Origin of the sequence: Rhizobium sp. FY34 (genome assembly GCF_005222845.1) — a bacterium.
Taxonomy (GTDB): Bacteria; Pseudomonadota; Alphaproteobacteria; order Rhizobiales; family Rhizobiaceae; genus Neorhizobium.
In genome coordinates, this window is sequence record NZ_STFZ01000011.1 from 372966 (window position 1) to 430636 (window position 57671).

Sequence of the window (57671 nt, forward strand, 5' to 3'; positions counted from 1 at the left end):
CGCCGCCTCGCCCTGCTTCTCGTCCTGCAGAATGGCGGGATAACGGCCCTTCAGCTCCCAGGTCTGGAAGAAAGGTGTCCAGTCGATATAGGGAACGAGGTCCTCCAGCGAATAATCCTCAAACACTTTCGTGCCGAGGAAGGACGGTGCCTTGGGTTCAAAGACGGCCCAATCCACCTTTTGCGCATTGGCGCGGGCACGCGCGATCGGCAGGCGGATCTTGTCGGCTTCCGAGCGGGCATGGGCCGCCGCGACCTTGGCATATTCGGCGCGGATATTGCCGACATAGTCCTCGCGGCCACCTTCGGCCAGAAGATTGGAAACCACGCCGACGGCGCGGCTGGCATCGGTGACATAGATCGCCTGGCCGGCATTGTATTTCGGATGGATCTTCACGGCCGTATGCACGCGGCTGGTGGTGGCCCCGCCGATCAACAGCGGAATGTCAAAACCCTGCCTCTCCATTTCGGCGGCAACATGCACCATTTCATCCAGAGACGGCGTGATGAGACCCGACAGTCCGATGATATCGACCTTTTCGGCAATCGCCGTTTCGAGGATCTTCGTGGCCGGCACCATGACGCCAAGATCGATGATCTCGTAATTGTTGCAGGCCAGCACGACGCCGACGATGTTCTTGCCGATATCGTGCACGTCGCCCTTCACGGTCGCCATCAACACCTTGCCGGCAGATTTGCGCTGATCACCGCCGTTCAGGCGCTTTTCCTCTTCCATGTATGGCAGAAGAACAGCAACGGCCTGTTTCATCACGCGGGCGGATTTTACCACCTGCGGCAGGAACATCTTTCCGGACCCGAAGAGATCGCCGACGACATTCATGCCGGCCATCAACGGACCTTCGATGACATGCAGCGGACGATCGGCTTCAAGCCGCGCCTCTTCCGTATCGGCATCGATATATTCGGTAATTCCGTTCACCAGCGCATGCGACAGGCGCTTGGCGACCGGCCATTCGCGCCAGGTCAGGTCCTGCGCCTTGGCTTCCTTGCCAGCCGTGCCGCGATAGCGCTCGGCAACCGACAGCAGGCGCTCCGTGCCGTCGTCGCGGCGGTTCAGCACCACGTCTTCGCAGGCATCGCGCAGTTCCGGATCGATGTTCTCGTAGATCGCCAGCTGGCCGGCATTGACGATGCCCATGTCCATGCCGGCCTGGATGCAGTGATAGAGGAAGACCGCATGCATGGCCTCGCGCACCGGCTCATTGCCGCGGAACGAGAAGGACAGGTTCGAGACGCCGCCGGAAATATGCACGAGCGGCATTTCCTGGCGAATGGTGCGCGTCGCCTCGATAAAGTCCACGCCGTAATTATTGTGCTCATCGATGCCGGTTGCCACGGCAAAGATATTCGGATCGAAGATGATGTCTTCCGGCGGAAAGCCGGCCTGTTCGGTGAGGATCTTGTAGGCGCGGCGGCAGATTTCCACCTTACGCTGATAGGTATCGGCCTGCCCCTGCTCATCAAAGGCCATGACGACGACGGCTGCGCCATAACGGCGGATCAGCTGACCCTGACGGATAAAATTCGCCTCGCCTTCCTTCAGCGAGATGGAATTGACCACCGCCTTGCCCTGCACACACTTGAGACCGGCCTCGATGATCTCGAACTTGGACGAATCGATCATCACCGGAACGCGGGCGATATCCGGCTCGGCTGCAATCAGGTTGAGGAATTCGACCATGGCCCGGCCCGAATCGATCAGGCCCTCGTCCATATTGATGTCGATGATCTGCGCGCCGTTTTCCACCTGGTCGCGAGCAACGACCAGCGCTGCCGTATAGTCAGCGGCGGTAATCAGCTTGCGGAACTTGGCAGAGCCGGTGACATTGGTGCGTTCGCCAACATTGACGAAGGGAATGTCCTTGGTCAGCGTGAAGGGCTCCAGGCCCGACAGCGACATGAAGGAACGATGCTCCGGCACTTCGCGCGGCTTGAACGGCGCAACCGCCTCGGCAATCGCCGCAATATGCTCCGGCGTCGAGCCGCAGCAGCCGCCGATGACATTTATCAGGCCCTCACGGGCAAATTCGGTGACCTGACGCGCCATATCATCCGGCGACTGGTCATACTGGCCAAATTCGTTCGGCAAGCCGGCATTCGGATAGGCGCAGATGAAGGTATCGGCAATCGCCGAGACTTCCTGCAAATGCGGCAGCATGGCATCGGCGCCCAGCGCGCAGTTGAAGCCGATGGTGAAGGGATTGGCGTGGCTTACGGAATTCCAGAAGGCCGTCGGTGTCTGGCCCGACAGGGTACGGCCGGATAGATCGGTGATCGTGCCGGAAATCATCACCGGCAGACGGATGCCCTTGTGCGCAAACCGCTCCTCGCAGGCAAAGATCGCTGCCTTGGCATTCAGCGTATCGAAAATCGTCTCGATCAGGATGATGTCGGCACCGCCATCAATCAACCCGTCGATCTGCTCGGCATAGGCAAGCCGCAGATCATCAAAGGAAACAGCGCGGTAGCCGGGATTGTTGACATCCGGCGAAATGGAGGCTGTCCGGTTGGTCGGGCCGATGGCGCCGGCCACGAAACGGCGCTTTCCGTCTTCACGCATGGCACGCTCGATCGCCCGGCGCACCACCTGCGCGCCCTCGCGGTTCAGGTCATAGACCGCACCTTCCATCTCGTAATCGGCCTGGGCAATGCGGGTCGAGGAGAAGGTATTCGTTTCGATGATATCGGCGCCGGCCATGGCATAGCGATAATGGATATCCTCGATCGCCTGTGGCTGGGTGAGGATCAGAAGGTCATTATTGCCCTGCTGGTGACAGGCGCAGCCGATGAAACGGTCGCCGCGAAAATGATCCTCATCGAAGCCAAGCCCCTGGATCTGCGTGCCCATGGCGCCATCAAGAATAAGGATGCGCTCGCGTGCCGCCTTGGCCAGCGCTTCGAAAATCTCGTGTCCGCTACGCGCAGCACCTTCAGGACCAAACAGTTGATCGAACACAGGCGCACTCCTCGGGCTTATGGCAGGTTGGGTTTAATCACATAAAGATATCTTTATGTCAACATCAAGCAAGAATAACACGATAGCAGATCGAGGACCGATGACAGCTACCGACGTGGGCGGTATAGGCATGTTCGGTTCCCATTCCTAGTTTCGAGGTCATCATGAACGCGGCCGGACAGCTTGCCCCACTTTGGGCGGATCGCCCTTATCATCGCCAATGGCTGCTTTCCCAGGCAGAAGGCCTGATGGACTTCTTCCAGTACCGCGCCATCAACCCGAAGGGCGGGTTTTACGATCTCGACGTCAAGGGTGCACCGCTTTCGACGGATAATCCCGTGCGCGGCATTCATGCCAGCGCCCGCATGGTACACTGCTTTGCTTTAGCCGACCTTATGGGCCGTCCGGGTGCAGCTGACGTGGTCGATCACGGCATGCGCTATCTCTGGGAAAAGCATCGCGACCAACAGAATGGCGGTTATTTCTGGCAGGCCAATGATGACGGTGCCGCCGACGCCTCCAAGCAGGGCTATGGCCATGCCTTCGTGCTGCTGGCGGCCTCGTCTGCCAAGGTCATCGGCCATCCTTTGGCCGACAGGATGCTGGCCGATATTACCGAGGTGATCGACACGAAATTCTGGGAGACACGCCACGGCGCGATTGCGGAAGAGTTTTCCGAAGATTGGCAGCCGGTGCCCGGCTATCGCGGCCAGAACTCCAACATGCATTTGACCGAAAGCCTGATGGCCGCCTTTGAGGCAACCGGCGAGAGCCATTACCTGACAAAGGCTGAAAGCATCGCCGACCTGCTCATCAATCGTCGTGCCCGCGAAGAAGGCTTTCGCGTCGCTGAGCATTTTTCCGAGGAATGGGTCGTCGATCGCACCTATTACCACGCCAATGAAATGTTCCGCCCGGCCGGCACGACGCCCGGCCACTGGCTGGAATGGGCGCGCCTGCTGCTGCAACTCTATACGCTTGGCGGCAAGACGCATGCCTGGATGCCGCACGCCGCGACCGCCCTTTTCGAACGCTCCATGACACTTGGCTGGGATAGCCAGAAGGGCGGTTTCTTCTATACGCTCGACTGGCAGGACGTGCCGGAAAAGACCTCCAAGCTCTGGTGGCCAATGTGCGAGGCAGCCGGCGCCGCCCACTTCCTCAATACCCATGCGCCAAGCGCCTTCCACGAGGAAAGCTACCGGAAGATCTGGTCGGTCATCGGCAAGAGCTTCCTTGATCGCGACCATGGCGGCTGGTTTGAGGAACTGACTGAGGACATGGCGCCCGCCAACACGCTGTTTCCCGGCAAGGGCGATATCTATCATGCCCTGCAGGCCTGCCTCATACCGCTGTTTCCGGCGGACGGCAGCCTGACCAAGGTGATTCAGGAAAATGGCGGGGCGTTATAAACTGAGTTGAACAAACCAATAGCCAGGGGCAGCGCTATCGCCGCCCCTGGCCCACCATGTCGCGAATGCGTTTCGCCAACTGGTCATAGTCATAGGGCTTGGTCACCAGGCTCGCACGTTCCAGCCCTTCCGAGCCCGGCACATGCAGATCGCCGGTGGCAAAGATGACCGGCAGGTCCGGCTGCGTCTGACGCATCCGCATCAGCAGGTCGAGGCCGTTCATATCCGGCAGGTTGACATCGGTGACGAGGATATCGATCGCCGCCCCACTCAACGCCTCCAACGCCTCGCGGCCATTGCCGACCTCCACCACCGCAAAACCGAAATCCTGCAGATAATCGGTGGTCGAAATGCGGATCAGCGCCTCGTCCTCGCAAAACAGGATGCGGATTGCGGCAGGCGGGCTATCGACACGAACGCTCGCCATTCCGGCAGAATCCAGGCTTTCCACGCGTTCGCGGGCACGATCAAGCAGCGAACGGATCTTGCGGGCCAGCGTCTCGCGGGCATAGGGCTTGCTGAGAAGATTGACGCCCGGATCCAGCCTCCCGCCATGCACGATGGAATTTTCGGTATAGCCGGAGGTAAACAACACCTCGATATCCGGCCGGCGCTCCTTGGCCTTGCGGGCCAGTTCGCTACTCTTCAATCGGCCGGGCATGACCACGTCGGTAAACAGCAGATCGATCGATGCGCCGCTTTCGATAATCGCAAGCCCACCATCCGCATCGCGGGCTTTCAGGACATTGTAGCCCAGATCGGCCAGCATGCTGACGGTGATATCGCGCACCGCCTCGTCATCCTCGACAACCAGAATGGTTTCGGTGCCGCCGACAACAATGCCGCCGCTTTCCTCGGCCATCACATCTTCCGCCTCCATCGAGCGTGGCAGATAGATGCGCAGCGTCGTGCCGCTGCCCGGTTCGCTGTAGATATTGATATGCCCGCCCGACTGCTTGACGAAGCCATAGACCATCGAAAGCCCGAGTCCGGTGCCCTTGCCTTCCGGCTTGGTGGTGAAGAAGGGATCGAAGGCCCGCGCCAACACCTCCTGCGGCATGCCGCAGCCCGTATCGCTGACGGCCAGCATGACATATTGGCCGGCCTCGACGTCAAAGGCATTCTGCGCGTAATGATCGTCGAGATAGGCATTGCCAAGCTCAATCGTCAGCCGACCGCGACCATCCATCGCGTCGCGCGCATTGATGGCAAGGTTGAGCAGCGCATTTTCCACATTCGACGGATCGACGATCGTGTTCCACAAGCCACTGCCGACAATGGTGTCGACCTCGATGGCCTCGCCCAGACTGCGGCGAATGAGATTGTCCATCTCATGCACCAGGCGGGCAAGGTTGATCACCTTAGGTGCCAGCGGCTGTCGGCGGCCGAAGGACAGAAGCTGCGAGGCAAGCCGGGCGCCCCGCGTGGCGCCGGCTAGCGCACTACTGAGGCGCCGCTCGGCGGTCTCGTTACCGCTGACATCCCGGCTAAGCAATTGCAGATTGCCGGTAATCACTTGCAAGAGATTGTTGAAATCATGGGCGATACCGCCGGCCAGATTGCCGATCGCCTCCATTTTCTGGCTCTGGCGCAGCACTTCCTGCGTTTTCAGAAGTTCAGCCGTGCGCTCCTCCACGCGGGTTTCCAGCGTCGTTGCCAGCGTCTCCAACCGGTTTTCGGTCATTTTCTGGTCTTCGATATCGGCATTGGTGCCGACCCAATGCACGATAGCGCCCGCTGGATTGCGGATTGCAACAGCCCGGCTGAGGAACCACCGATATTCGCCATCGGCGCGGCGCAGGCGAAGCTCAGCCTGAAATGTGCCACCATCGCGCACCGCCTGCTGCCATTCGGCCCGGATCCGCTCGGATTCCTCCGGATGGATCATGCTGGCGACCACCTCCGCCCCATTGAAGAGACTATCAATGCCCAGGTAATCGAGCATAGGACGGTTGCACCAGTCGAGCACGCCGGCTGCGCTGGAGGTCCAGACATGGTTGGGTAGGGATTGCGCCAGCGTATGGAAACGGTCTTCGCTCTCGCGCGCAGCCTCCTTGGCGCGCCGCAACTCGGTCACATCATGCCCCTGAACGAAAATGCCTGTGACATTACCCTGCGCATCCCGCAGTGGCTGGAAGATGAAATCGACAAACAACTCTTCGGGCTCGCCGGTCGAGGATCTTTGCAAACTGACCTTGGCGCTATGCGCACTATAGGCTGAGCCTTTGGCATAAACCTCATCCAGCAATTCATAAAAGCCCTGCCCGGCAATATCCGGCAGCGCTTCGCGCACTGGCTTGCCAATGATGGCGCTGCGGCCAACCAGCGCCTTGTAGGCGGCATTGGCAATCTGGAACACATGATCCGGCCCCTGCAGAATGGCCATGAAACCCGGCGCCTGTTCAAACAGGCTGCGCAGATATTCGCGTTCCTGACCAAGTGCATGGTTCTCGCCCTGCACCGCATCCGCACGCTTCATCAGATCGGTCTGAATCTTCCAGCCGGACGATGGCGTGGCCTGGCGCAGCAGATGCAGTTCGGTCACATCCACCGTATGCTGAAGAATGAGCGTCACCTTGCCGTTGCTATCCAGGATCGGCGTATGCGTTGCGCTCCAGAAGCGCTCGGTGAGCACGCCATCCGGCCCGCTGATCGGATAGGGGATCAGTGGCAGATGATCGACCTGCTTGGTTTCCAGCACTTTGGCAAAGGAATTGCGCAACAGGCGCCCATGCATGGAATGCGGATCGCTCGGAAACATGTCGAACATCTGGCGCCCGATCAAGGCGTCGCGCGTCTGCATCGTAACAGCCAGATAAGCATCATTCATGCCGACCATGATCAGGTCGGGATCAAGGATCACATACGGGTTGGGCGACAGATTGAAGAGTTGATCAAGATCGAGGCCGGAGAGCCCAGTCCGTCGAAACATGCTATTTCCCCACGCCAATACCGTCCACGACAGTGGTTATAGGGCGCAATCGCATGAAAACAAGAACAGGAACTCACGTTGTGTGAGCAGCAGTTGGCCATGGTCGCCGGCACCTGAAACAGAAGGCTCAGGCAAAGACCGGGGCGCTATCGGCCATTCTGTTGGCTGCGCGGTAATCGCGTTCATAGGAAATGCGCAGCCGCTCCGGGCGGGTTTGCATTTCGGCCTGTTCGCGCGTTAGGTGGAACACACCATCAGCATAGGTGCCCGTTGCATCCTGCCCCTCGCCTGGCACGAGCCACTGATCAATCAGCTTCAACATCCCTTGCCTCCTCTCCATCGCCGGTCAAAAACGGACGAACGGCTTACCCGTTCCATTGTAATCATCGGCGGTTAAGAAAGTGCAGCTTAACGGATGGTCGCAACACGATTATGACGCCACGTATCCGGACCATCTGCAAGGGCGTGCAAAGCTTCGGAACGAGGCAGAACAAAAGACAAACGCAAGGAAAGGCGAGGCTGACGCTTTCCACAGCTTATCCACAGCCCGATCAAGGTGAGGTACGTGCTGCAAGCCCTTGTCCATCCGTCAACTTTGCCCTGTGATGCGGCATGTCCTGTGGACAAGGGTCAAACTGGAACAAAGCAGAACAAAGGACAGCGCAACGCAGCATTTCAGCCACATCGCACCACGCTAAAGACGAGATAATTTTGTCGCAATCGGCCCGCATACTCTCCCCCAGAGGAGGACGGGTGATGGACACGGAACTGACGATGCGGGACCTGACCGGTGACCCGCTGATTGCCATGATGATGCGCGCCGATGGCGTTGCGCAACAGGAGCTGACAGGATTGCTGCACCGGGTGGCCCGCCAGGAGGTGGAGCGTCTGCAGACCCGCCTGCGCCAGGCCCGCGCCGACGAGTTCTATTCGAGGCTCGACACCGCACGGGAGGCGCGAGTGCGCGCAGCAAGGCGGCACAGCTGATCGGTCAAACCTGAAGACACAATCCCTATCACCGGCCATCCCGTCAACGGGTTGTCTCGTGATCGCCGATATCCTCGACGTCTGACAGCCGGACGAATTCCACGCCGCGCTGCTTCAGCGCCAGAAGTGCGCGCGCCACGCCCTCGCCCGCCGCATGGGTTGGCTGGTTGATGTGCGACAGAACCACATCACCATCCTTGGCCGCTGAAATCTGTCGCTCTGTGGCCACCGCGCCGAGCAGTGAGCCGCCATCGCCATTCACCGAATAGCCGGCAACCCGGTAGCCCATGGCGCGGATCTGGCGAATGGCGGAGAGATCATATTTGGCGGTCGAGCCGCGAAACCACTGCGGCGCCTGAAGGCCCGCCGCCCGCATTGCTTCGGCTCCGCCTGCCACTTCGCTCGCCACCGCCTGCGGCGAGCCGGCTGCGGCAATGCCATAGACAAGCACCGGCGCATCAATGGCCGGCACATGGTTTTCCCCGTGGTTTTCCACCTCGAACAGGTCCGGATGGGCCATGAAAACGGCAAGCGTTTCCTGATTGCGACGCAGCCAGCGGGCCGTGACGAAAATCGTGGCCGGAATGCGCTCTGCCACCAGAACCGACAGGATTCGCTGGTCCGCCTGCCCCATGCAGGCATCAAAGGTCAGCGCGATGCGTGGCCGATGCGGATCGCCCGAACCGCGGATCTTCAACTGCGGCTCCACCAGCGCCGGCCGCGGCGGGGACGCGACGGAGGACGGCAGAACCGGCACGGTCACCGATACCGGCAAAGGAGCAGCTGTGCCCCTTGTCACGCCTTCGGCCTGGGCCACCGTAGCAAGAGACAGAAGGATCAGGGTGAGACGGAAAACGGACATGGGCACACGGGAGTAAGGCAGGAATGGCAGGGGAGACGCGAGTATGGAAGCCGCGTTCCTCTAGCGCACATCCAGCCGCTGCGCCATGGCGGAACTAAGGCGCAAGAGGTTGGCGGGCGTTGTTATCGAGAACCTGGACTGGCGCGCCTTCATCGAGCGATACGATCGGCCGGGGACGCTGTTCTATCTCGATCCGCCCTCCTCGGGCTGCGAGGACGATTACGGCAAGGCCGTCTTCAGCCGGGACGATTTCGCGGAACTGGCGGCGGTGCTGAGCCGTATTCAAGGAGCATTCATACTGTCGTTGAATGCCGTTCGAGAGGTCTTTGAGACGTTCTCAAAGTTTGAGATAGAAGAGGTTGATTGCAGCTATTCGATCCATGGCCAGTGGCGGAGCCAAAGACGTAAAGGAGGTCATCATTTTCAGCCGAGCAAAATGAGTGGCAACTGTCTTGACCCTCGACGCGAGATTGCTTCCTCCGCATCGCATCAGAATCGTTTCTTGTCGCGACCTATTCCAACGGGCAGCCCGACTATTCGATGAATGATCGAGATCAGGAGCGAAACAGCTCTCCTTCATGAGGGGAAGCTTGCAAAGACAAAACCCCGTCTTAGGATTGCAGTTGGTTGTAGGGGACGGTGATGGAAGAACAGACCTGGGCAAAGGCTTTATTTGAAAGGGCATTTATGGCTATCCAGCATGCGCCAGATGTCGGAGCTTCAATAACGGTCTTCAGAGATGCCTACGATCTGTCGCATGTGACTTATCACATGGCGCAAACCATTGCGTCGAAGATAGATGCCCCATTTGTAAGAACGACATATCCTGCAACTTGGGTCAGCAGGTATTTACTGCAAGGCTATTTCAATATCGACCCAGTCTTAATCGAAGGCGTGAATAGAAGCCTGCCATTTTTCTGGAACGAACTCGGAGCAAGTCCGGCGGCGCAGCGAATGTTCGAAGATGCGGCGAGCCATGGCCTTGGGGCTTCAGGCTATTCGATCCCCATTGTTGACCGATTAGGTCGTCGAGCCCTTGTCTCGCTGAACGCTGACCTCAAGCAAGAGCACTGGTTGCCCAAAGTTATGGTACACCGGGCTCACTGGCTTGAGATTGCCCATCTTTTGCACTCGCAGGCGCTAATCGAACTGTACGGCGCGGATGATCCGGCACCACCCCTGGGTCGGCGCGAGCGAGAATGCCTTCATTGGGCAGCGTTAGGCAAAGAGTACAAAGACATTTCCGTCATCCTTGGAATATCAGACCACACTGCCAGGGGTTACTTGAAGTCTGCACGCTTCAAACTCGCTTGTGCAAACATCCCTCAAGCCATCGCCAAGGCCATAAAGCTTCGGCTGATCAATCCCGTCTGACCCCTCAAATGGGGCGGCACAGGGGTGGGAATGTCAACTTTGACGACAACTCTGCAAGATGCATCCGTATCTTACAGGGGGAATTCATGTTCATAACGCTGCAAGCTCATCAATATGCCCGATATCCAGAACTGATGGACCGCATGTTTCGATTGCGCAAGGAGGTGTTCGCGGACCGCCTCGGATGGTCAGTACCCGTCATCGACGGTTGCGAAAGAGACCGATACGACGACTTCGGACCGTTATACCTGGTGTGGTGCGACGACGAAAAGAAGCGATTGTATGGGTCCATGCGGCTGATGCCCACGACAGGTCCCACACTACTTTATGACGTTTTTCGCGACACCTTCCCTTCAGACATCGATCTTGTGGCGCCAGGCATCTGGGAAGGGACGCGCATGTGTATCGACGAGGAGGCGATCGCGATCGATTTTCCAGGGCTCACGCCTCTCGATGCATTTTACCGTCTTCTGGTCGCGCTGTGCGAATGCGCGCTCTATCATGGCATCAGCATGATGCTCTCCAACTACGAGCCACCTATGCGCCGTGTCTATCGGAGAGCCGGGGTGGACGTGGATGAACTAGGTTGTGCCGATGGTTACGGCCGCCTCCCGGTATGCTGCGGACTGTTTGAAGTTTCCGGCCCTGTCTTGCTGAAGATGCGGCATGCGACGCAGATCACCGAACCGCTCTATACTGAATTTCCGGTTGCTGGCCGACGCTTGGCGATCAGGGTGGCTGCGTGAGCGGGAGCGCGGCAATGACACGGCTACCAATGAGACACATCCGAAAACTAATCGAGCAGGCCTATCTAACGGCGCTTGAATGCAGAGACGCACAACTACTCTTGCATCTCGGTCTCGCGATGCAGGTGAGTTTCGCGAAGGAGGTAGCTGAACAGATAAGTAATCTGGGGCGGACCGACGCTGAAATCGAAGAAGGAAAGGTCAGCGAATCGATCGGGCTGGACACTCCCAAGAGCTAGCTGGCCGACACCTGAGATATGGGGCGCCGGAGATCAGCTACCACGATTTTGGCACATGGCAACATCGGACTCGTGCCAAGATGCTTGGTCACTTTTGAGGGCAGGACCGGAAATTCAAAATTCCGGATCTTGGTGTCAGAATTCCGGAACTTGGCGTTCGGCTACAGTGGCGAACAGCAGGATGCTGGTGGGCCCGGAGGGCCTGCTGAATTCCAAGAGAATCAGCAGCTTAACCCCGTGTGGGACGAAGACCCCATTTTATAAAAATCAATGGCTTAGTAAAGCCGCCGTCCCACTTTTTCCGGCCGTTTCCGCCCCTTCTTTCCCGGTCGCGTTGCGCCCAGGGAGGCGCGCATGAGCGGGGCGCGGCCATTTCGGGACGTGAAGCTGCAATGGCTTCAGCAATTGAGCTGCGACAAGGATTTGAGCGACAACGCGCGATCCGTGGCGCTCTATATCATCACCACGCATTTGAACGGCCACACCGAAAAGGCGTGGCCGTCCTATCAAACGATTGCCGACGCGACCGGCAAGAGCGTCAAGACCATTCAACGCACCGTCCGTGAACTTGAGGTCAAAGGATGGTTCGAGGTCCAGCGCGGAAATGGCGTCGGGCACAACACGGAATATCGTCCCTCAGCGGCATCGATTTTACGCGCATCGGAGGCGCGTGAAAAGACGGACAAAGTTGTCACCCTTTACCCTGACAAAGGCGGTCAAAATCGTCCGGCAAGGCGGTCAGATCTGTCCGGCGAAGGGGGACAAATATGTCCACCAAACTTAGAGCGTGTCGTCAGTTAGACGAGCATTCGTTTTGGATTTACGTTATGCGTGTATTGGTTGATTTCGTTGAACGTCAAACGAGTCTACCCAACGTCGTCATCTTATGATTCTTCGAAGGTCGGCCTGATTTGGAGCTGACCGATGCGTCGATATGGATTGCGAGACGATCAATGGGAGAGGATCAAGGATTTTCTGCCAGGCCGGGAGGGCCACGTTGGCGGCACGGCTGCCGATAACAGGCTTTTTGTCGAGGCTGTGCTGTATCGCTACCGCGCGGGCATTCCCTGGCGCGATCTTCCCGAACGGTTCGGCGATTGGAAAGCCACCCACAAGCGACTGCGCCGGTGGTGTGAAAGCGGCGTTTTCGAAAGGATTTTCAAGGTCTTGTCCGAAGATCGCGACAATGAATACATGATGATCGATTCCACCATCGTGCGTGCGCATCAACATAGCGCCGGGGCGCGAAAAAAACGGTACCGATCAGGCCATCGGCAGATCCCGGGGAGGCCTGACGACCAAAATTCACATGATTGTCGATGCTTTGGGCAATCCTGTCGCCATGTCGCTTACGCCAGGACAGCAATCAGACCTCGGTGAGGCCGAGCCTTTGCTGGAAAAGGTCGAGCCGGAAGCATTTCTGGCCGACAAGGCCTATGATGCTGATGCACTGATCCAAGCCCTCCAACACCGGAGCATCACGCCTGTCATCCCGTCCAAAGCCAACCGGCGCGTCCAACGCAAAGCAGACTTCGCACTCTACCGGGAGCGAAACCTCGTCGAGCGATTGTTTTGCAAGCTCAAAGGCTTCAGAGCAATCGCCACCCGATACGACAAACTCGCAAGCACCTTCCTCGCCGCAATCCAACTCGTCAGCATCGTCTTTTGGCTCAACTGACGACAAGCCCTAGGATGGAACCACTATGCGCTGTGGCAACTAATGTATGCGGTTAAAAAAGCGATAGCGCTCGTGAATGCGGAATAGCCTGTCCAAATCCAAACCTCATTACACAGAATACAGGTATCATCCGTCGGAACTGCGGCGGCCGATAGAGTCCGTGCCTGACGACGTCGCCCTACAGTTATTATGCAGGAGGCAATCAGAAATGCAGAGCCGAGCAAAAAAAATAAACCCGCTGCAATGAGTATCGCAATAATAGCACTTGCGATCGCAGCACCCGCACCCACAGGACCTCCGACCAACAATCCGAACCCACCGGCAATCGCAACGCCCAAAATGTTTCCGAGGAGCAATACGAGTGCTCCTGCGAAGCTGACGCCAATTGCTGTCGCGATACATCTTCTCAATTGAGCATTCATGAACTTCACCCCAAACCGACATCCCCCAAGTGGCCTGCCGCTTGCCATCAAGATCGCCTGATTTGATCCACTAGACAAGCTTTTTTCGCCCCGAGCGGTGTCTGCGGTCGTGCAACGCTCGAATGTGGGCGGATCACGCCGCGAACCCGCGTCGTCCGTACCTGGCAACGACGTTCTTCAGCGCGGCGGACAGACTTGTCGTGCCGCTTTCGTTCAGTTTGGGTCGGGGTCGCGGTCATGCGCATGGAGGTGGCGCTCGAAGGCGGCGGATGGCTGAACACGGCCCAGGTTCAGGGCCAAGTGTCCGCTATCGACGCAATCACGGTTGCCGCCCGTCTGGTCGCCATCGAGCGGGCGCTATCGGAAACGCTTGAGCAGTTCACGGCCAAGGATGGCGCGCCGTGCTGATCAAGTTCTTCCGCAACGGCCAGGGCGGCGGATCGGGACCGGTTGACTATCTGATCGAGCGCGACGTCGTCGCTTACGACCAGAACCGCAACGCGATCCGCGATGAGCGCGGCGAGGTCATGCTGTTTGCCCGCGAGCCGTTGCCGGAAGTGCTGCGCGGCGATGCAGACCGCATGCGCGCGCTGATCGACGCCTGCCCGCACCAGTGGACCTATCGCGCCGGCGTCATCGCCTTCACGGCGGAAGACGCGCCGAACCCTGTCCAGCAACGGCAGGTGATGGACGCCTTCGAGAGCCTTGCCTTTGCCGGTCTCGAAGCCGACCAGCGCGATATGCTTTGGGTCCGCCATACCCATGAGGGCCGCGTCGAGCTGCATTTCGTGACGCCACGCATGGAGCTTGCGAGCGGGCGCAGCCTCAACATCGCGCCGCCTGGCTACCAGAAGCACTACGACGCCTTGCGCGATGTTCTGAACAAGGAACACGGTTGGGACGATCCGATGGCGCCGGAGCGTGCCCGCGAGACCGTCAGCCTCATCGAAAGCGTCAGGCGCGGCGATGCCCGCGAGCTGATCCATGACTGGATCGTCCAGCGCATCGAGACCGGCCAAATCCATGACCGCCCGAGCATGACCGAGGCTTTGACGGCGGCAGGTTTCGATCTGCCGCGCGCCGGCAAAAATTACATCACCGTGCGCGATCCGGAGACGGACGAGCGCTGGCGTTTGAAAGGAGACATGTTCCGTGAAGACTGGACCCGAGAGAATACCCTTGAGCGAGCGCTTGAAAGATCGGCTGGCGAGCCCAGCCGCTCCGGAAGCCGGCTCGACGCCATCGGTCCCGACGAGCTTCGAGACCGACTGGAGCGAAGCCTTGAGGCGCGCGCAAGCTACAATCGGGACCGATATCCGCAGCTTCACGGACGCGAACCGCCAGCACTTGAACGAGGCGCTGGCGATGACCGAGGCGGACGTGAACCGGCTTCAGTCGATGGTGCAGCCATTCTTCCTGACCATGGGCGCGGTGGCCTTGCTGATCGTCCTCTTGAGCTTCACCGCGAGCTGGTTTTGGGCGGGGCTGATGATCGACCGCGCCCAGAGCGCCAGCCTCTGGCAGATGGGCTTGCAGATCAACCAGACCAGCAACGGCAAGGTGCTCACCTGGGACGTCAACCGCCTTCAACTGATCAACTGTCAGGTCGGCTCCGCCAAAACGCCATGCCTGAAGATCGTACAGGGAGATTGACCGATGACCGAGACCACCAGACCACCGATGCCCGAGAGCCTGTCGCCGCTGGAGCGCGAATTGCTGGGTTACGTCGAGACGTTGATGAACACCTTGCAGAGCGGAACCGCGCAGTTCGAGGCGCTGGAGAAACGCTCGACCGACATGATCGAAAATCGGCAAGCGGCTTTGGAAGGATCGCTGAAATCGCTCATCGCGTCACAGGCTACCTTCATGAACGCCTGGCTCGCCTCCGGCAATCATTCCAGCGACAAGACCTCGACCGAGCTGGCGGAAGCGTTCGCCCTGCTGGAGCAAGCCGAAGCGATGCTGGAGGCGGTCGCGCCGCCGACGTGACAGGCCGACCGACCGCGCCCGGTCGCGGTCGCAACTGATCCCCATTTCCTTCTGGAGTTTCGATTCATGAATTTGATCATTCAGCCCTATCGTTATGCCCTTTCCATTGCCGTCGTGGCGGCCGGTTTCCTGCTGATGGAAACCGCGCCGTTGTTCTGGCCACCCATTTACCAAAACGCGCGCGCCGCCATCCTGGTCATGTTTTTCGGGTTTGCCCTGCTGACCTTGGCGGGAGACACCCAGGGCCGCATCCGCAGCGCGTCGGGCTTGAGCGTGGGGGCTGCCCTCCTTGCCGCGTCTGCTCTCGCGCTTACCGATCCGACCATTGCGGCCGGCGTCCTGCTCGACAGCTTCAAGGCTTGGCGAAATGCCGGCTATTCCGGAATCGAGAGCATCCGAGGCATGGTTTCGACATGGGATCGCTTCACCGAGGCGCAAAAGCTTGGCGTGCAAACCAGCATCGCCATCGGCCTGCCTGTGCCGCTGTTCCTCATTCTGCGAGCGATCTCGATTGCCGCCCCCGCTTCGTCAAGCCGTATTTCGAAACAAGGCCCATGGCGCGCCCGATGGATGAATCGCCAGGAGTTGCGCCAGCTCCGGCACAACGACAGCGGCTTGCCGCTCGGTCTTTCCGGCCGGGCAATGCTGCGCTACCGCCCCAACCCGAAAACCGGATGGCGCGCCGGCCATCATGTCGCCATCGCAGGCACGCGCGCCGGGAAAGGCGTGTCCGTCGTCATTCCGGCCATCATCGACCATGACGGGCCGGTCGCCGTCCTCGACATCAAGGGTGAAAACTTCGCCGTGACGCGCCGCTATCGGCGATCGCTCGGCCGCCAGGTCGTGGTTCTCAATCCCTTCGGTGTCATCGAGCCGTCGAAAGACCAGTTCAATCCGCTCGACTATATTCGGCAAGCGCACCTGGTCCGCGACATCGAGGTCATTGCCGAGGGGCTTGTTCGACCGGAAGGCGGAAACGGCTCACACTTTGCCGAAATGGCGAAATCCATGATCGCCGCCGTTATCGAGGTCGTCATGACCAGGCGCGCCGAGGCCGATCGCAACCTCATCACCGTCATGGACCTGTTGTTTTCCGCAGGCTTTGAAAAGACCCTGACGGAATGGGCCGGAGCGCCGGAGACCTTCGGCACCCGCCCGGCGGCGGCCGCTGCGACTTTTCTCGCAGCCGGGGAAAACGAGCGCGGCGCGATCAAAACGACGATCAAGAAGGCCTTCGATTGGGCACGCTCGGATGAACTCCGAGCCTTTCTCGGCAAGTCCACATGCTCGCTCGAAAACCTGTTCGAGGGCCGCGCCGACCTCTTCATGGTCGTACCGCTCGACAAGGTGGACGCCCAGGCCGTCTTTCTCCGGCTGCTGACAAACATCATTCTCGGCATGGCCGTGCGGCTGGAGGGCGCCAGGAAGCCGAAAAGGAATGTGTTGCTGGTCCTGGACGAGTTTGTCCGTCTCGGTCGCATGGAAAAGCTGATCAACATCGCCAACGTCGCCGCCGGCTGCGGCATCGAGGCGCTGTTCATCACCCAGGACAAAGGCCAGATCGAAAGCGTCTATGGCAAGGGCAACACCGCCAGCATTCTCGGCTCCTGCGTCACCACCCGCATTTTCGGCCTCGGCCGCGCCGAATTCGAAACCGCCAATTGGGCAGCGAACGCGCTCGGCGATCAGACGGTGCTCACCCGCACCAAGCAATCGTCCGCGAAGTTCGGCGAAAGCCGCAAGACCTCAACCGCCGAGCAGCGCCAGAAGCTCATGACGGCCGATCAGATTCTGGAGATGAAGACGGGCAAGATCCTCGTGCTGACGGGCTCGAAACCTCCGGCGCTCGTTGACGCGATCGTTTCGCACCGGCATCCGGCATATAGAGGGAAGCTGGATCGGAATCCGATGGTTTAGCCGCGCAATCCCGACCAAGACTTTAGACCTTAAGAATTGAACAGCCACACTCTCCTGTCGAAAAGACTAATACTGATTGAGATGAGACATGATAGACCGCTCCCCGGCTCATGGCTCAAACCAACAACTCCCAATTAGCGGATAGTTGACTTCCAACTAGCCGAGGCCAATAGTACCAATCAGCGAAGATTCGAGGAATGGCATGTTTGGACGATTTGTTGAACGCCGGGCAGAGGAAGCTCTCTCCGATACGCCCGTTGTTTTGATTATCGGACCCCGCCGGGCAGGCAAAACGACCCTCGTCAAAAAGATGAGGAATCCCGAGCGCACGTATATAACGCTGGATGATCAAACGGTTCTGGACGCGGCCAGAACGGACCCGGTCGGCTTCATCAGAGGCCTTGACCAAGCAATTATCGACGAGGTGCAACGCGCACCGGACTTACTGCTAGCGATCAAGAAATCCATTGATGAAGATTATAGGCCGGGCCGCTTCCTGCTCACCGGATCGGCGAATGTACTGACCCTTCCAAAAGTTGCGGACAGCTTGGCGGGTCGAATGGAAACCATTCAAATGCTTCCTCTGGCAAGAGCGGAGATTGCCGGACAGCACCCCAGCTTCCTTGAACGGTTGTTTGACGGCAAATTGGGAAGTCAGCAAAACGCGATTATCGGCGATGACCTGATTAAGGTCGTCTTGCTTGGCGGCTTTCCGGAAGCCCTTAGCAGAGACAGCGAGCGCCGCCGTCAGGATTGGGCTCGATCTTATCTCACGTCTATTCTGACCAGGGATTTACGTGATATCGCAGACGTAGAAAAACTGACTGAACTACCGAAATTCGTTCGGTTGCTGGCCGAGCATTCCGGCCAGTTGGTCAATTATTCACAGTTCGGCGCTGGCATCAATGTAAGTCATAAAACAGGCCAGCGCTACGTGGGGCTGCTAGAACAGGTCTTTTTGATAACAACGGTACAACCTTGGTTTACCAACGCGTTGAAGCGAATGGTAAAGACACCAAAACTGCACTTTGTCGATTCAGGCTTGCTGGCAACCGTACGCGGGCTCACATTTGATCGGGTGAAGGCCGACCGCGGGACCTTCGGCGCGCTCTTAGAAAGTTTCGTTTTTTCCGAAGTCCAGAAGCTCATGACGGCATCTGACATCAGAGTGATGGCGCATCATTTCCGGGATAGAGATGGTCACGAGGTGGATATCGTTCTGGAACGCGACGACGGAATGCTTGTCGGCATCGAAGTCAAAGCAAGCGCCACGGTCAAGGCAGGAGATTTTTCCGGTTTAAAGGCCTTGGCTGAGGCTGCCGGCAAACGTTTCGCCTTTGGCGTGGTGCTTTATGATAGTACTGATACAGTTCCCTTCGGCGATAGGTTGGCAGCAGCGCCTTTGTCGTGTTTGTGGGATTGATATCACCATAACCATACAAGCGACGCTTAAGATTTAATCCCGCGCACGCGTAAAATACTTAACGCGGTCGCATTGCGCGAACAGGTCGCCCGGTTCATCCCCGCGCATGCGGGGAACACTGGGTTGTAGCGATAGGCATCACGCAAAAAGCCGGTTCATCCCCGCGCATGCGGGGAACACTTGTCGATCAGCGCTGCCTTCTTGACGGCCCTCGGTTCATCCCCGCGCATGCGGGGAACACAGAAACCGATTTCCTGGGCCGCACGAAGCGTTCGGTTCATCCCCGCGCATGCGGGGAACACCCTTTACGCCTTTCTCATGCAGATCAGAAAGACGGTTCATCCCCGCGCATGCGGGGAACACTACCTGCACCCAGGTCAGCGCCTCATACCCAGCGGTTCATCCCCGCGCATGCGGGGAACACCACCCCATACAGTACCTATAGCGGCGAAAAGGCGGTTCATCCCCGCGCATGCGGGGAACACAGCGGCTAAGGCATTTGACATATTTTCGATAGCGGTTCATCCCCGCGCATGCGGGGAACACGCGATAGCGGATGGGCACCAATTTTCGCAACGGGGTTCATCCCCGCGCATGCGGGGAACACTGCACCTTAAGCATCCTGGGACAGGCAATCTGCGGTTCATCCCCGCGCATGCGGGGAACACTGTTGGAAGGTTGCCCGTCTATGGAATGTCGGCGGTTCATCCCCGCGCATGCGGGGAACACTCCTTTTCAGCCGGCTTGAACGATTGAAAAGCCGGTTCATCCCCGCGCATGCGGGGAACACCCGGTCAATGCTCGCCTGCTCAACGGAAAGCACGGTTCATCCCCGCGCATGCGGGGAACACCCAGATGCGCCCCACGGACTGGCTTACCGTATCGGTTCATCCCCGCGCATGCGGGGAACACTAAAATCCATACCCCAGCATTTGTGATGACCGCGGTTCATCCCCGCGCATGCGGGGAACACCAAGCGAGACGCATCGGAAAGTGTGAATGCAACGGTTCATCCCCGCGCATGCGGGGAACACGCAGACGGAACCGTCAGCGTTTCGGCATGCGCCGGTTCATCCCCGCGCATGCGGGGAACACGGCACCAGAAATTGTGGTGCGCCCATCTACGCCGGTTCATCCCCGCGCATGCGGGGAACACTGCTGCCAACCAGCGTCACCGCGAAGCATAGGCGGTTCATCCCCGCGCATGCGGGGAACACGAGGACGATAGCCGCGTTGATCTTTGTGATAGCGGTTCATCCCCGCGCATGCGGGGAACACCCGTTGTCTTGGCGTCGAGGTCGTCAATCAAGGGGTTCATCCCCGCGCATGCGGGGAACACGAAAACTCAATAGTCAGGTTTCGCAATGACATCGGTTCATCCCCGCGCATGCGGGGAACACTCTTCCTGGAAGGCATTGAATTTATTCGACAAGTGCCGAATGCAAATTCCTACCGAATTTTGAGAGCAAAAAACAGGCAATAAACGATCCTATGCCGCATGCAGCCCAAACGCAATGAAGGACTTTTGATCGGAGGAAGGGATCAAGGCAGAGGCTTGAAGGCGACGAGCTTCAGGCCATCGAAATCAACCGGCTCGCGGCGATTGCGACCAAATGTTTCAAAGTCGAAGCCGGCATCCGTTGGCGCGCTCCAGGCAATCACGGCATCGCCGTCCTCGATGAGGGTTTCGATCTGGTCGCGGATCATAGCGCGGGTCTTTGCTGAATAGACGCCGATGTAAACGCCGGCACGCACCTCCAGAAGCCAGACGGCAAGCCGCCCACGCAGACGTGGCGGGGCGTTGTTGGTGATCACCGCCATCATCCGCGCAGCCCCTCATCGCCCGATGGTGGTGGATCGGCAAAGGCTGGGCCGACAGCATCCTCCGGCGTGTCGGGGCGCGCAAGCTCGCCGGCCTGCAGCACATCATCGATGGCCGGGATCAGGCGTGAAAGGATGTTGGACCGACGAAAAGCATCACGGCAGGCGTGACGCACTGCCATATCCACGGGCTTGTCGAGTTTTCCGCGGGCGTGCAGACCGGCGATGCGGAAGGCTTCCGGCACGACAGTCTCGAATTTGAATATATCGGCGATATCGTACACGAAGGAAAGCGGCTTTCCCGCATGCAGGAAGCCGACGGCCGGCGCATAGCCGGCCGCCAGCACGGCCGCCTCGGTGATCCCGTAAAGGCAGGAGGTCGCCGCCGAAAGGCAGCGGTTGGGCACATCAGAAATGTCGAAATTTCCCGGATCATAGTCGCGGCGTTTCCAGTCCACATCGAACTGGCGCGCAAGCCCCTGATAGATGGTGCGGACCCGCACACCTTCGATGCCGCGCAGTTGATCGACCGACCGCCGCTCCGGCGCCGCCTCGCCGAAGCGCATCTGGAACATGAACCGCACGATCTTCAGCCGCGCCTCCGGATCGAGCGCAAGCCGGCATTGCCAGAGCAGCCGGTCGGACCGTGCGCCGCCCGGCTGGCCGGTGGCATAAAGGCGCACGCCTGCCTCGCCAGTCCAGACCAGCAGGGTTCCGGCTCGGGCAGCAAGCGAAACGGCCGAATGGCTGGCCCGCGTTCCCGGCTCCAGCATGATGGCCGCAAGACCCCCGACCGGGATCACGGTGCGCACCCCATTGGCATCGATCAGCACAAACGCACCGTCAATGACGTCGAGCTGTCCCTTTTCGACAAAAACAATCGAGGCGCGATCCTTGAGCGGGATCGGCCGGGGTGGAGCCACGCCCGGCAGGGTGGATTTGTCCGGCCGGCGCTCCACCATGGCTCACCCCACCCGACGCAGCAGCATCAACCCGCAGCCGAAGGCTTTGGCCCGGCCGAACCCGGTTGCCACCTTGGCCACCAAGGCCACCGGATCCGTGACGGTGAGCAGGCCCCGGCAATGACCGATGCCCATCAGCGGCGCCTTGCTGGCGGATGCCGCCCGGCGACGATCGGTCCGCGGCCGGTCGAGTTCAACCGTGCGATAGGACACGAGGTCGAAGCCATCAAGGCTGAAACCATTGCGGGCGCCTTGCTCAAGAAGCCATGCAGACAGGGCCCGGGCGGCGGTGACCTGGCGACGTGCCGCGCGGTCGCCGGGCGTTGCCCCCGACCGTTCCTCGGCCTTCAGCGCATCCATCACCACGTCGCAACGCTTGCGCCCGGCGCGGCCCTTGGCCGGATCAACCAGCCGGTTGACGGTGGCATTGACCACAAGGTCGAAGGACAGGCGCGCGCCCGCCTGCACGGCAAGTGCGTAGGCTTTGGGTTCGTCGACCTCGAAAAACGGCGAATCGAGACGCGGCATCGGGCCAAGCAGATACCAGCTGTTCGGCCGTTCCGCCTCGCGCCACAGGAATGCAGCCTTGTCGCCGCCATCTTGCCTGCCGGGTTTGCCGGCCTGCTGCAGGGTCTGCGGCATCAAAGTCCACAGCAGCTGATGCGCGGCGTTCAGCTTTTCGCCGTCGTCGCCATCCGCCGGAAACAGGCGCCCCATCAGCGGCGCCAGATCCGGTGCGTCCCGCTTCAAGGTGACGCGGGTAAACCACAACTCGGCATCTGTCATGATCACGCCTTCCCAGGGTTTTCGGGCGCGATCGAAAAGCGCCATTCGGGGCGATCGGCAAACGTCCAGCGCGTCGAGCGGTCACGCGGATCGTCATGGCGCGTGTGGCGGCGTAGCCGGTTGCTGGCCGGTCCATCGCCGGCCTCTTCGACACTGACGACCTGCAGCCGCGTCCCCTCCCGGGCGATCGTCCGGGAGACGGCTTCAAACTGCGTCCGGAAGGCCGTGACCACGGTTTGCGCCGGCACGATGCGCGGCACCAGCGGATGCGACAGCGGGCAGGATTTTCGCCCGAGATAAAGCACGAAACGCGGGGTTTCGAAGGCCTTGCGAAGCGTTTCCAGCGCCAAGCCGTCCTCTGCCCGCCCCGACAGGCGATAGGCGCCCTGCCAGAGACCATCGGCACGGTAATGGCGCCGCGAAATCGAGGTTTCCAGATGCGCTGTCTTTGCCAGCGCCTCAGCGCGGGTTGCCGCCCCCTTGCCCGCCTGATGCAGGGTCTGAAAGGTGTGAAAATCGGCAAGCGGATTGCCTCGCTCATAAAGGCCGGCGGCCGTCACCAGTCCCCGCGCCAAAAGCGCCTGCCCTTGCACATCCTCACGCTCAATACCGAGTGCTGCGGCCGCCAGCCCGATCAGCGCCGAGCGGGTGGGCAGGTCGGCGCTGTCGCGCTCGGCATTGCCGGCATTTTCGCCAAAACTGCCAAGCGGTGCCCGAAGGCAGATGACCAGCCAGTCCTGCATGGCGCTATAGCCCCGCAGCGGCAAAGGCTGCGACCTCATCCAGCGTTGCGGCATCGTTGCGCCCGACCTGAAGCGTCAGATCTTCGGACCAGGTTTTTCCGTAGGCCGTTGCAAAATCCTGACGCTCTTTTTGCAGCGCAAGGATCGCGTCCGACACGAAATCCGGTCCCGCCACCGGCCGCGTAAAGGCGCCGAACAGGTTGAGCGGCTGGCCATCGCCCTTTTCCGCCAAAATGAATTTCGCGCGCGTGTGATTGGCATAGGAATTGATCTTGCCGCCGGGCACTGCCATCGAGACGGCATGCACCAGCGCATCAAGGCCGCGCGCGGCAAGTGCCGTGTCGCCTGCCAGATTGCGCACGAGAAGCGGCCGATCCACGCAGACATAGAGATAATAGACGCCCGATCCGAAGCCCGCCTCGCCGACGAAGCCGGCACCGGCATCTTCCGAAGGTTTCTTCAGGTCGTCAACGGCGGTGTAGAAATCGTCCTCGATCGTCACGCGGTTGACGGTGATCGCATGGGCCACCTGGACGGCGGCATCGCGGTTCAGATCGGCATTGTCGGCCAGCATGCGGCCGAACATGGCAATATCAACGGCCCCGTCGGCAGCGCGCATCACCTGCTTTGCGAGGTCCTTCTTATCCTTGCCGAGATCGCCGCCGGCAAACGCCTTTTCCGCAAGCGCAAGCGCCGCCGCCCGCTCATCGGGAGATACGAAGGCAAGCTGCTTGGTGCGCGCCCTGTCCACATCCTTCTTGTCCTCGATTGCGCCGAAGACCGGCACAATCTCCTTGGCAATGGCAACTGCACGCACGCTGTCGGCCCCCAATCCTTCCAGGTGGGCAATGATCTCCTCGCCCATGCGCTGCGTGCGCTTGCCCGTATGGCCAGTCAGCGCCGCCTCGAAGGCGGGATGGATGCGGATCGCCCGCTTCAAAGCCTGGCTGGAGATGCGCTGGCGCGGCACGCCACCGATCAGCGCCGATTTCGGCCGTCCAAGGTCATCACGGTTGGGGTTGGAGACCGGATATTCGGTGAGGATGTGCAATTGCAGAAAGCGGCTCATGCCGGGGTCTCCTCGGGCTCTGAAAGGGGGGCGGCCGGCGATTGCTCGCGGGTGGTGCCGTAATAATCGAAGGTCCAGCGAATGCGGGTGTCGTTGGAAAACGTCAGCAGATCGCGCACGAAGCCGCGCACATTAAAGGGGGTGTCCTTCACATGCGCCAAGGCTCGACGCAGCGCCGTCATCTGTTCTGCGCCGTCCGCTCGGTCCATGGCGGCCATCAGCGCCTGAAAGCGCAGGGGCGAGAGTGCAGCCCTTTCGCCATCTGCCGCAGCACCCAGCGCACCAGCAAAGGATTTGCCGCCCTTGCTGTCACCGCGGCTTTCACAGATCACGGCCGCTGCCACGGCAAGACGCTTCAGATGCGCATCACTCATCTGCGCAGGCGAAGCACCCTTCTCGCGCAGCAAGGCCAGAAATTTATGGAAGGCGGGCAGCAACAGCACCTGAAACGGGCTGTCGGCACGGCGCAGCGCCGCGCGCGCGCCGGCATCGCCCCGCCGTCCCGACGTCTCGTCGGGATAGAGCGCACGCCACCATGTCATGATCGCCTGCACTTCGATATCCCGATCGGATGGCGTCGTCATGCGCTTTGCTCCTCGGTGGCCTTGCGGGATTTTTGAAGCTTTTGCGGCGCAACCGGCTGCTCGATGCCAAGCGCTGCTGAAACCTTGCCGAAATCGCCAAGTGCGGCGCGCAGGCGCCGATAAGCATCGGTGACGCGCAAGGCCACCTTGATATCGGCAGCATCCGCCAGAAGCGCCGTGGCATGGAGATCAAACAGATCAAGCGCCGTGCGCCGGATCAGCGCCAGCCAGCGCTTGCGGCTTTTCTGATCATCAGCCTGATCACTGGCCTGATCTTGCAAGACAATGGCCTCGAGAGTGGCGTGAAACGCATCATCCGTGCGCTCGAAAAAGGCGTCCGTCGCCTCCTCGAACACACCGCTGTCGGTGGACGTCTTGGCCCCATCGCCAAACAGCGCAAGCTTCAGATTGGAGCGCAGAAGGCTTGCCGCCGCATCGCCGGCATCGGCGAGCGCAATCGCCAGCCGCGCAAGTTCATGCGCTTTGGTCTCGTCCTCGGCCAGATGCAGCGGCTGCACGGATTGCAGAAAAGTGCCGGCCTCCATGTTGTTCATGGCCCAGCCCGCCGCCATCAGCCGGCAGGCGGCATAACCGTCACGCCGCAGTGTTTCAGCCCGCGCGCCAAGCGCCGAGACCGGCTCGGCGGGAAACGCAGCATGAACCTTTTCCGCCCGCCCGATTGCCGCCCCCACCCAGTCCCGATAACCGAAACGGCTGGATTTCGGCTTCACCGTGTAGGGAAGCTCGGTTTCCTTGGCCTGCCGATAAGGCGTCAGCGGATGGCGCCAGGCGCCATAATTCACACCCCATGGTTTTTGGACGAAGCCGGTCACCAAAGGCCCGACCTCCCCGGTCAGGGAACAGGCGCCCTCCCCGCCGGTCACCAGACGAACCCGGCGCGGCATTCCAAAAAAAGCCTGCAGGGAATGCGCACGCGGATCGGTCTGGCTGATTTCCAGTGGCGGCTTGCCCTGCGAGGTCAGCGTCGAAGCAAGCCAGGGCAGCGCCCGCGGCAAGTCTTCATCGCCCAGATAGCCGGCGCCGGACGCCACCTGCGGCAGGTTTGCCAAAAGCACGCGCCACAGCGGTGCGGACGAGGATGTATCCGCCCTGTCCGGCCAGAGAAGCGTGGTCATCGGCCCGCCCCCGCGCAGCGACGTGCGGTTGCCGGCACCGCCGGACGGGGCAAATTGCTGAAGCGCGTAAAGCGCAATGGCCGCCGCCTGCACCCCGAGCGCCGGAAACCGGCCACGATGGGTCAACAGATCGGCATTTTTCTTCTGGCCATTGATGCCGGGCGTATCGATGAACAGCGCCTCGATCTCGTTCACATCGCCCTCGACGGGATCGAGATCCTGCAGGAAGCGCGGCCCGCGCCCTTGCGCATCCCCGGCAAGATTGAAGGCGAAGGACAGTGCGGTCAGCCGCTCCGACAGATCGATATCGCTCGTTGCCCGCCAGATCGCCGTCCAGTCGCCATGGTCCTCGGGCTGATAGGCGAGCGTCAGCACGCCGATGGCAAATTCGAAAGCGGCGATATTCAGATCACCCCGCGGCCAGTCGAAGGCAACCGGGTAGTCCCCGTCTTCTTGTCGCAAACCCTCGAACGCCACCCAGCGGCGCGCGCCGAGCCTAGTCACCACAGGGAAAAACTTATCAGAAAGAAGGTTGAACGCGCAGGCGCCAACGGACATCAGAGCATTCCCCCCGGAAAGTTCAGTATTATCTGAGTACTTCAATTTTTTATTGAATTTACGACACGCTATCCGCACAGATTGTAGGATGTCAAGAAGATGACTGGTTTTCATCACTGGAAATACGTGTATCTGTGGCAGTCAGAACAGCGATGACCGATGGCGGTCTGTTTCAGAGGCCTATAGGCGACTTTCTTTGGGTGATATCCCCGCGCATGCGGGGAACACTTATATCCGGCGATCCACAAGGCCTGCAGCTTCGGTTCATCCCCGCGTGTGCGGGGAACACGCCGAAGATGCGCCATGGGGCTGCGAAGTCCTCGGTTCATCCCCGCGTGTGCGGGGAACACTTCCACAATTCCATATAAAAAGCAGCATCTTCCGGTTCATCCCCGCGTGTGCGGGGAACACGGCAGCTCTCATTGCGTGACGAGTGGGAGAAGCGGTTCATCCCCGCGTGTGCGGGGAACACGTTCCGAGGGCCTTGGTAGCCTTGTCAGCAGACGGTTCATCCCCGCGTGTGCGGGGAACACTTAAGGTGCAGGGGTTTGGCTGTATCTGACGCCGGTTCATCCCCGCGTGTGCGGGGAACACTCTTCCTGGAAGCGCCTGAATTGAATGGACAATTTCCTCATGGATTTGTCTACCGGTTTTTGGGGGCAAAAAACACGTCTTCCTTTTCGCCCACGTCACCAAGAGACCGGGTGAAATTTCGCCGCCCTGCCGGGCCTCAGGCAAGGCGACTGCCGGGCGCTTCAAGAGCCTCCGGGCGCAGCAAGCCCGATCCCTCGCGATAGACCAATCCATGCTCTCCAAGCGTCAACAGGTTGCCATCCGTACCAACCGCGTAAAGGGGCATGGTTTGCTCCCATTCCGGCCAGCTGGCGCGCACGGCATCCACCACCCCGGCATTGGCGGCAACGGGCAGTGCAGAATGATCGGATGCGCCCTTGCCGGCAAGCCAGCGGGTGCGCACGGACATCTCGCTGAGCGCCCAGTTCAGCGCGTCGGACGCGCCTTGCCGGCATACGAGCGGCACGAGCGTCGAGCCATCATATTTTCCCAGCCGCAGCGTCACGGTTTTTTCGCCAAGCCGCGTGCCGATCTCTTCGTCGGCCGACACATCACGCAGCCCCGCATAGCCGTCTCGCGGATCAATCGTGTTGTGCCTTGCCAGGTGCCTTGCGGCAAACTCCACGCCGGCGGATTCGCCGTGGGCCCTGGCAAAACCGTCCGGCAGGTCGTCATCATCCGTCCGATAGGCCGCCTCGACCAGCCCCCTCAGGTCTGCAGGGGTTTTAAGGCAGCCGCGCCCCAGCAGATCGCGTGCGGTGCGCCAGAGAACACCGGGCAATCGATAGGTATAGGCCGCCGGCCCCAGCGTTTCCTTCAGCCAGCCAGCATCGGCGGCCGCGGAAAAGTCCGGCGAGAGAATATGCAGGACGGGCGCCTTTATGGGCCGTTCCTTGCGGGCGTGGCGCCACAGGCGCCCGGCGCGCTGGATGAGGAGATCCACTGGCGCCAGATCAGACATCATCACATCGAAATCCAGATCAAGGCTCTGCTCCACAACCTGTGTTGCCACCAGGATCTGGCCGGCACGGGCCGGCGGCTCGCTCTTTGGCCCAAAGAGCCGCAGCACCCTTTCCTCGATTGCCATCCGATCGCCAACCACGAAGCGGGCATGAAACAGCGTCAAGCGGTCGGGGGGATGGCCGGCGAGGGCAAGGGCGGCATGGACGGCAATGGCCGAATCCACCGCATTGCAAATGATGGCGACCGAGGCGCCCTTGCCGGCCGCATCAAGTGCCAGCGCAACGCTTGCGGCGCGATCATCCAGCCTTGCGATGTCGACGCGACGCGACAGGGCGCTGAGCGCCTCCACCGGAATTTCCTCCAGTTCACACTCGCCGCCATAACGTGTCAGCAGCGGATAGGCCTGCGAGAGCGCCCGGCGCTTCAGCGGCCCGGCATTGCGGTCTTTCAGCCCCCGCCCGCACGCAAAGGCAAGGATCAGGTCGCGCCGCATCCTCTCGCCCAGCGTCGCCGACAGAATGATGACGGAGCCGCCGAGCCGTGCCTGCATCTCGACCAGCGTTTTCAGTTCCTCGCCCATATAGGCATCGCAGGCATGGGCCTCGTCAACAATCAGAATACGGCCGGCAAGAGCATATTGACGAAGGGTCAGGTGCTTCTTCGGCAGTATGGAAAGAAAGGCCTGGTCGATCGTGCCGGCACCGGCATCCGCAAAGAAGGCCTTCTTGCGCCCATCGCCGATCCAGGCGTTGAACCGCTCCGATACCGTGTCTTCCCGCCCGTCGCCTCCCGCAGGACCGGCTACGCCATCATGAGCCAGATTATCGAGTGCCAGGGCAAGCCCGGCCTTGCCATGGGCCAAAACCAGCGAGGCCGGCCGCTCTTCTGTGTCTTCGAACAAGCCCACCATGGCCGCGTCCAGCCGCCCATGCATGGCATTGGCCGTTGCCATGGTGGGCAGCGCCACATATATCCCCTCGCCCTGCCCTTCAGCCATCATCCGTGCGGCCAAAAGCAACGCGGCCTCTGTCTTGCCGGATCCGGTTCCGTCTTCGATCATGATCAGATGCGGCTCTTTGCCAATCGGCAGGTCTGCGGCGGCCACCTGCATCGGCCGAGGCGCCTTGCCCGCCTGCGGCGAAAGGCAGGACAGAACCGCAAAGGTTTTGGGCCGCGCCGGCACCAGCCCCTTTGCGCGCAGCGTGTCTTCGGCGCGCGCAAGCGCCAGAGGCCAGTAGTCCGCAAGCGGCATCTGCGGATCTTCGAAGGCAAATGCATCGCTGTCGGAACCGACCCAGTCGGCAAGCGTGATCAGACCGTTGAGGCTGAACGAGAAGGCCTCGATGTGAGCCGCAGACGGCGTTGCAATCGCCGCCGGCAGCAAGAGATCCAGAACCTCCTGGCAAAGCAGACGCGCAATCGTGATGCAGGGATCGCCTATGGCCGCACGGTGAAAGACGGCGTTTCCGCCCAGATAATCCCCTCCCGGCGGCCTACCGTGGTGACCAGCGACCGCGGCAATCATCTGGTCACCGGCGAAAAGATCCGGCAGTCTGGCCTCCAGCATGAGGCGTATGGCACCATCGCCCAGCAAAACGGCGGTGGCCTGCCAGTGGCTGATCGGCCGGGCAGATGCCGGCATCTTCCCGAGCGCACCGGCCGGCCAGAATTCTGGTGCCTGCGCCTGAAACCATGGTGAAATCTTGCCAAGATCGTGCAGAGCAGCAAGTGCGATACAAAGCCGAGCATGCTCCGGCGGCACCAGCCCCGTCATTACGCTTTCGCGCTGCAACCGCCCCGGATTGGCCGCCAGATACCGGTCCGTCACCGCCGCCACATCCAACAGATGATGGCCAACAGGTTTGTAGCGCGCAGGCGCCATCTCCCGAGACGGCTTGCCAAGATGCGTCTTGGCCCAGAACATGGAATGCATTGCCATCGTAGCCACCCCTCGTGCAGCTTCGGCAGCTTATGCGCCAGCCTCAACCCGCTTCTTTTGCCACAAATCCAACGTCGAATCCGAAAAGCCGACCAATTTTTTTCATTGTTTCCAGCGTCGGGTTTGCTGTGCCGGCCTCGATCTCTGCAATTTGTCGGCGTGTCAGACCGATCACCTTTGCAAATTCGTCTTGACTCATACCGATCCCCTTGCGGAGTTCCGCAACGCCTCCGGGCAACCGTAGCTGGCCGCAGCGCGCTCGCTCAGCTAGCGTTCGTCGGTTCTCCAAAATTTCATCTTTCGATGGCTTGACCTGCCACTAAACTTTCATCCGGCGGCGATTAGAGCCTCGGCGGTTTTTGATATGCCAAATGGGGCGGTGGGAGCAACCGGCGGAAACGCGAAGCTTCCACATTGCGTAGCGTTGGAGCCGGTTGCGGCGATGGTCCCGGCATAGGCTGCCGGGGTCTGGTATTCGAGCGATGAGTGTGGCCGGAAATTGTTGTAATCGTCGGCCCATTCCGCAATGGCGCTACGGGCATGATCAAGGCCGAAGAACAGGTTTTCGTTCAAGAGCTCGTCACGCATGCGGCCGTTGAAACTCTCGACATAGCCGTTTTGCATTGGTCTTCCCGGCGCGATGTAGTGCCACTCGACCTTGTGATCCTTCGACCATGCAAGGATGGCATTCGAGGTGAGTTCGGTCCCATTGTCGGAGACGATCATTCCTGGTTTGCCCCGCCGTTCGATGAGTGTCGTCAACTCGCGAGCAACACGACGGCCAGAGATCGATGTGTCCGGGATCGCCGCCAGGCATTCGCGCGTGACGTCGTCGACCACATTGAGGATGCGGAAACGCCTGCCGCACGCAAATTGATCGTGGACGAAATCCATTGACCAGCGGGCATTGGCCTTTGCTTCAACGAGGATCGGCTGACGCGTGCCAACAGCGCGACGCCTGGCTTTGCGCTTGCGCACGGAAAGACCCTCCTCGCGATAGAGCCGGTAGATGCGGTTGACGCCGGATGGCTCTCCCTCCCGCCGGAGCACGATGAACAGCCGCCGGTATCAGAAACGCCGTCGCTGGTTGGCGAGGTCGCGCAGCTTCATTCGCAATTAGGCCTCCGGCGGTCGGCAGGACTGATAGCGTATCGTCTTGCGGTCGGCGGAAATGATCTGGCAGGCCCGCCGTTCCGAAAGACCCATCACGGCCTTCAGATGCGTGACGGCTTCACGCTTGGCGACGGGCCCTACCATTAATGGGATGGTCCGCCTCGTCCTCCTGCTGCACCATGAGGCTGTCAAACCGAAGGAGGTTGCAATGCCACAACGCAATGTGCCGCGTCCCGCCGCGGTCTACGGAATTGATATCGGCAAGAACATATTCCACGTCGTCGGTCTCGGAAACGACGGAGCGCCAGTCCAGAAGGTTCGTTTTCGACGCGACACGCTGCTGCAATTCTTCGAGCGCGCAGCGCCAGCGATTGTAGGGATGGAATCCTGCGCTGGCTCCCAATGGATAGCCAGGAAGATACAGGCGCTCGGACATAAGGTGCGGCTGATCCCTGCGCAATTTGTGAAGCCCTACGTAAAATCGAACAAGACCGACATCATCGATGCGGAAGCGATCGCTGAGGCAGCCACGCGCCCAACGATGCGGTTTGCCGCGCTAAAGAGCGAGGAGCAGGCTGATCTTCAGGCTCTGCACCGGGTGCGGGACCAGATGATCGGAACGCGAACGCGTCTGATCAATCAAATGCGAGCCTTCTGCCTGGAATACGGGATCGCCCTACGCCAGGGCGCCGGTCTGTTCAAGGTCGACCTGCCACAGGTGCTCGAAGACCAATCAAACGACCTTTCGTCCGCGATGCGTAAGTTGCTCGCAGATCTGTTTGCCGATCTACGCCAACTGGAGCAACGCATTGGCGACATCACGAAGGAGATCGAGGCAATTGCCGCCCGGGAAGATGTTGCGCGCCGGCTGATGACAATACCCGGCATAGGAGCATTGGGAGCCACCGCACTTCTGGCAGCCATTGGGAATGGTCGGCAATTCCAAAAGGCCCGCGATCTGGCTGCGTGGCTTGGCCTTGTGCCGCGGGAATACTCGACCGGAGGGAAGCAGAAGCTCCTCGGGATCAGCAAGCGAGGCAACCGGTATGTCCGTAAACTGCTGGTCCACGGTGCCCGATCCTGCTTTCGTCATCTTGACCGAACAAGAGATCGATTGGGCAGTTGGCTCGATGGCCTCCAAGCCCGGATGCATCCCAACAAGGCCGTTATCGCACTCGCCGCCAAAATCGCGCGGATTGTCTGGGTTATTCTGACCAAGCCTGGAGCGCTCTACGAACGCAGGGACCCTGCGTTCGCCTGACGCTACTGGCTCGATTGCAAGGCTCGGGAATAGTGATGACGAAACAGTGGATCAACATGCCGTAAGTCCTGTGCAAAAAAGCGGGCTTCGTGCCCGAACCATTTATTGGGAACGGCGTGTGCGGATCTCATCATGGCCTGGCTGCAACCGCAGCCCACTCGCGAGAGGCCGGATACATTTATGCAACTGGAATCGTCATTTACGATGTCGCGAACCCTTGCACGGACGGGGCGGACCATACATTTTTTGCAAGAAGCTCGCGAAGCGCGGCAACATCCAACATCTGCTCGGCCAGCAGTTTCTTCAGCTTCGCATTCTCCTCTTCAAGCGCCTTCAGACGCTTTGCCTCGGACACTTCCATGCCGCCGTATTTGGCCTTCCAATTGTAAAATGTCGCTTCTGAAATTCCGTGCTTGCGGCACAGGTCAGCCGCCTTTGCCCCAGCCTCCTGCTCACGCAGCACACCTATGATCTGCTCTTCCGTAAATCTCTGCTTCTTCATTCGTCCGTCCTCTGATGGGCCGGACTCTAACCAATTCTGGAGGAAATTCGCAGTGGCAGGTCAGCCCAACTTTAATGGTTTCGAGCCGGGCTCAAACCAATTGTGAGACAGCTTCAAAGCCTCCTCAAGATGAGCGCAGGAAACTGTTTTTGAAGGGGTGAGTTGGATAGGCGGTGCACGCACTTTTTGACAGGGCTTCCGGAATTTTCATTTTTCCGTTTTTGGCTGTCAAAATTCCGAAAATTCGCGTCCGGCTACACCGGCTACAAACAACATCCGAAGACAGAAATGGTGGGCCCGGAGGGACTCGAACCCCCAACCAAGCGGTTATGAGCCGCCGGCTCTAACCATTGAGCTACAGGCCCAGACCCTGCGTAAGGCAGGGTGCGGCGGCATGCAATGGTTCAGGCCGCCCGCTTGGGTTCTGGCTCTAGCCCAAAAGTGCGGCAGCCACAAGCCACCGCCGCATTGGCTTCACAATCAAAGGGCAGTGATGATCACCTAATCACAAGGCTGCCGGTCGCAACCGGTCGTCATTCCTGCGGAGGATATCCCATGCCGGCGCTTTCACACATCTCCAAGACCCCTGCTCTTCTGGCGCTTGCCTGCGTGCTCGGCGCAGGCCTTGGCGCCCCGCATCTGGCCATGGCTCACCCCCCCGCACCGGCAGCGTCTTCGCCTATGAACACGTCTATGGCAGAGGCACCCACAATCAGCGTCACTGGCGAGGGCCGCGCCGCAATGGCGCCCGATATGGCCGTGATTTCGCTCTCTGTCGTGCGCATGGGCGATACGGCGCAGGCAGCGCTTACAGACAACAATGCGGCAATGACGGTGGTGATGGAGGCGCTTCGTGGGCAGGGCATTGCCGAACGCGACATCCAGACGAGCGATTTCTCGATCTTCCCCCGCTATAGCCAGCCTGACCCCATCCGCCCGCAGGATGGCAGCGAAATGCCGAAAATCACCGGCTACCAGGTGTCCAACAGCCTGACAGTCAGGGTGCGCGATCTCAAAAAGCTTGGGGCCCTGCTCGATCAGTCGATCAAGCTTGGCATCAACCAGGGCGGCCAGATCAGCTTCACCAATGCCGATCCGAAGGGCGCCATGGATGAGGCGCGCCGCAATGCCGTGACGGACGCCATGGCCAAAGCAGCAACGCTTGCGCAAGCGGCCGGGGGCTCGCTCGGCCCGGTGATCTCCATTGTAGAAAGCAGCTTGCGGCCCGAACCCATGCCGCTGATGCGCTCCATGGCCATGGCCAAGGAGGCCGATAGCGTGCCGGTCGCCAGCGGCGAAAACACCTATATGGTTCTGGTGGAGATGAAGTTCTCGCTGGCGCCTTGAAGGCAACAGGACTGGACAGGCAAGAAGGCCCGCAGATGGATGATCTGCGGGCCTTGAGACTATATGGCGGTAATGGCAATTGCCAAAGCCAGCGTCTGACTATCGGCAAACGAAGACGGTCGAATTAACGACGGATCAGCGGGCAACCACGCAGATTGGCAAATACCGCCCGGTCGCGGCCGCCACGGTCAAAGCCTGCCACCACCACCACGCGGCGGTTCACATCCACCACGCGTGCCCGGCGAATGCCCATGCGGGCGGCCTTGTCTTCCGCCAGGCGCGGCGAGCAGATGTCGGGACGAGCCGGAGCATCCGGGCGATGACGCGGGCGATCATAGCCACGATCCTGCCCAGGATATTGCACCAGGATCTGCACATCCGAGCCGGCTGCGGATGCGGCCGAAAACGGTGCGGCAAAGCCCGACACGGTGATCAGGGCGGCAAGAACTGCCTTGGCGAGAAATTGTTTCATCTGATGTCCTCCAGCATGGTCATGGCACCAGTTGCGCCATGGAGGTTCATCTAACGGCATGGGGCTGAACAGGTTCCGAACTCCCTGTTCAGGCGGTGTTCAGTGTGGCACACCCGCCATGGCGGTCTCCTTCAGGCTGACAGATGCAGCACCACCTGCCGCCGATGCGGGCTGTCGCGGTGTTCAAACAGATAAATCCCCTGCCAGGTGCCGAGCGCCAGCCGGCCATCCATCACGGGAATGCCGATGGAGACGGGCGTCAGCGCCGCTTTCACATGGGCGGGCATATCATCCGGCCCTTCGGTCGTGTGCACCATATAGCGCATCGACGGATCATCACTGGGCGGCACCAGACGGCGGAAAAAGGCGTTCAGGTCGTGGCGCACATCAGGATCGGCATTTTCCTGGATCAGCAGCGAACAGGAGGTGTGACGCACGAAGGCGGTGAGAAGCCCCTCACTCACACCGGCAGCTCGCACGAAACCTGCCACCTCATCGGTAAATTCGTAAAGCCCCTGCCCGCGTGTGGCAATGGAGAGTACTGTCTGTGGCATGCCTGCCTCCTGTCACGCGCCTTGCAGCGCATCCGTCAAAACTGCGGAAAGCCGCGCGCCCGCCAGTCACTGCGCGGCACGGGCCTGCCCACGGCAAGCGAAAAGCTTTTCACTTGCGTGGCGCCCTCATCCACCGTGCAGGCAAAGCCGACATTGTACCAGACGCCACCAGCGCGGAAGGCACCCTGGCCGACATCCAGCGTCACGGTGCCTGGAGCCAGCGTGTAGGAGGGCAGGATTTCAGGCTCAAAGCCGGGAGAACTGCGCCGCAATTGTTCGCGCAGTTCCGTGCTGCACAGCAGCCCGGCGCGCATACCGGCAGGAAGCCCCGCCATGGCACTCATGGCCTCAGCACTGCCGGTCGCTGCCTGCGAGTAGATGCGCCGGGCGGGGCGAAGGGTGGGCGGTGCCGCGCCGGCTGAGGCCGGCGGTGGTTCCGGCCGCTTGATCGGCACGACCTTGGCAACCGGCACGGCGGCCTCTTCAGCAGTTTCTTGCCGCATCGTCTGCACCTCACTGGCAAGTTCCGTCGCCAACATTGGTGGCAAAGCGCTTCCTGCTTCCGCCACACCCGGCAGAGGATTATCGGTGGATAGCGGCTCGCTTTTAGGTTGTTTGCTGACCAGTGGTTCAGCTGTTGGTTCTTCTGGCTGAGCGGCCAGTTCCTCAGCAGAATTTGCTTCGTCCGGCTGCACCGGCTCAGTCTGCGGTTCGCTCAGTTGCGCGCCATCGCCATCCTGCGGCTTGTCGGTGCCGCGCGTTTCCTCGCCAAAGCGGAAGACCGGCTTAAGGATCTCAAGTGGCACTGCCTCTTCCTGAACGGGAGGCTTGGGCTGCTCGGCTGGCGGCGGCGGTGGCGGCGGAGGAGGAGGCGGCGCCTCGGCTGGCTGTTCATCCTGTGCAGGCGGTGCGGGTTCCGGCGCCGGCTCAGGTTCAGGCGGTGGAACAAGCTCGACAGAGACCACCTCTTCCGGCGGTGGCTCAGGGGGAGAAAGCGAAAGGCTGACAAAGAAGCCCGCGAGGATCAACCCATGCAGGGTAATGGACACGGCAATGCCTGCCGCCACGCGCCGCACATGCCTGCGCGGCGAAAGCTGCTCTTCCGGCGCCTTTTCCAGTGCCTCTGGCCGCGCCATCCTGTCGGGTTCATCCTGCATCATCCCTGCCCATGTAGGCTCAAATGGCAGCCGGATCGAGAGGCGGGGCGGAAGAAGGCGATAGAAACTTGGCGACTGGATTGAACTTGCCGCACCACAGCGCCTCGGCACGGCACGGCAGGAATTCGGCAATCGCAATCATGCCGAAACGGCGCAGATTACTCAGGCACTAGAAAATGAGTTGATTGCCTATGGGATATGGCCTCATGATGGTGATCATCATCTCGGCTCATGGATAGGCCAATGACGACAGTGAGCATTGCGGCGGCCAAGGCTTGCCTGGACGAATTGATCAGCAAGGCTGAACAGGGTGAAATTATCGACATTGAGCGGCACGGCAAGCCGGTCGCAAGGCTGTCTGCGGCCGATCAAACCCGCGCGCCGATAGATGGCGCATGGCTGCAATCTGTCATCGACAGCATGCCACGGACGCAAGATGACAGTGTGCGCAAGATGCGAGATGAAGACCGTTACTGATGGTCTACGTGGATACGTCGGTTTTTGTTTCCATATTGACGAATGAGAGCGCGGCCGCCCCTGCCGCCCAATGGCTTGGACAGGAAAAGCCCGGATCGGTATTCATCAGCGGCTGGACGATTGCGGAGTTTTCCTCCGCGCTATCCCTGAAGCTGCGAACGCGGCAGATCAACCATTCTCAGCGTCAGGTGGCGATGACCGCATTCCAAAGACTGGTGGCTCAGTCTCTTTCGATTGTGACAATTGACGCGCAACATTAGCATGCTGCTGCAGGCTTTTGTGATCGTGAGGATCTGGCGCTTCGGGCCGCCGACAGCCTGCATTTGGCCATCGCAGTCCAGCGGAGCCTTACGCTTGCCACCCTGGACACAACATTGGCCAAAGCCTGCGAAGCCCTCGGACATCCCTGCACACAGCCATGAAAAAACCCGGCTGGATTGCTCCGCCGGGTTTTGATTGTCTTCGAAGTCCTGACCGCCTCAGCTATCCAGGAACGAGCGCAGCTTGCGGTCGCGACATCTACATTTCAGGACGCCGTTTTTCGATCAACTGGATGACAGGAACGAAAGGAATTTCCGGATCGCCTCGGTTAGGGTCGCGATCGCTGTTCTGCCCTGCTCACTAGAAGCCAGCGTCGTCATGCTACCAAGTGCAGAGAGGATACGCTCCCAGAAACCGATTTGCGAAAATACGAAGCGACGCTTCGGCGTAATATCTGCACCCTGACCGCCACCGGGAGGATTGGGCAGGGAATCAATGTCTCGGGCCGTTTGCAGACTATCCTGAACCACCCGCTCAAATTCCGGCGTTGTTCCACCAATTGTATGCAGTTCTGCCAGAGCCTCCGTGACCTTCTTCACCGGTTCAATGAAATCCTTGCCGCTGGCGCGATCTTCATCGATCTCATTCGTCGCGAGCGCTTCTTCACGCTCCTGCGACTTCGGGAAATGCGTGATGTATTTCGAATGACAGGAAAAGAAGTTGCCGAAGTGTATCGCCAGACCATCGCCCCAAACATGGAACTCTACGGATCGGACGTCACGGTTCAATGCCTCAGCCAGCATGCAAAGCAATCCGAGGATTGGGCGAACGCCTCTCTCGCTTAGGTGATTGCGATAGGCCTGCAATGATGGTGCAATCGTTCTCGGACTATTGTCCGGAAGAGATGCCTCAATCACCGCGCACAGTGTCCGCAACATCTCGGGCAAATCCGGCAGATCAGCATCAAAGACCGGACGATCATAGATGGCATTGGGCACAGCATCCAGCCTGCCATCCGGCGTCAACGCCACGTCCGGGCTCGCCGTTTCGGCAAGCCGTCGTTTCAGCATGTCCAGCGGCAACGGATTTGATGCGTGCCCAATTGCATCCAGCACGGCGGCACGGCGCTCTTCCGCGTTCAAGCCCAGCAGTGACTTATAGACAATCTGGCCTGCCAGTTTATTGAGGCTAGCGGATTTTAGAAGCAGCGGAACAAGCTTACGGCCTTTGCCGAGCGGGTCCATATTGTAAACGGCTGCCCATTCGGCACGGCAGTGATCTGATGCCACGTAATCGGGTGACAGCAGTGCGATCGCACGCGCGCCACGCTCTAACCCGTCCTGCATTTCGATGACAAAGTTCGAACCGACCGGAAAATCCTTGAACTGGGCGATCGTGGAGTAACCAGCGTCTTCCAGATAGCCGTTGATCTCGCGGGCTTCGGCTTCGTTCCGCGTGGAATAGCTTATAAAAAAATTGATTCTGGTCGTATCTTGGCCAAAAGCAGATGCACTATTGGCTTTTAGGATTTCGGAATGCCTTTCCAAGATGTCGACGATTGACTGCATTATCTCATCGGGATCGCGGCCAAAATTAGAAATGTCTTGAGTTGCGATTTCGTACGCAATTTGCTCTTCGTCAGATGAAGTCACCAAAACATCGCGGCGCGACTGCAGCGATAAGCACCACTTCAGTATGAAGCTCCAACGTCCTCCGATACTTTCAAATATATTTTTTGCATAATCTACTCTTGAATAATATACATTGTAGTCAGATACGCTCCATAGAGGAACGGAAGTCATAGAAAAATTTGATATTTCACGAGTACGCTTAAGGTCTTTGCGAATGACATCCCAATGGTCAATTCCGTTGGACTTTTTGTATTCAAGAAATATATTTGACAGCCTTTTTGTAAAGAATGGCGGATTACCATCATTCATTATAGCGTCAACCAACCGTGAAATTGCCCTAATACTCGCCTGTGGAGAAATTCCGTCAATATCCTTTAACCGCTGGGCAAGAAGAACAAAAGCATCTTGCGGCACTGCATCAGGGCATCGAAAAGAGAAGAAACAGAGAACGATTCCATGGAATGCCGAAATGTATCGATATTTTATCTGCCGTGGGCTTAGTGAAGGAACCTCCAGGTCAGAAATACTCAAAATGAATACACGTAGAGCAATACGAAACGCGACTATTCTCGCCTCGGCTGATGGGCGAGCTATGAGATACGCCTCAAGCGTTTCCGCACTATCAATTTCATCAATCGTCGGTACGCGATCCGCCATCAGCACCCCTAAATCTTGTCCCGCCCACCATGCACAACCGCCCTTTGCCCGGCAAGGCGAAGTTGAGACCTGCCCCAGAACCCCGACGCAAAAAAGGCCGGAGCGTTTCCACTCCGGCCTTTCCAAAATCACGACCTTGCAGCTGTCATCAGCTATCCAGGAAGCTCCGCAGCTTGCGGCTCCGGCTCGGGTGCTTCAGCTTGCGCAGTGCCTTGGCCTCGATCTGGCGAATACGCTCGCGGGTCACCGAGAACTGCTGGCCGACTTCTTCCAGCGTATGGTCTGTGTTCATGCCGATGCCGAAGCGCATGCGTAGAACACGTTCCTCGCGCGGCGTGAGCGAGGCCAGAACGCGGGTCGTCGTCTCGCGCAGGTTCGCCTGGATGGCGGCATCGATCGGCAGAAGCGCGTTCTTGTCCTCGATGAAATCGCCCAGATGCGAATCTTCCTCGTCGCCCACGGGGGTTTCGAGTGAAATCGGCTCCTTGGCGATCTTCAGAACCTTGCGCACCTTTTCCAGCGGCATGGCCAGCTTCTCGGCCAGTTCTTCCGGCGTCGGCTCGCGGCCGATTTCGTGCAGCATCTGGCGCGAGGTACGCACGATCTTGTTGATCGTCTCGATCATGTGCACCGGAATGCGGATCGTGCGGGCCTGGTCGGCGATCGAACGGGTGATCGCCTGACGGATCCACCAGGTCGCATAGGTGGAGAACTTGTAACCGCGACGATATTCGAACTTATCGACCGCCTTCATCAGGCCGATATTGCCTTCCTGAATGAGATCGAGGAACTGCAGGCCGCGATTGGTGTATTTCTTGGCGATCGAAATGACGAGACGCAGGTTTGCCTCGACCATTTCCTTCTTGGCAATGCGCGCTTCGCGCTCGCCCTTCTGCACCATATGCACGATGCGGCGGAACTCGGTGACCGAAATCCCGGTTTCGGTTGCCAGATTCTGGATTTCCTGGCGGATATCGCGGATCGTATGGTTCTCGGCGCGGGCGAAATCCTTCCAGCCGCGGGCAGACAGGTTGGAGATCGACTTCATCCAGTGCGGATCAAGCTCGGCACCCTGATACTGTTCCAGGAAGGAGTCACGCTTGACGCCATAGCTTTCGGCCAGACGCAGCAAGCGGCCTTCGTTCTGCACGAGGCGCTTGTTGATGTCGTAGAGCTGCTCGACAAGGCTGTCGATGCGGTTCTGGTTGAGCGACAGCGACTTGACGGCTGTGATCAGCTGGTCCTTGAGCTCCTTGTAGCGGCGCTCCTGGCCCGTCGACAGCGTGCCGGTGCAGGAAAGGCGCGCCTCAACCTGCTGGTCCTGCAGCTTGCGCAGCTTCTTGTAGGTATCGGCAATCGTGTCGAGCGTTTCCATGACCTGCGGACGCAATTCCGCTTCCATGGCCGCCAGAGACAGGCTCGACTCGTCGTCGTCCTCTTCCTCTTCCTCCATCGGCGGCATATCACCGCCAACATTGGTGATATCGTCTTCGGAAGACCGGGGACGACGGGTCTTTTCCTTCTCTTCAGCAGCCTTGCGGTCCGCCTCGATCTTTTCCGGGCTCTGGAACTGCGGTGCAGCCTTCGCCTCAGGGCCGGAATAGGTGGTTTCGAGATCGATGATCTCGCGCAGCAGCGTCGTGCCTTCGTTCAGCTCGTCGCGCCAGATGATCAGGGCCTGGAAGGTCAGCGGGCTCTCGCAGAGCCCGGCAATCATGGTTTCGCGGCCAGCCTCGATGCGCTTGGCAATCGCGATTTCGCCTTCGCGCGACAAAAGCTCGACGGAACCCATTTCGCGCAGATACATGCGCACCGGGTCGTCGGTTCGGTCGGTCGGCTCTTTTTTCTTCGCGGTCGCAACGGCGGTGCTGCTGGCCGGTGCCAGTTCGCCGCCCTCGGCCTCGCCTTCCTCTTCGGCATCATTGTCCTCGGAGGTCTGCTCTTCAGCATCCTCATCCTCGACAACATTGATCCCCATGTCGGAGAGCATGGCCATGGTGTCTTCGATCTGCTCGGAGGTCACCTCTTCCGAAGGCAGGACCGCGTTCAGCTCGTCCATGGTCACATAGCCGCGCTTCTTGGCGACCTTGATCATTTTCTTGACGGCGTCGTCAGAAAGATCGAGAAGCGGACCGTCCGTAGCGCCGTCGCGTTCGTTCTCTGCTTCGTCGTTTTCTTTGACTTTAGTTGCCATGTATCTGTCTTTCCTTGGACGTCCTTCGCAGCATTCCGCCAACCGCTTATCGCAGTCATTGCATCAGCCGCGCCGCGAATCGCACTCAGACACGTATCGGGTTGACCATTAATTCCCGCTTAACCAAAGGGGAATCTGCCGCCGCGAGAAATCGCGCCGCCCTCACGCCAACGATCCCTGTTTCCGTGACCGAGACGCTTCGCCCCGCCTATTTCTGCCTGAGACGGTGATTCCCACAAATTTCCTCCCCGTCAAGCCTTTCCGTCGGCAATGTGCAGTTAAAAGTGGAAAAAGCGGATCAGCATCGGGTTTATCTTCCCGGTACTGCGACTGCCGCTTATCTAGGGATGAATCCGGCAAAGACAAGAGCTCTGCGCTGGCCTTCGAAAGAGACGCGCTGCGCGCCCTGTTTTCAGCCACCATGCCCCACCGCCACGCCCTTGACACGGCCGGACATCACGCCGAAACCATCGATAATGGCTTCCTGGTTTTCCATCCGTACGATTTCCAGTTGTACCTCCGAAAGCGCCCGCAGCAGCGGCTCGATATTCACCTCGTCGCCCGCCTCTGTCGCCATACCGATCTCGCGCTCCAGTTCCATCTTCTGAACGCGCAGCGCCTTCGTGCGCTTGTGCAGTGACAAGGCCTGACGATAGCCCTCGCGTGCATCCTCGGCGGCGGCCTGTTCTGTGGCAATCCACAGCCGGGCATTGCGCACCTGCTGATCGAGCGCCACGACAAGCGGACCAAAGCCCTGCGCCGTCAACTTCTCGATCAGATAGCCGCGCGACAGATTGGCACCAGCCGTTGCCGCCGCCGGCAGCATGGCAGACCAGAAACGCTGCAGGTCGCGGTTTTCAAAGTCGATGGCGGCGATCTCGTCATATTCGTCTAGCAACAGTTGCGGATGGTTGACGATGGTGATGGCGAGCACCACTTCGCGCAGCGCCGGCAATTCCTGATAGCCGCGCACAAGGCCCGAGCGCGCCAGACGATCCGATACACCCACGGAACGGGCAGGTGCCGAAAACCCGCCGCCTGGACCGCCACGACCGCCAGCATTGCCGCCTTTGCCCCGCCCCTGCCCCGCATAGGACTGGCGCCGATCACCACCCTGGTTCTGCGGCGCAAAGAAACCATTCAACCGCTCACGCATCGATTGCTGGTAATAGCGCCGGACATTCTCATCGGCGATGACCGCCACGATCTGCTTCAGCCGCGCTTCCAACTCGGCGCGCTTTTCCGGCGTATCGAAAGTGCCGTTGCCAGCCTCGCGCATCCAGATCATTTCGGCGAGCGGGCGCGCCTGTGCCATCACCGTGTCGAAGGGCGCGCGCCCTTCCTGGCGCACCATGTCATCCGGGTCCTTGCCATCGGGAAGCAGCGCAAAGCGCACGGAACGGCCCGGCTTTATATGCGGCAGCGCCAGATCGGCGGCACGATGGGCCGCACGAAGACCCGCACCATCACCGTCGAAGCAGAGCACCGGCTCAGGGCTCATGCGCCACAAAAGCTCAAGCTGGTTTTCGGTCAGCGCCGTACCGAGCGGCGCCACGGCATTTTCAACGCCCGCCTGATGCAGCGCAATCACATCCATATAGCCTTCCACCGCAATGATGGTCGGCTCCTGCGGCACCGGCCCCTTGGTCGCAGCCTGCGAGGCGCGCCTCGCACGGGTGAAATTGTAGAGCACATTGCCCTTGTGGAAGAGTTCCGTCTCGTTGGAGTTCAGGTATTTCGCCATGGCATCCGGCGACATGGCGCGTCCGCCAAAGGCAATCACCTTTTCGCGCGACGACAGAATGGGAAACATGATGCGGTCGCGGAAACGGTCATAGGACACCGGCACATTCTCATGCACCACGAGACCGCAGGCCTCCATCTGGTCCTTCGGCACATCCTTGGAGGCCAGAAATTCCTTCAGCGCATTGCGGCTTTCGGGTGCATAGCCAAGCCGAAACGTCTCGATGGTGCGAGCCGTCAGCCCGCGATCGCGAAGATAGGCGCGCGCCTTAGCGCCGCTGGCACTCTGCAACTGGTCCTGGAAGAAACAGGTCGCCAGTTCCATCACATCAAGAAGCGTCGTGCGCTCCTTTTCCCGGCGCTCGGCCTGGGCATCTGGCTGCGGCATGGCAATGCCTGCCATATCCGCAAGTTGCTGCACCGATTCCGGAAAGCTCAACCCCTCCAGTTCCTGCATGAAGCGAAAATGGTCACCGGTCACGCCACAACCGAAGCAGTGGTAGCGGCCTTTACGATCCTCGCAATGAAAGCTCGGGCTCTTTTCCCCGTGAAAGGGGCAGCAGGCCCAGTAGTCGCCACGCGACACATTGGTTTTCTTGCGATCCCACGTCACCCGACGGCCAACCACGGCCGAAATCGGCACGCGGTCGCGGATCTCATCGAGAAATGTATTGGAAAAGCGCATCGTCACCTCATGGACATGGGATCATATAGGCCTGCCTGCCGCCGAACGCCACTGCCGGCTCCGGTAACCCCCGTTATTCACATGCGACTCATTCAGCCTTGCGGCTTTCAAACATCACAGGAACAGTCAGCCTTGCGGCAAGAATGCGGCAGGCAGACCACACAAAAAATTATGTTTTTGTAATTTGATTACGTCGGGCAAAAGCGGTTTTCTGTGCCTGCTTCACCCGGTGTCCCACTCTCTGTCGGGGAAGCAGCAAGTTGGCCTAACCCCCAAAAGGCCTCTTGAGCATCGTCTCCCGCCCCCGGATGACGATGCAGATGTCCAGGCAAAGAGGCAGGACTTCCCCCAAGGTCCTGCCTCGCCCGGACAATTTGGCCAAAAACCCCCGCCATCTCAGAGTTACGCGCATATCGCGCTCAAGGCAGATTGGCCTGATGGCGAACCGTTGACACGGGTGCCACTGTATATACAATCAGCTATACGGTGCGCGATGCAGCTGGATGAGATCCACGGTTTCGAATGGGATGAGGCAAAGCGGCAGGTAAACCTTGCCAAGCACGGAATTGATTTTCTCCAGGCATCGGTCGCTCTGGCGGGAGGCCGCCTGGATATCCACTCCTATAGACACAATGAGCATCGCGTTATTGGCGTCTGCATGGGGACCGAGCAGTTGATTGCGGTTGTTTTCACAATGAGGAACGGCATTTGCCGTATCATCTCGGCAAGGGTGGCACGTGAGAATGAGCGAAGAGCATATCGTCAGATATACGCTGGATGAAATCCGCGAGAAAATAGCGCGCGGAGAGAGCCAAACCGACTGGGCACGCGTCGACGCGCTGACAGAAGAGGAGATCGTTGCCTCCATGCGCGACGATCCCGACTGGCAGGATCTCATCGACGTCGACTGGTCGAAAGCCGTCTGGGTGACGCGCAAGAAAAAGGCGATATCCATCCGTCTGGACGATGACATCGTCGATTTCTTCCAGGCAACCGGCAAGGGCTATCAGACACGCATCAATGCCGTGCTGCGCCACTTCATCACCGAGCAGAAAGCCAAAAACGGCTGACGCGGTGTCCCACGCCAGCCGTTCTCGTCAGTTTGCGCTGGATAGCGTTACTTCAACAGTTCCTTCACAAGGCCGGAGGCCTTGGCAAAATCCATCTGGCCGGCATAGCGCTCCTTGAGAACGCTGATGCATTTTCCCATGTCGCGCAGGCCCTGCGCACCGATTTCGGCAATCACCGCCTTGCAGGCTTCCAGAACCTGCTCGTCGGACATCTGCTCAGGCATGAAATCACGGATGATGGTGATTTCCTCGCGCTCCTGCTCGGCAAGTTCGGCGCGAGCGCCTTCGTCATACATTTTTGCCGATTCTTCGCGCTGCTTGATCATCTTCTGCAGGATCTGCAAGATATCGTCGTCGCTGACAGGATCCTTGCCCACGCCACGATTGGCGATGTCACGGTCCTTGATCGCCGTCTGGATCAGGCGAACCGTCGAAAGCCGGCGGGTTTCCTTCGCCTTCATGGCTTCCTTCATCGCATTGGAAAGCTTGTCGCGCATCATAGTCTTCTTCTCCTTCGAAAAAGCGCCGTGGCCGCTCGGGCGCACTGCTTTTCCCTGTCAATCGCGCTGTCGTCATAGACCAGCGGCCGGATGGGATCAATCAGCGCGGCCAAGCTTGATATGAGAGCGGGATAAATCCATCTCATTCCGGCTGCTGCGATTGACCGCACCCGGCTCTTTCGTTAGTTTCCGGCGCCTGCACGAGAATTTGAACCGAGAGCTTTGCGCGAAACCTTCCGCGCGCCCTTTTCTGCGACCATGATGGCCCCAAGGCCCAGCCGCTGCAAGTGGCCGGGCAACGGGCGGAGACGAACCGACATGACTGAGACAGCACCCTGGACAACCCGCAAGCCCACGGCACTCCTCGTCCTCGCGGACGGAACGGTGATCGAGGGCCACGGCGTTGGCGCCACGGGCAAGGTAACGGCAGAAGTCTGCTTCAACACGGCCCTGACCGGATATGAGGAAATCCTCACGGACCCCTCCTATCTCGGCCAGATCGTCACCTTCACCTTCCCGCATATCGGCAATATCGGCACCAATGACGAAGACATCGAAGACCTGACGCCGGCGGCCCGCCGCGGCGCGGTCGGCGTCATCTTCAAGGCCGACATCACCGAACCGTCGAATTACCGCTCGAACCGCCATCTGAATGACTGGCTCGCCTCGCGCGGCATCATCGGCCTGTCGGGCGTGGATACCCGCGCGCTCACTGCATGGATCCGCGAAAATGGCGCACCGAATGCCGTCATCGCCCATGATCCGAACGGCGTCTTCGATATCGAGGCGCTGAAGGCCGAAGCACGCGCCTGGGGCGGCCTTGTCGGCCTTGATCTGGCCAAGGAAGCCACATCCGGCCAGTCCTCGCAATGGGGTGAAACACCCTGGGTATGGGATGAAGGCTATGGCGAACTCGGTCCCGATGACGCCAAGTACCATATCGTCTGCGTCGATTATGGCGTGAAGCGCAATATCCTGCGCCTGTTTGCCGGCCTGGATTGCAAGGTCACCGTGGTGCCGGCTTCCACGTCTGCGCAAGATATCATGGCGCTCAGCCCGGATGGCGTCTTCCTGTCAAACGGCCCCGGCGACCCGGCAGCCACCGGCGAATATGCCGTTCCCGTCATCCGCGACATCATCAAGACCGAGACGCCGACCTTTGGCATCTGCCTCGGCCACCAGATGCTCGGCCTTGCACTGGGTGCAACGACGGAAAAGATGCACCAGGGCCATCACGGCGGCAACCATCCGGTCAAGGATCACACGACGGGCAAGGTGGAAATCGTTTCGATGAACCACGGCTTTGCCGTGGCCTCGGGCTCGCTGCCGGCGGATGTGGAAGAAACCCATATCTCGCTGTTTGACGGCACCAATTGCGGCCTGCGCCTCAAGGGCAAGCCGGTGTTTTCCGTCCAGCATCACCCGGAAGCCTCGCCCGGCCCGCAGGATAGCCATTACCTTTTCCGCCGCTTCCTCAACATGGTGCGGGAAAACAAGGGTGAGCCGGCGCTTGCCGAGCGCTGATTGCCCATCCAGAACATTTGCAACGGCCCGCCTCTCAGCGGGCCGTTGTCGTTAGGGCCTTTGCGGCTGACGCCGCACCAGAATAAAGAAGCGCAAGCACAGCATGACGGCAGCGGCCGCAAGCCCGAGCACAAAGCCGATCCAGATGCCGAGACCGCCCAGCTTGAAGACGAAACCAAGAAGCCAGGCGCAGAAAAAGCCGATCGGCCAATAGGCAATCAGCGCCAGCACCATCGGCACCGTTGTGTCCTTCAATCCGCGCAGCAGTCCAGCAGCCACAGCCTGTAGGCCGTCAAACATCTGGAATGCGCCGGCGGCAATGATTAGCGGAACGGCAAGAGCCAGCACCGCCTGCGCATCCGGCTGACGTGTATCGAGAAACAGGCCACCGAATTGGGCCGGTGCCACGGCAAACAGCAGGCCACCAAGGGCTGCGATGCACAGCGCCAGCAGTAGCACGGCACCGGCGGCGCGGCGCACGCCCAGATGATCAGCACGCCCATAGGCCAACCCGACGCGCACGGTTGCCACTTGGGCCAGCCCCAGCGGTATCATGAAGGCAATAGAGGCAAGCTGCAGCGCAATGCCATGGGCGGCCAGTTCTTCCTTGCCAAGCAGGCCCATCAATAGCGATGCGGCGGTAAACAACCCGGCTTCCGCCAGAATGGTAAAGCTGATCGGCAGGCCGAGCGCCAGAATTTCCCGGAAAGCCGCCCAGTCCGGGCGCCAGAAGCGCACGAAAAGCTCGTAGGCGCGCGTTTCCGGTCGGCTCTCCACATAGGCGACCATCAACGCAAAACCGACAAGATTGGCGCCGAAAGACGCAATGGCAGCACCATTCATGCCAAGCTTCGGCAGGCCGAAATTGCCGAAGATGAGACCGTAATCCATCAGCATGTTGAGAAAGAACATGCACAGCGTCACGTAAAGCAGCACACTGCCCCGTTCCAGCGCACCAACGAAGGAGCGCATCACCATCAGCAGCAGCGCTGGAAACATGCCCCATTGCAGAATGCGCAGATAACCTTGTGCAAGCGCCGACACATCGGCCTCCTGGCCAAGCGATAGAAGCAAGGCTTCCGAAAACCAGAGGATCGGCGCCGTCAGCACGCCATAAGCGATGACCACCCACATGCCCATGCGCACGGAACGTCGCGCCCTGACCGCATCACCGCGACCGATGGCCTGCGCCACCAGCGGCACGACAGCGCTGGAAAAGCCGCTGCCGAAAATGAAGACGATGAAAAACACCTGGCTGGCCAGCACCACAGAGGCAAGCTCGGTCGTGCCGAGCCAACCGACCATCACCACATCGGTCGTATTGATCGCCATCTGCGCCAGTTGCGCGCCGACGAAAGGAATGCCCAGCACGAGCGTTGCCCGCGCATGGCCGGACCAGGAATTATCCGCGCTCTGAATCTCGGATGCGGCCGAAGAGGAGGTCGCCATAGAACATACTCCAAAACAGAAAAGCCGCTGCCCCGATTTCGGGCAGACGGCCTGTCGATTGGTCCTAGTGAACACCACATAAAGTGGCAAGCAGAATGGCGGATCGAATAGAATAATTGCGGCACCGTTCAGCATTCTTGATGGGTGACTGACCGGTTTCACTCAATGACCGGCCTCATACCAAGTCTCGATGATGCGAACCCATTGCGTGGGACCGGAGACGTTCATCCGACTTTGTCGAAAATCCTCGCGGGACAGAGAGGTCCGACTCCGGATTTCTCGTGGACGAAGTCAAACTCGCTCCGGTGCAATAGGTTCGCATCATCGAGACTTGGTATTACGGCGCGGATTTCGACCGGGACGGCAGCCGATAGAAGAAAACCGGTATGCAGATGAGAATGCCGATCAGCGCCGCCAGTTCCGCAGAACTGCCGGAAAATACCACCTGGTTCATGATCCGATATGGCAACAGCGTAAAACCGCCGGCAATCAGAATGCCGCTGACATAGGTCCGGGTAACGGCAATGCGATGCGCGCGGATATTGCCGCTCCGCGCCAGCCGATAGGCGTTGTAGCATCCAACAATTGTTATCACCGACAGGATATGGATCGGACTGAAGCCATGCCAGACATTCAATTCATGAATGAAGAAGCTGGAAAGGGCCGTCGCCACCATCAAAAGCATCCACATCTTTCCGAGCATGCGATGAAGCGGTGAGCCCTTGCCGCGCCAGAGAAGGAGAAACGCACCGAGAAGCGCTGCAGGCAGCACGGTTGCGACATGGATCTGCACGGCAAGCGGTGCCTGAAGCAGCGGTTCAAGTGTCATGGAAAGAGACCTCGATTGAAATTCAACCGCATCTTCGGCCATAGTCCAAACCGTGACAGGCAAATATCGTCAGATGCGGAGAGACCTTCGTGAATGCAGGCAATCAGCGATCCACGCTTCGTGAATTGCAGCTATTTCTGCGCGCGCCGCGTTTCTGGCTGACCATTGCCGCGGTGGTGCTGCTCTTCACTGTGACAGGGCCATTCGGTACGCGCGAAAGCATGCCGCTGCTGCAACGGCTGTCCTTCTGGTCGCTTTTGCACGGTATGGCCTTTTGCGTCGCCGTCGTGATGGCGACGCTGGCCAATCTGGCGCTTGAGAAGTGGATCGCGTCACGGCTTGTCCGCATGCTGATCGGCTCAGCGCTGGCCGCCCTGCCAATCGGCTTTGGTGTCATGCTGCTGGAGGCCGGTTTTTTCGAGGTTCCCGTCTCGATCGATGAAGCGCTGACCCAGGCCGCTATTGCCCTGCCGCTCGGCCTGAGCCTCTGCTTCGTCACCTATCTGACGACGTCACAGCCATCCGGGCAGGCCCCGCAGATTACCGCAGAAAGGCCTGTCGACGAAGCACCGACTGCCCGTGTTGCCTGTGATCGACCTGCCCTTCTCAACCGCCTGAAGCCGGAACAGCGCGGCCGGCTGCTGCAACTCTCCGTCGAGGACCATTACACGCAGGTGCTGACGTCGCGCGGCCGGGACCTTATTCTGCTGCGGTTTTCCGATGCCTTGAACGAAGTGGGCGACACGCCCGGCCAGCGCATTCACCGCTCGCACTGGGTGGCCGACGAGCATGTCTCAGCCTTGAAGCGCGACAAGGGCAAGCTCACGATCATCACACGCGATGGATTAGAGCTTCCCGTCAGCCGGCCCTATGAGGCGCAGATCCGCGCCCGATACGGTAAGGGCAATGCCACAGAACAGGCTGCGGCAACGCTTTGAATCATATCACAATTGCTGATAGCTCGGCGCAAATGTATCGCAGGCCTGCATGCTTCCGCTGGAAAAGCCCTTGCGGAACCAGCGTATGCGCTGCGCCGAGGTGCCGTGATTGAAACTATCGGGCACAACATAGCCCTGGGAGCGCTTTTGCAGCGTGTCATCGCCAATCTGGCGGGCGGCATTCAGAGCCTCCTCCAGATCGCCCTGCTCAAGCAAACCCTTCTGATCGGTAAACTTGCCCCAGACGCCGGCAAAGCAATCCGCCTGAAGCTCGACGCGCACCGACATGCGGTTTGCATCCACTTCGCTCATCGACCGGCGTGCCTGATTGAACTTCGGCAGGACGCCGATCAGGTTCTGCACATGGTGGCCAACCTCATGAGCAATCACATAGGCTTCGGCAAAATCACCCGATGCGCCGAACTGGCCGGAAAGCTGGCGGAAGAAACCGGTATCGAGATAGACCTTGCGATCGCCCGGACAATAAAACGGGCCGGTGGCAGAGGATGCCGAACCGCAGGCCGATTGCACGCCGCCGGAAAACAGCACCATGGTCGGTTCCTGATATTGCTGGCCGTTCTGCTGAAAGATGGTGTTCCAGGTATCTTCCGTCTCGGCCAGTACCGTGCGCACGAAGGCCGTCATCTCGTCATTGGCGGCAGAGCGTGGCGCAGCCTGCTGCTGTGTCTGACCACCATCGAATCCAATATCGCCGCCCGACAGAAGCGTCAGCGGATTGATGCCAAGTATCAAACAGACAATCACGATGAAGATCAGTCCGCCGATACCGATGCCGCCGCCACGCCCACCGCCGCCGATCGGAATGCGAAAGCCACGACCGGAACCGAACGAACCGCCGCCCGAGGCCCCACGCTGGTCCTCGACATTATCTGACTGTCGTCTTCCCCGCCATTCCATGACTTTCCCCCTGCATCAGCTTGTTTACCTGTGCCTGCTGAACGCGACCGAGCGAGTGCAGGTTCCCTTGCGCCTGGCCAAGCTTTCGCACGCAGATATGCGCTATCACAACGACAATCACCGAAACATAGCCATCAATCGCAGAGTGCCAGCCAAGATAGACGGAGCTGAGGACAATGAGCACGACATAACCATAGGCAACAACGCCTAGACGGCGTGAATACTCATAAAAAACAGGGCATTCATCGTGGCCAATCCCACATGAACACTCGGAAATGCGGAGATTCCGCCACCAAAGCCGGCGAAACCGCGTTCGCGAATCTTCCAGAGATAGGCCTGGTAGGCGCTGGCAGAATGGGCACTGCTGCTGCTTGCAAGAAACGCGAGTTGATCTGCAAATCGCGCGTATCGCCGGTCACGAGGCCATAATAGGCCGGTCCGGCAGACAGCGACAAACCAGCCAGCAGGTTTCCCAGCCCGGCCCAGTTCAGCATGAACATTCAGCATGAACATGATGACATAGCGTTGGCAGATGGCATCCGCCCTGCTGGAGGTGGCGACAAGGAAAAGTCCGCCAAAGCACACAACGAACCACAGCCCATTATAGTTGAACTCGATCAGATGCAGCAGCGGCGGCCACGCGGCAACTTGGTAAAGGTAGCGCCAAGGGTCCACGCCCAGATGCAGCCACCTGTCGATATCGGCATGCAGATGATCGTGGATGAAGCCACCGTGCAGGTCCGGAAAGATGTTCTTGATCGATGTAAAGGACCCTTGGAATACCATCATCGCCCACAACAGGATGAGACCGCCGATCAGTGCCGCCAGTCTGCGGATTGAGTATAGGTGCCGATAGGCAAGCCTTCTGCGGTGCGGAAAGCGCAGGATGATGATGCCGACATCAAAGATCGCCACGCCGAGCGGCATCACCACCAGGAATGCGCGTGCCCATTGGCCAATATAAAGCGTATGAGAGGCTTTCTGCTATTGGTGTGTTGCAGCTAAAAGCGCAAAGCATATCGCAGTATAGCCAATGATTGCGGCATAGAGCCATAGGTCTGCGCGTAACCTTGCCAACAGGGCGCGTACAAATCCTTGCGTCATCGCCCCTCACCACCCAAGCCCGAAAAATCGCAGGAAGTGCAGTTTAGGAGGGAAATCTGAAACAGTCGCAGTTAAGATTCAGTTTCCTTCTGGGGACGACGCGCTGTCACGGAAATTTCGCTGAGATTGGGGGTTCCTTCCGCCCCAACATTTCCCTATAAGCCGCTTCTAGCCTGAAATATCCAATCTTGTGCCCGACCGGTGATCCACTCATCCGGCCGGTTTTTCGCGCAGGAAAAAATAAGCGGAAAGACGATATGCCGAAGCGCCAAGACATCAAGTCCATCCTCATCATTGGCGCAGGGCCGATCGTCATCGGCCAGGCCTGCGAATTCGACTATTCCGGCACCCAGGCCGTCAAGGCTCTGAAGGAAGAGGGTTACCGGGTCATCCTGGTCAACTCCAACCCGGCCACGATCATGACCGATCCGGGCCTTGCCGACGCAACTTATGTCGAGCCGATCACGCCGGAAGTTGTCGCCAAGATCATCGCCAAGGAGCGCCCGGATGCGCTTCTTCCCACCATGGGCGGCCAGACGGCGCTGAACACGGCGCTGTCCCTGAAGCGCATGGGCGTGCTCGACCGCTACAATGTGGAAATGATCGGCGCAAAGCCTGCCGCCATCGACATGGCCGAAGACCGCGCCCTCTTCCGCGAAGCCATGGCGCGCATCGGCCTTGAAACGCCGAAATCCATGCTCGCCAATGCGACCGACATCAAGGATACCGACCGCAAGAGCCATGAGGCCGAGCGCGCCAAACTGCGCGACACGCTGACGGGTGCCGATCTCGACAAGGCGCTGGACGAGCTGGAAAACCAGTGGAACCTCGGCGAAACCGATCGCAAGCAGCGCTATATGAGCCATGCCATGGCGATTGCTGCCCAGGCGCTCGACCATGTCGGCCTGCCCGCCATCATCCGCCCGTCCTTCACCATGGGCGGCACCGGCGGCGGCATTGCCTATAACCGCTCGGAATTCTACGACATCATCAATTCCGGCCTCGACGCCTCCCCCACCACCGAAGTGCTGATCGAAGAATCGGTTCTCGGCTGGAAGGAGTATGAAATGGAGGTCGTCCGCGACAAGGCGGACAATTGCATCATCATCTGCTCGATCGAAAACATCGATCCGATGGGCGTGCACACGGGCGACAGTATCACGGTTGCACCGGCACTGACGCTGACCGACAAAGAATACCAGATCATGCGCAATGCCTCGATTGCGGTCCTGCGGGAAATCGGCGTGGAAACCGGCGGTTCGAACGTGCAGTTCGCCGTCAATCCGGCCGATGGCCGCCTCGTCGTCATCGAAATGAACCCGCGCGTCTCGCGCTCGTCCGCACTTGCCTCGAAGGCCACCGGCTTCCCGATTGCCAAGGTCGCAGCCAAGCTTGCTGTCGGCTATACGCTGGACGAGCTGGACAACGACATCACCGGCGGCGCGACACCCGCATCGTTCGAACCGTCGATCGATTATGTCGTCACCAAGATCCCGCGCTTTGCCTTTGAGAAATTCCCCGGCGCCGAACCGACGCTGACAACGGCGATGAAGTCGGTCGGCGAAGTCATGGCAATTGGCCGTACCTTTGCCGAAAGCCTGCAGAAGGCGCTGCGCGGGCTCGAGACCGGCCTCACCGGCCTTGACGAGATCGAAATCCCCGGCCTTGGCCAGGGCGATGACAAGAATGCCATTCGTGCCGCAATCGGCACGCCGACGCCCGACCGCCTGCGCATGGTGGCCCAGGCCCTGCGGCTGGGCATGTCGGAAGCGGAAGTGCATGAAGGCTGCAAGATCGATCCCTGGTTCATAGCCCAGTTCAAGGCGATTACCGATATGGAAGCGCGCGTACGCGAGCATGGCCTGCCGGAAGATGCCGAAAACCTGCGCATGCTGAAAGCCATGGGCTTTTCCGATGCGCGTCTCGCCAGCATTTCCGGCAAGCGACCGAAGGAAGTCGCCGAACTGCGTAACGGTTTGAACGTGCGTCCGGTCTTCAAGCGCATCGATACATGTGCTGCCGAATTCGCCTCGCCGACGGCTTACATGTACTCGACCTATGAGACGCCTTTCGTTGGAGCGCTGCGCTCGGAAGCCGAAGTCTCCGACCGCAAGAAGGTCGTGATCCTCGGTGGTGGCCCGAACCGCATCGGCCAGGGCATCGAATTCGACTATTGCTGCTGCCATGCCGCCTTCGCGCTGAAGGATGCCGGCTTTGAAGCGATCATGATCAACTGCAACCCGGAAACCGTATCGACCGATTACGACACATCGGATCGCCTGTATTTCGAGCCGCTGACGGCCGAAGACGTGATCGAAATCCTGCGCGCCGAGCAGGAAAAGGGCGAAGTGGTCGGCGTCATCGTGCAGTTCGGCGGTCAGACGCCGCTGAAGCTTGCTGAAGCGCTGGAAAAGAACGGCATTCCGATCCTCGGCACCGCACCCGACATGATCGACCTCGCGGAAGACCGCGACCGCTTCCAGAAGCTGCTGATGAAGCTTGACCTCAACCAGCCGAACAATGGCATTGCCTACTCGGTCGAACAGGCCCGTCTGGTCGCCACCGAAATCGGCTATCCTCTCGTCGTGCGTCCGTCCTATGTGCTCGGCGGTCGGGCCATGCAGATCATCCACTCGGAATCCATGCTGCAGACCTATCTGCTCGACACCGTTCCGGGTCTCGTGCCCGAGGATATCAAGCAGCGTTACCCGAACGACAAGACCGGCCAGATCAACACGCTGCTCGGCAAGAACCCGCTGCTGTTTGACAGCTACCTGACGAATGCCGTCGAGGTGGATGTCGACGCCCTGTGCGATGGCGAGAATGTCTTCGTCTCCGGCATCATGGAGCATATTGAAGAGGCCGGCATCCATTCCGGCGACAGCGCCTGCTCGCTGCCGTCGCGCTCGCTTTCGAATGAAACGCTTGACGAACTGGAACGCCAGACCAAGGCCATGGCCAAGGCGCTCAATGTCGGCGGCCTGATGAACGTGCAATATGCCATCAAGGACGGCGTCATCTACGTGCTTGAAGTCAACCCGCGTGCCTCGCGCACCGTTCCTTTCGTCGCAAAGACCATCGGCGCGCCAATTGCCAAGATCGCCGCCCGCATCATGACCGGCGAAAAGCTGGATGATGCGATCGCCGCCTATGGCAAGAAGCCTGATCCGCGCAATCTGAAGCATATCGCGGTGAAGGAAGCGGTATTCCCGTTTGCCCGCTTCCCAGGCGTAGATACGCTGCTCGGGCCCGAAATGCGCTCGACCGGCGAAGTCATCGGTCTCGACACCAATTTCGCGCTGGCCTTTGCCAAGAGCCAGCTCGGCGCCAGCGTCGAGCTTCCGCGTGATGGTTCGGTCTTCGTCTCGGTGCGCGATGAAGACAAGGTGCGCGTCCTGCCGGCCATCAAGCTTCTCGTCGAAATCGGCTTCAAGGTTCTGGCAACCGGCGGCACGCAGCGCTTCCTGGCTGAAAACGGCATCAATGCCATCAAGATCAACAAGGTGCTGGAAGGCCGTCCGCATATCGAGGATGCCATCCGCAACCGTCAGGTCCAGCTGGTCATCAACACGACGGATAGCAACAAGGCGATCTCGGATTCCAAATCGCTGCGCCGCGCCGCCCTGATGCAGAAAGTGCCTTACTACACGACCATGGCAGGTGCGCTTGCCGCCGCCGAAGCCATCCAGGCCTTGAAGAAGGGCCAGTTGGAAGTCCGCCCGTTGCAAAGCTACTTCTGAGCCTGACGCGCGATGGAAAAGCCGCTCCGCTACACCGCGCATTGCGAAACGGTGATGGCAGAGCGGCAGCCCGTCCATCAATGGGTGGAAAAAACGGTCAGGCATCCGGATTGGAGCGAGACTGACCCATCCGGACCACCCGTGGAGCGGCGCTTTCGCCGGATTGTGGAGAGAGACAATCGCATCATGCGCGTTGTATGCTTGGAAACTGATGCGGAAATTCGTATCATCACCGCATTCCTCGACCGGAAGGCAAGTCAACCGCGATGAAGCCGAAACTTGAATACGATGCAGCTGCCGATGCCGCCTACATCCGCTTCTCCTTGGAGCCGGTCGAGGAGACGGAAGAGCTCGCGCTTGGCATCATGCTCGACTATGATCGGGACGGTCGCATCGTCGGCCTTGAAGTGCTCAACGCGCGCGCCAACCTTCCAGCCGAAACGCTTGAGGACGCAGCATAGCTCAGCGCACCGCTTTGCAGCCCTCATTTCAGTCAAGTTTCTATCGAGTAGCTCTATCATGACGTCCCAACAACCCGTTGAAATTACAAGCTCCCGCGTTTTTGCCTTTTCGCGCGAGGATGTGTTTGCAGCCTTTGCCGATCCGGACCGTCTGGCACTCTGGTGGGGCCCGGATGGCTTTACGAACGTGATCAACACATTTGAATTTCAGCCGGGCGGTACCTGGGTCATCACCATGACGTTCGACGGCGGCGCAGACTTCGTCAACCGCTCTACCTTCCTCGATATCGTCGTGCCGGAGCGTATCCGCTTTACCCATCACGAGCCCTTGCATGTGTTCGACATGGACATGCAGTTCGATGCGGTCAGCGAAACGGCAAGCCGCTTGACCTGGCACATGCGCATGCAGCCGAACGAAGAAAACACCAAGTTCACCAAGTTTATAGCGCTTGCCAATGAACAGAATTTCGACCGGCTGGAAGCCGTTCTTGTCGCCCGACAGAATAAAGTTGCAAATCAAGAATAACGCAACCAGAATATCCTCGATCGCATGACGCGGTATAACGGGGGTGCCCTGCATGTCGAAGAACATCGTCATCCTGTTTGATGGTACCTCGAACGAGATTTCCGCCGACCGTACCAATATCCTGCGCCTCTTCGGCTGCCTGGAGCGTTCCGCAGAGCAGGTCGTCTATTACGATCCGGGCGTCGGCACATTCGGCGCTGCCAACTCCTGGTCAAAGCTGGCCCGTCAGGCCAGCGAAGTCTGGGGGCTGGCCACCGGCTGGGGGCTCGATGAAAACGTCAAGGAAGCCTATCGGCTGCTGGTCGACCTCTATGATGCAGGCCCGACTGACGCCGATGGCAACCATCCGGATCGCGACCGCATCTATCTTTTCGGCTTCAGCCGCGGCGCCTATTCCGCGCGGGTGCTGGCCGGTTTCATCCATGCCTTCGGACTGACGAGCAAGGTCCACCTCAATCTCCTGGACT

48 protein-coding genes, 1 tRNA gene, 3 pseudogenes and 2 CRISPR repeat arrays (2 of these 54 cut by a window edge) are annotated in these 57671 nt (G+C 59.6%); of the genes and pseudogenes, 25 read left to right on the forward strand and 27 right to left on the reverse strand.

Features of this window, described 5'->3' with window-relative positions; translation table 11 throughout:
- A protein-coding gene (metH, locus tag E8M77_RS08760; RefSeq protein WP_137130241.1) for a methionine synthase crosses the window boundary here: on the reverse strand, positions 1–2976 show its 5' portion. Its footprint begins 807 nt before the window's first position; 2976 of the gene's 3783 nt are visible here — the first part of the coding sequence; its start codon is at positions 2974–2976; the stop codon falls past the left edge of the window.
- Positions 2977–3140: 164 nt separating this feature from the next.
- Here metH and E8M77_RS08765 point away from each other — a divergent pair, with 164 nt between their 5' ends.
- Positions 3141–4388 carry an AGE family epimerase/isomerase gene (locus E8M77_RS08765; RefSeq protein ID WP_137130242.1) on the forward strand — a complete coding sequence of 416 codons (1248 nt, stop codon included), beginning with the start codon at positions 3141–3143 and terminating at the stop codon, positions 4386–4388.
- A gap of 34 nt (positions 4389–4422) precedes the next feature.
- Here E8M77_RS08765 and E8M77_RS08770 read toward each other — a convergent pair whose 3' ends face one another.
- A complete protein-coding gene (locus tag E8M77_RS08770; RefSeq protein ID WP_137130243.1) occupies positions 4423–7320 on the reverse strand; it encodes a PAS domain-containing protein in 2898 nt (965 codons plus the stop codon).
- A 127-nt stretch (positions 7321–7447) separates the two neighbouring features.
- Complete coding sequence (locus tag E8M77_RS08775; protein ID WP_137130244.1) at positions 7448–7642, reverse strand: hypothetical protein; 195 nt, start codon at positions 7640–7642, stop codon at positions 7448–7450.
- Positions 7643–8076: 434 nt separating this feature from the next.
- Between E8M77_RS08775 and E8M77_RS08780 the strand changes: the two genes are divergently transcribed.
- Positions 8077–8307 (forward strand): hypothetical protein, encoded by a 231-nt coding sequence (locus E8M77_RS08780; RefSeq protein WP_137130245.1) that lies wholly within the window; start codon positions 8077–8079, stop codon positions 8305–8307.
- 43 nt (positions 8308–8350) lie between these two features.
- Here the strand turns inward: E8M77_RS08780 and E8M77_RS08785 are convergent, their stop codons facing one another.
- A complete protein-coding gene (locus tag E8M77_RS08785; RefSeq protein WP_137130246.1) occupies positions 8351–9169 on the reverse strand; it encodes a polysaccharide deacetylase family protein in 819 nt (272 codons plus the stop codon).
- Positions 9170–9254: 85 nt separating this feature from the next.
- On the opposite strand from E8M77_RS08785, the gene E8M77_RS08790 reads away from it, so the two are divergent.
- The 11 genes and pseudogenes from E8M77_RS08790 (at position 9255) to E8M77_RS08825 (ending at position 18957) form a co-directional block, all read left to right on the forward strand.
- On the forward strand, positions 9255–9713 hold the full coding sequence (locus E8M77_RS08790) for a DNA adenine methylase (RefSeq protein WP_137130247.1): 459 nt from the start codon (positions 9255–9257) through the stop codon (positions 9711–9713).
- Positions 9714–9811: 98 nt separating this feature from the next.
- Entirely contained in the window at positions 9812–10543 is a 732-nt protein-coding gene (locus tag E8M77_RS08795; RefSeq protein ID WP_137130248.1) for a LuxR family transcriptional regulator, read from the forward strand.
- An 86-nt stretch (positions 10544–10629) separates the two neighbouring features.
- On the forward strand, positions 10630–11289 hold the full coding sequence (locus tag E8M77_RS08800) for an acyl-homoserine-lactone synthase (RefSeq protein ID WP_137130249.1): 660 nt from the start codon (positions 10630–10632) through the stop codon (positions 11287–11289).
- A gap of 593 nt (positions 11290–11882) precedes the next feature.
- Positions 11883–12329 (forward strand): helix-turn-helix domain-containing protein, encoded by a 447-nt coding sequence (locus tag E8M77_RS08805; protein ID WP_246659179.1) that lies wholly within the window; start codon positions 11883–11885, stop codon positions 12327–12329.
- A gap of 123 nt (positions 12330–12452) precedes the next feature.
- Positions 12453–13206 (forward strand): IS5 family transposase gene (locus tag E8M77_RS08810; protein WP_137130250.1). Its coding sequence is split into 2 segments (ribosomal slippage): positions 12453–12784 and positions 12783–13206, totalling 756 coding nucleotides; the frame shifts between segments, so codons are not numbered across the junction.
- Between the two features lie 659 nt (positions 13207–13865).
- Positions 13866–14036, forward strand: a complete 171-nt coding sequence (locus tag E8M77_RS23885; protein WP_170975794.1) for a hypothetical protein — start codon at positions 13866–13868, stop codon at positions 14034–14036.
- A 278-nt stretch (positions 14037–14314) separates the two neighbouring features.
- Positions 14315–14758 (forward strand): annotated as a pseudogene (locus E8M77_RS24155) (relaxase/mobilization nuclease domain-containing protein); the annotation flags it as partial.
- A 49-nt stretch (positions 14759–14807) separates the two neighbouring features.
- A complete protein-coding gene (locus tag E8M77_RS24160) occupies positions 14808–15281 on the forward strand; it encodes a hypothetical protein (RefSeq protein ID WP_246659201.1) in 474 nt (157 codons plus the stop codon).
- Positions 15282–15284: 3 nt separating this feature from the next.
- Complete coding sequence (locus tag E8M77_RS24165) at positions 15285–15617, forward strand: hypothetical protein (protein ID WP_246659202.1); 333 nt, start codon at positions 15285–15287, stop codon at positions 15615–15617.
- A 66-nt stretch (positions 15618–15683) separates the two neighbouring features.
- Entirely contained in the window at positions 15684–17534 is a 1851-nt protein-coding gene (locus tag E8M77_RS08820) for a type IV secretory system conjugative DNA transfer family protein (RefSeq protein WP_137130252.1), read from the forward strand.
- 202 nt (positions 17535–17736) lie between these two features.
- Positions 17737–18957, forward strand: a complete 1221-nt coding sequence (locus E8M77_RS08825; protein ID WP_137130253.1) for an ATP-binding protein — start codon at positions 17737–17739, stop codon at positions 18955–18957.
- 90 nt (positions 18958–19047) lie between these two features.
- A CRISPR array of direct repeats spans positions 19048–20357; the repeat unit is 29 nt; unit sequence CGGTTCATCCCCGCGCATGCGGGGAACAC.
- Between the two features lie 142 nt (positions 20358–20499).
- Here E8M77_RS08825 and cas2e read toward each other — a convergent pair.
- The 10 genes and pseudogenes from cas2e to E8M77_RS08875 all read right to left on the reverse strand — a co-directional run.
- A complete protein-coding gene (cas2e, locus tag E8M77_RS08830) occupies positions 20500–20778 on the reverse strand; it encodes a type I-E CRISPR-associated endoribonuclease Cas2e (RefSeq protein WP_281408185.1) in 279 nt (92 codons plus the stop codon).
- A complete protein-coding gene (gene cas1e, locus E8M77_RS08835) occupies positions 20778–21740 on the reverse strand; it encodes a type I-E CRISPR-associated endonuclease Cas1e (protein ID WP_137130255.1) in 963 nt (320 codons plus the stop codon). Before cas1e ends, cas2e begins: the two co-directional genes overlap by 1 nt.
- A 3-nt stretch (positions 21741–21743) precedes the next feature.
- Positions 21744–22526 carry a type I-E CRISPR-associated protein Cas6/Cse3/CasE gene (gene cas6e, locus E8M77_RS08840; RefSeq protein ID WP_170975795.1) on the reverse strand — a complete coding sequence of 261 codons (783 nt, stop codon included), beginning with the start codon at positions 22524–22526 and terminating at the stop codon, positions 21744–21746.
- Between the two features lie 2 nt (positions 22527–22528).
- A complete protein-coding gene (cas5e, locus tag E8M77_RS08845; protein ID WP_170975796.1) occupies positions 22529–23308 on the reverse strand; it encodes a type I-E CRISPR-associated protein Cas5/CasD in 780 nt (259 codons plus the stop codon).
- The gene (cas7e, locus tag E8M77_RS08850) at positions 23274–24338 is read right to left on the reverse strand and encodes a type I-E CRISPR-associated protein Cas7/Cse4/CasC (protein ID WP_137130258.1); all 1065 of its coding nucleotides are present in this window, start codon (positions 24336–24338) and stop codon (positions 23274–23276) included. The genes cas5e and cas7e overlap by 35 nt, the downstream gene beginning before the upstream one ends.
- On the reverse strand, positions 24335–24922 hold the full coding sequence (gene casB / locus E8M77_RS08855) for a type I-E CRISPR-associated protein Cse2/CasB (RefSeq protein ID WP_137130259.1): 588 nt from the start codon (positions 24920–24922) through the stop codon (positions 24335–24337). Before casB ends, cas7e begins: the two co-directional genes overlap by 4 nt.
- Positions 24919–26616: a type I-E CRISPR-associated protein Cse1/CasA gene (gene casA, locus E8M77_RS08860; protein ID WP_170975797.1), complete on the reverse strand. Its 1698-nt coding sequence runs from the start codon at positions 26614–26616 to the stop codon at positions 24919–24921. Before casA ends, casB begins: the two co-directional genes overlap by 4 nt.
- Positions 26617–26815: 199 nt before the next feature.
- A CRISPR array of direct repeats spans positions 26816–27210; the repeat unit is 29 nt; unit sequence CGGTTCATCCCCGCGTGTGCGGGGAACAC.
- 136 nt (positions 27211–27346) lie between these two features.
- Positions 27347–30091 carry a CRISPR-associated helicase Cas3' gene (gene cas3, locus E8M77_RS08865; protein ID WP_137130261.1) on the reverse strand — a complete coding sequence of 915 codons (2745 nt, stop codon included), beginning with the start codon at positions 30089–30091 and terminating at the stop codon, positions 27347–27349.
- A gap of 43 nt (positions 30092–30134) precedes the next feature.
- The gene (locus E8M77_RS08870; protein WP_137130262.1) at positions 30135–30383 is read right to left on the reverse strand and encodes a helix-turn-helix transcriptional regulator; all 249 of its coding nucleotides are present in this window, start codon (positions 30381–30383) and stop codon (positions 30135–30137) included.
- Positions 30384–30418: 35 nt separating this feature from the next.
- Positions 30419–31348: pseudogene (locus E8M77_RS08875) on the reverse strand (IS3 family transposase); the annotation flags it as partial.
- 64 nt (positions 31349–31412) lie between these two features.
- On the opposite strand from E8M77_RS08875, the gene E8M77_RS08880 reads away from it, so the two are divergent.
- On the forward strand, positions 31413–32465 hold the full coding sequence (locus E8M77_RS08880) for an IS110 family transposase (protein ID WP_137130263.1): 1053 nt from the start codon (positions 31413–31415) through the stop codon (positions 32463–32465).
- 244 nt (positions 32466–32709) lie between these two features.
- Here the strand turns inward: E8M77_RS08880 and E8M77_RS08885 are convergent.
- Positions 32710–32967, reverse strand: a pseudogene (locus E8M77_RS08885) (transposase); the annotation flags it as partial.
- 289 nt (positions 32968–33256) lie between these two features.
- Positions 33257–33332: transfer RNA gene (locus E8M77_RS08890), tRNA-Ile, on the reverse strand.
- 190 nt (positions 33333–33522) lie between these two features.
- On the opposite strand from E8M77_RS08890, the gene E8M77_RS08895 reads away from it, so the two are divergent.
- Entirely contained in the window at positions 33523–34314 is a 792-nt protein-coding gene (locus tag E8M77_RS08895) for an SIMPL domain-containing protein (protein WP_137130264.1), read from the forward strand.
- A 124-nt stretch (positions 34315–34438) separates the two neighbouring features.
- Here the strand turns inward: E8M77_RS08895 and E8M77_RS08900 are convergent, their stop codons facing one another.
- From E8M77_RS08900 to E8M77_RS08910, 3 genes are all read right to left on the reverse strand, one after another.
- Positions 34439–34786, reverse strand: coding sequence for a hypothetical protein (locus tag E8M77_RS08900; protein ID WP_137130265.1), 348 nt, complete (start codon positions 34784–34786; stop codon positions 34439–34441).
- 131 nt (positions 34787–34917) lie between these two features.
- Positions 34918–35340, reverse strand: coding sequence for a secondary thiamine-phosphate synthase enzyme YjbQ (locus E8M77_RS08905; protein ID WP_137130266.1), 423 nt, complete (start codon positions 35338–35340; stop codon positions 34918–34920).
- Between the two features lie 35 nt (positions 35341–35375).
- The gene (locus E8M77_RS08910) at positions 35376–36497 is read right to left on the reverse strand and encodes a DUF930 domain-containing protein (protein WP_170975798.1); all 1122 of its coding nucleotides are present in this window, start codon (positions 36495–36497) and stop codon (positions 35376–35378) included.
- Positions 36498–36740: 243 nt separating this feature from the next.
- Here E8M77_RS08910 and E8M77_RS08920 point away from each other — a divergent pair, with 243 nt between their 5' ends.
- Entirely contained in the window at positions 36741–36974 is a 234-nt protein-coding gene (locus E8M77_RS08920; protein WP_137130269.1) for a type II toxin-antitoxin system Phd/YefM family antitoxin, read from the forward strand.
- Positions 36974–37234, forward strand: coding sequence for a type II toxin-antitoxin system VapC family toxin (locus E8M77_RS08925; protein ID WP_137130270.1), 261 nt, complete (start codon positions 36974–36976; stop codon positions 37232–37234). The genes E8M77_RS08920 and E8M77_RS08925 overlap by 1 nt, the downstream gene beginning before the upstream one ends.
- Before the next feature lie 285 nt (positions 37235–37519).
- Here E8M77_RS08925 and E8M77_RS08930 read toward each other — a convergent pair whose 3' ends face one another.
- The 3 genes from E8M77_RS08930 to dnaG all read right to left on the reverse strand — a co-directional run bounded on the left by E8M77_RS08930 (position 37520) and on the right by dnaG (position 44145).
- Positions 37520–39523 (reverse strand): toll/interleukin-1 receptor domain-containing protein, encoded by a 2004-nt coding sequence (locus tag E8M77_RS08930; RefSeq protein ID WP_137130271.1) that lies wholly within the window; start codon positions 39521–39523, stop codon positions 37520–37522.
- A 148-nt stretch (positions 39524–39671) separates the two neighbouring features.
- A complete protein-coding gene (gene rpoD, locus E8M77_RS08935; protein ID WP_137130272.1) occupies positions 39672–41717 on the reverse strand; it encodes an RNA polymerase sigma factor RpoD in 2046 nt (681 codons plus the stop codon).
- A 412-nt stretch (positions 41718–42129) separates the two neighbouring features.
- Entirely contained in the window at positions 42130–44145 is a 2016-nt protein-coding gene (gene dnaG / locus E8M77_RS08940; RefSeq protein ID WP_137130273.1) for a DNA primase, read from the reverse strand.
- Positions 44146–44638: 493 nt separating this feature from the next.
- On the opposite strand from dnaG, the gene E8M77_RS08945 reads away from it, so the two are divergent.
- The gene (locus tag E8M77_RS08945) at positions 44639–44926 is read left to right on the forward strand and encodes a BrnT family toxin (protein WP_137130274.1); all 288 of its coding nucleotides are present in this window, start codon (positions 44639–44641) and stop codon (positions 44924–44926) included.
- A complete protein-coding gene (locus tag E8M77_RS08950; protein ID WP_137130275.1) occupies positions 44889–45215 on the forward strand; it encodes a BrnA antitoxin family protein in 327 nt (108 codons plus the stop codon). The genes E8M77_RS08945 and E8M77_RS08950 overlap by 38 nt, the downstream gene beginning before the upstream one ends.
- Before the next feature lie 47 nt (positions 45216–45262).
- Here E8M77_RS08950 and E8M77_RS08955 read toward each other — a convergent pair whose 3' ends face one another.
- Positions 45263–45712: a GatB/YqeY domain-containing protein gene (locus E8M77_RS08955; protein ID WP_137130276.1), complete on the reverse strand. Its 450-nt coding sequence runs from the start codon at positions 45710–45712 to the stop codon at positions 45263–45265.
- Between the two features lie 321 nt (positions 45713–46033).
- On the opposite strand from E8M77_RS08955, the gene carA reads away from it, so the two are divergent.
- Positions 46034–47239: a glutamine-hydrolyzing carbamoyl-phosphate synthase small subunit gene (gene carA / locus E8M77_RS08960; RefSeq protein WP_137130277.1), complete on the forward strand. Its 1206-nt coding sequence runs from the start codon at positions 46034–46036 to the stop codon at positions 47237–47239.
- 51 nt (positions 47240–47290) lie between these two features.
- Here carA and E8M77_RS08965 read toward each other — a convergent pair whose 3' ends face one another.
- The gene (locus E8M77_RS08965) at positions 47291–48688 is read right to left on the reverse strand and encodes an MATE family efflux transporter (protein WP_137130278.1); all 1398 of its coding nucleotides are present in this window, start codon (positions 48686–48688) and stop codon (positions 47291–47293) included.
- 337 nt (positions 48689–49025) lie between these two features.
- Complete coding sequence (locus E8M77_RS08970; RefSeq protein WP_170975799.1) at positions 49026–49559, reverse strand: DUF2306 domain-containing protein; 534 nt, start codon at positions 49557–49559, stop codon at positions 49026–49028.
- 47 nt (positions 49560–49606) lie between these two features.
- Between E8M77_RS08970 and E8M77_RS08975 the strand changes: the two genes are divergently transcribed.
- On the forward strand, positions 49607–50455 hold the full coding sequence (locus E8M77_RS08975) for a LytTR family DNA-binding domain-containing protein (RefSeq protein WP_137130280.1): 849 nt from the start codon (positions 49607–49609) through the stop codon (positions 50453–50455).
- A 6-nt stretch (positions 50456–50461) separates the two neighbouring features.
- Here the strand turns inward: E8M77_RS08975 and E8M77_RS08980 are convergent, their stop codons facing one another.
- Together E8M77_RS08980 and E8M77_RS08985 are read right to left on the reverse strand one after the other, a co-directional pair.
- Positions 50462–51373 carry a neutral zinc metallopeptidase gene (locus tag E8M77_RS08980; RefSeq protein WP_137130281.1) on the reverse strand — a complete coding sequence of 304 codons (912 nt, stop codon included), beginning with the start codon at positions 51371–51373 and terminating at the stop codon, positions 50462–50464.
- Between the two features lie 207 nt (positions 51374–51580).
- The gene (locus tag E8M77_RS08985; RefSeq protein WP_137130282.1) at positions 51581–52306 is read right to left on the reverse strand and encodes a phosphatase PAP2 family protein; all 726 of its coding nucleotides are present in this window, start codon (positions 52304–52306) and stop codon (positions 51581–51583) included.
- 428 nt (positions 52307–52734) lie between these two features.
- On the opposite strand from E8M77_RS08985, the gene carB reads away from it, so the two are divergent.
- The 4 genes from carB to E8M77_RS09010 form a co-directional block, all read left to right on the forward strand.
- Positions 52735–56217 (forward strand): carbamoyl-phosphate synthase large subunit, encoded by a 3483-nt coding sequence (gene carB, locus E8M77_RS08990; RefSeq protein ID WP_137130283.1) that lies wholly within the window; start codon positions 52735–52737, stop codon positions 56215–56217.
- 266 nt (positions 56218–56483) lie between these two features.
- Positions 56484–56678 carry a DUF2283 domain-containing protein gene (locus E8M77_RS09000; RefSeq protein WP_137130285.1) on the forward strand — a complete coding sequence of 65 codons (195 nt, stop codon included), beginning with the start codon at positions 56484–56486 and terminating at the stop codon, positions 56676–56678.
- A gap of 58 nt (positions 56679–56736) precedes the next feature.
- Positions 56737–57204: an SRPBCC domain-containing protein gene (locus E8M77_RS09005; RefSeq protein WP_137130286.1), complete on the forward strand. Its 468-nt coding sequence runs from the start codon at positions 56737–56739 to the stop codon at positions 57202–57204.
- A 52-nt stretch (positions 57205–57256) separates the two neighbouring features.
- Positions 57257–57671: the beginning of a DUF2235 domain-containing protein gene (locus tag E8M77_RS09010; RefSeq protein WP_137130287.1), read on the forward strand. The gene runs 803 nt beyond the window's last position; only the first 415 of its 1218 coding nucleotides appear in the window; it begins with the start codon at positions 57257–57259; its stop codon lies beyond the right edge, outside the window.

Excerpts from the sequence above, each read along its gene's own strand:
- E8M77_RS08880 (WP_137130263.1), top strand. The coding sequence starts at position 31,413 with ATGCCACAACGCAATGTGCCGCGTCCCGCCGCGGTCTACGGAATTGAT.
- E8M77_RS08795 (WP_137130248.1), top strand. The coding sequence starts at position 9,812 with ATGGAAGAACAGACCTGGGCAAAGGCTTTATTTGAAAGGGCATTTATG.
- E8M77_RS08950 (WP_137130275.1), top strand. The coding sequence starts at position 44,889 with ATGAGCGAAGAGCATATCGTCAGATATACGCTGGATGAAATCCGCGAG.
- E8M77_RS08920 (WP_137130269.1), top strand. The coding sequence starts at position 36,741 with ATGACGACAGTGAGCATTGCGGCGGCCAAGGCTTGCCTGGACGAATTG.
- E8M77_RS08955 (WP_137130276.1), bottom strand. The coding sequence starts at position 45,712 with ATGCGCGACAAGCTTTCCAATGCGATGAAGGAAGCCATGAAGGCGAAG.
- E8M77_RS08965 (WP_137130278.1), bottom strand. The coding sequence starts at position 48,688 with ATGGCGACCTCCTCTTCGGCCGCATCCGAGATTCAGAGCGCGGATAAT.
- E8M77_RS08825 (WP_137130253.1), top strand. The coding sequence starts at position 17,737 with ATGTTTGGACGATTTGTTGAACGCCGGGCAGAGGAAGCTCTCTCCGAT.
- E8M77_RS08780 (WP_137130245.1), top strand. The coding sequence starts at position 8,077 with ATGGACACGGAACTGACGATGCGGGACCTGACCGGTGACCCGCTGATT.
- E8M77_RS08980 (WP_137130281.1), bottom strand. The coding sequence starts at position 51,373 with ATGGAATGGCGGGGAAGACGACAGTCAGATAATGTCGAGGACCAGCGT.
- E8M77_RS08900 (WP_137130265.1), bottom strand. The coding sequence starts at position 34,786 with ATGAAACAATTTCTCGCCAAGGCAGTTCTTGCCGCCCTGATCACCGTG.
- cas3 (WP_137130261.1), bottom strand. The coding sequence starts at position 30,091 with ATGGCAATGCATTCCATGTTCTGGGCCAAGACGCATCTTGGCAAGCCG.
- dnaG (WP_137130273.1), bottom strand. The coding sequence starts at position 44,145 with ATGCGCTTTTCCAATACATTTCTCGATGAGATCCGCGACCGCGTGCCG.
- E8M77_RS08800 (WP_137130249.1), top strand. The coding sequence starts at position 10,630 with ATGTTCATAACGCTGCAAGCTCATCAATATGCCCGATATCCAGAACTG.
- E8M77_RS09005 (WP_137130286.1), top strand. The coding sequence starts at position 56,737 with ATGACGTCCCAACAACCCGTTGAAATTACAAGCTCCCGCGTTTTTGCC.
- E8M77_RS08910 (WP_170975798.1), bottom strand. The coding sequence starts at position 36,497 with ATGCAGGATGAACCCGACAGGATGGCGCGGCCAGAGGCACTGGAAAAG.
- E8M77_RS09000 (WP_137130285.1), top strand. The coding sequence starts at position 56,484 with ATGAAGCCGAAACTTGAATACGATGCAGCTGCCGATGCCGCCTACATC.
- casA (WP_170975797.1), bottom strand. The coding sequence starts at position 26,616 with ATGTCCGTTGGCGCCTGCGCGTTCAACCTTCTTTCTGATAAGTTTTTC.
- E8M77_RS08970 (WP_170975799.1), bottom strand. The coding sequence starts at position 49,559 with ATGGCCGAAGATGCGGTTGAATTTCAATCGAGGTCTCTTTCCATGACA.
- E8M77_RS08930 (WP_137130271.1), bottom strand. The coding sequence starts at position 39,523 with ATGGCGGATCGCGTACCGACGATTGATGAAATTGATAGTGCGGAAACG.
- carA (WP_137130277.1), top strand. The coding sequence starts at position 46,034 with ATGACTGAGACAGCACCCTGGACAACCCGCAAGCCCACGGCACTCCTC.
- rpoD (WP_137130272.1), bottom strand. The coding sequence starts at position 41,717 with ATGGCAACTAAAGTCAAAGAAAACGACGAAGCAGAGAACGAACGCGAC.
- E8M77_RS08805 (WP_246659179.1), top strand. The coding sequence starts at position 11,883 with ATGAGCGGGGCGCGGCCATTTCGGGACGTGAAGCTGCAATGGCTTCAG.
- E8M77_RS08945 (WP_137130274.1), top strand. The coding sequence starts at position 44,639 with ATGCAGCTGGATGAGATCCACGGTTTCGAATGGGATGAGGCAAAGCGG.
- cas2e (WP_281408185.1), bottom strand. The coding sequence starts at position 20,778 with ATGGCGGTGATCACCAACAACGCCCCGCCACGTCTGCGTGGGCGGCTT.
- carB (WP_137130283.1), top strand. The coding sequence starts at position 52,735 with ATGCCGAAGCGCCAAGACATCAAGTCCATCCTCATCATTGGCGCAGGG.
- E8M77_RS08765 (WP_137130242.1), top strand. The coding sequence starts at position 3,141 with ATGAACGCGGCCGGACAGCTTGCCCCACTTTGGGCGGATCGCCCTTAT.
- cas7e (WP_137130258.1), bottom strand. The coding sequence starts at position 24,338 with ATGAGCCGCTTTCTGCAATTGCACATCCTCACCGAATATCCGGTCTCC.
- cas6e (WP_170975795.1), bottom strand. The coding sequence starts at position 22,526 with ATGACAGATGCCGAGTTGTGGTTTACCCGCGTCACCTTGAAGCGGGAC.
- cas1e (WP_137130255.1), bottom strand. The coding sequence starts at position 21,740 with ATGGTGGAGCGCCGGCCGGACAAATCCACCCTGCCGGGCGTGGCTCCA.
- E8M77_RS08775 (WP_137130244.1), bottom strand. The coding sequence starts at position 7,642 with ATGTTGAAGCTGATTGATCAGTGGCTCGTGCCAGGCGAGGGGCAGGAT.
- E8M77_RS24165 (WP_246659202.1), top strand. The coding sequence starts at position 15,285 with ATGACCGAGACCACCAGACCACCGATGCCCGAGAGCCTGTCGCCGCTG.
- cas5e (WP_170975796.1), bottom strand. The coding sequence starts at position 23,308 with ATGAGGTCGCAGCCTTTGCCGCTGCGGGGCTATAGCGCCATGCAGGAC.
- E8M77_RS08770 (WP_137130243.1), bottom strand. The coding sequence starts at position 7,320 with ATGTTTCGACGGACTGGGCTCTCCGGCCTCGATCTTGATCAACTCTTC.
- E8M77_RS08820 (WP_137130252.1), top strand. The coding sequence starts at position 15,684 with ATGAATTTGATCATTCAGCCCTATCGTTATGCCCTTTCCATTGCCGTC.
- E8M77_RS08785 (WP_137130246.1), bottom strand. The coding sequence starts at position 9,169 with ATGTCCGTTTTCCGTCTCACCCTGATCCTTCTGTCTCTTGCTACGGTG.
- E8M77_RS08925 (WP_137130270.1), top strand. The coding sequence starts at position 36,974 with ATGGTCTACGTGGATACGTCGGTTTTTGTTTCCATATTGACGAATGAG.
- E8M77_RS08790 (WP_137130247.1), top strand. The coding sequence starts at position 9,255 with ATGGCGGAACTAAGGCGCAAGAGGTTGGCGGGCGTTGTTATCGAGAAC.
- E8M77_RS08895 (WP_137130264.1), top strand. The coding sequence starts at position 33,523 with ATGCCGGCGCTTTCACACATCTCCAAGACCCCTGCTCTTCTGGCGCTT.
- casB (WP_137130259.1), bottom strand. The coding sequence starts at position 24,922 with ATGACGACGCCATCCGATCGGGATATCGAAGTGCAGGCGATCATGACA.
- E8M77_RS08905 (WP_137130266.1), bottom strand. The coding sequence starts at position 35,340 with ATGCCACAGACAGTACTCTCCATTGCCACACGCGGGCAGGGGCTTTAC.
- E8M77_RS23885 (WP_170975794.1), top strand. The coding sequence starts at position 13,866 with ATGCGCATGGAGGTGGCGCTCGAAGGCGGCGGATGGCTGAACACGGCC.